Below are 55,867 nucleotides of genomic sequence, written 5' to 3'. Positions count from 1 at the left end.
GTCCTGGGCGTATGCGATCGCGGCGGCGGCCTCAGCGCCTGCGGGCACGGAGGTGAAGACCGACAGGTGGGTCCATCGGTTGCCTTTGGCGGCGACGACGCTGCCGTTGACCCGCTCGCCGTTGTTCTGCTCACAGGTGCGGTAGGCCGAGTAGCCATTCGGAACCGCGGCGACAGTGGCGATGCCCAGGCACTCCGTCTTAGCAGCCTTACGGCGGGCCGCCTCCTCCTCGGTGTCGCCCTGCACGAGAACGAGAGCCGTGCCGGAGAAGCGCTGGTCGGCGGAGGTGAAAGTCAGCTGGCACACCGTCGAGGACTCGGTCTCGCTGCGATCCTTGTCAGGGTCGCTCACGGACCAGGCTCCACCTGCCGTCGACTGCATGGCCGGCGCCAAGTCGGTACAGCTCGGCACCCGTGCAGGGCGGTCGGCGAAAGGATCGAGCTGCCACAGCGCCACGCCCACGACAATCAGCGCGATCGTGGCGAAGCCGGCAATGGCCGGCTCTCGAGTCCGGGTCACCGGAACCAGCCAGTGCTGCCGTCCCGAACTTCGTCAGGTGGTGTTTCGGGGCGGGGATCCTGCACCTTCTCGCACGTTCTCCACACCAGGGCAGGTTAGTGGATCAAGCGATCGGCTTGGCGGCGGCGATGACCTGGGTGAGGGCCGCATGGAGGGTTTTCAGGTCCTCGATCGGCATGCCGAGCCGCTCCACCACCGCCGGCGGGATCTGCTCGGCGCGGTCGCGGAGCTTCCTGCCCTCGGGGGTCAGGGTGATGGCGAGGCTTCGTTCGTCGGCGGGGTCGCGTTCGCGGCGTAGGTAGCCGGTTGCCTCGAGGCGTTTGAGCAGCGGGGACAGGGTTCCCGGGTCGAGCTGGAGGAGTTCGCTCAGGCGGCGGACCGACAGCGGGGCGTACTGCCACAGGGCCAGCATCACCAGGTACTGGGGGTGGGTGAGGCCCATGGGCTCCAGGATCGGGCGGTAGACGGCCACCACGCTGCGCGCCGCCACGGAGAGGGCGAAGCAGACCTGTTCCTCCAGGGCCAGGGCGTTGCTGTCGGTCGTGTCACTCAAGGTGGTTCTCCTCAGGTCAGCCGCTAGACTACCAATAGTTGGGGCACCAATGTTTTGCACACCAAGGGAGATGCACCCGTCATGGCGAAGATCGACCGGGCTGCGGGCCGGGGGCGGTTCGGGCGCTGGTTCCACGACACGTTCCACGACTGGTTCTTCCGGTCGATGATCGGGCCGGCGCAGACGAAGAACGCGGTCCACGGTTGTGAGCAGCCGGCCCGCGAGCAGTGGAAGCGCGACCTCGAGGCGCGCAAGGCGTACAGCCGGGAGCAGCGCGAGCGCAAGCGGCTCGCCCGGGAGGGGTAGCGGCGCGACTGAGGGCCGATCATCCGATGACCCGGGCCGTCGCCGGGTTGCAGGCTGAGGACATGGCCTGGATACGGGTACGGGACAAAGCACTCGGCCGGCGCCTCACGGTCATCGAGGAGTGCAGGTTCCCCAGCAGTGCGCGGCAGCGGTTCCTGTTCGGGCACCCCGGCCTGAGCGATGCCGCAGTGGCGATCGTGGAGGACGGCGCGCGGCAGTGGTTTCGGCTGACCGCTCGGCATCCGGGGGCGCAACTCGCCATGCCGTCGGTGGCCGTGAACGATCTGTGGCACGAGCTTGTGCTGCAGACGCAGGAGTACGCGCAGTTCTGCGAGGACGCGTTCGGTCGTTTCCTGCACTACACGCCGAGGGATCCGCAGGGCCCGCAGCTCCTGGAGACGCTGCGGATGGCTCGCCAGGATGAGCGCTGTGGCGATGATCAGTTGCCCTTGCTGTTCCGGGTGGATCGCGAGACGGGAGTCGCCGGGGGCCGGGTCTACCTAGCCGACTGCGGTGGGCGGGGGGAGTGCTTCCCGCTGGCGGGCCTGACCTGCCTGCACCACGCGGAGGGCGTCGAGCGGCGAACGCGCCGGCCCTGGCGCTTCGAGAAGCAGGTGCCGCCGGACTCCGGCACCGGCGGTTGGGAATTCTGCGGCGGCGGCTGATGGCAAGGGCGGCGGCAACAAAGGCCGGTGCCGGCAGAGCGGTGAAGGCCGAGCCCAGGAGGCGGCAACGAGGCCGCGGCGGAGGGCATTGTCGCCGATGGGTGATGTTTAATGCATTTCTGTCGGGCATCTGGCCGCCGCATTCCCGGTGGCGGGCCGCCGTCCTAATCTGCGGGCAAGTCGTTCCGCAGGAGGCGATCATGACGATCCCGCAGGACAACACCGAGTTTCTCGCCCGCCCGGCGGATGCCGTCGCCGGACTTGTTCCCGATAGGCGGAGTGCGGAGGCGGCGATCGCGTCGCTGCGCGCCGCCGGATTCCCCGCGGTGGAGGCTCGTCCGCGCCGCTGCCGGCTCCGGGATTGGGGCGGGGACGCGACGATCATGAATTTGTACGTGGCGGGGCTCCACAAAGGCCACTCCGTCGTCGTCGTGCCGTCGGCGCGGCGGTGGCGGGAGGAGGTGGGGCGGCTCCTGGTGCGGCACCAGGGGCATGGCGTCTACTACTTCACCGCCCGCGGGGTCGAGTCGCTGATCGTCCTCGTCTGACGTGTAACCGCCACGGCGAGCCGGGGGGCGCCACGGCGGTCTGATTGTGCACCCGGCGGCACTTTCTACAGGTTTGAACCACGTTGCGCCTGCTCGTCGCCGAATGGTTCGCAGCGTGAATCGCCGATGACGTTTTCGTGAATCGGATAGCGGTGGTCTGCGAATCTCGGCCGGGCGCGGCGGAGCCGGGTCATCGTTTTCTTCTGCACTGAGCCCCGGTGGACCCGGAAATGGACGGTCGCCGGCCCGGTGGACCGGGGAAAACGAATCGGTCGGGGCCGGGGAATAGCCGCCGGAAACGGATTGAGCTGGGGCGACGGCCGCCGGGTGGCCTGTACCAGGCGTGACCGGGGCCGCTGGTCGGGGGCGTGCGGGCCAACCCCTGGTGCCGGGGCTGCCCGTTACTCAGCCGGCGGCTCGGTCGGGACCCGCCGATCGCCTCGGTGCGACCGAAAACACCAGGCAGGACCGGCCGTCCTGAGAGGACGATGGGGTGAGTAAAGTAGGGCGCCGACGGGGGACGTGCCGGTGACCGGCTCTGCCGGCGATCTGGTTGACGTGCAACTTGCATACTCATAGTGTCTGATATGTAACGGCGGGTGCTCGCTGGGAAAGCTCCCGGTATGGTCGCGTCGTGGGTAGCAGGGTTTGTCGGACCGGCCACGAGGAGTGCTTGGGTGAGTGTCAGGATCGGCATCAACGGTTTCGGCCGGATCGGTCGCTCGGTCATGCGCATCATCAACAGCGCTCCGGCCTCGGGAATCACCGTTGCGGCCATTAATGACATCGCCGCACCGGACCGATTGGCATACGCGTTGAAACGCGACAGCTTACGCGGGCGATTCGCCGGCTCGGTGCGGACGGCCGGCGGGCAGCTGGTCGTCGACGACCGTCCGATCTGGACCTTCCAGGAGTCGCAGCCGAGCCGGATCCCGTGGGGCGACGCGGGCGTCGACGTGGTGATCGAGGCGACCGGGCGGTTCCGCAACGGCGACCTCGCCCGCGCGCACATCACCCACGGGGGCGCCCGCAAGGTGGTGATCAGCGCCTCCGCCGACGATCCCGACGCGGTGCTGGTCTACGGCGTGAACCACGACACGTACGACGCGGCGCGCCACGACGTGGTGTCGCCGGCGTCCTGCGGGGTCAACGCGCTCTCGGTGATGGCCAAGGTGCTGCTGGACCGGTTCGGGCTGCGCAGCGTGCACACCTCGGTGGTGCTGGCGGTCCAGGGGTGGCAGCGGGTGCACGACACCTCGACCGGCACGTCGCGGGACGATCCGCGGCTGGGACGTGCCGCGGCGGAGAGCATCATCCCGCACGATCACGTCGCCGGTGACCTGGTCTCCGTCGCGCTGCCGCGGCTGGGCGAGGTCCGCTACAGCTACTACTGCGTGCCGACGCCGATAGGGTCGCTCGCCGAGCTGGGCGGCCTCACCGACCGGCCGGTCGGCGCCGACGAGGTGAACCGGGCGATCGCCGAGGCGGCGGCCGGTTCGATGCGCGGCCTCATCGACTACGACCCGGACCCTACGGTCTCGATCGACGTGCGCGACAACCCCGCGTCGTGCCTGTTCGACCCCTCCGGCACCCAGACGACGGCGGACGGCGGCGTGAAGGTCCGTGGCTGGTTCGACAACGAGTGGGGGTTCTCGCACCGCCTGCTCGACCTCGCGCGCCTGGTGGGGGAACGTGAGCCCGTGCCGGCGGGCCTGCTCTACAAGACCGCCGCGGCCTGATCCGTGATAACGCTCGCAGCGATCGAAGCCGCGGCCCGGCGCATCGGCGACCGGGTGCGGCGGACGCCCGTCCTCCTCGACGGTGCCGTCGGCTACAAGCTGGAGCTGGTGCAGCACGCCGGCTCGTTCAAGACCCGGGGGATGCTCAACAAGATCCTGGTGGCCGCCGAGCAGGGACTGCCGGCGTCCGGCATCATCTGCGCGTCCGGGGGCAACGCCGGGCTGGCCGCCGCGTACGCGGCCCGGGAGCTGGGAGTGGCCGCCGAGATCTACGTGCCGGTCACCGCCCCGGCGGTCAAGGTCGCGAAGCTGGCCAAACTGGGTGCCCGGGTCACCCAGGCCGGCAACGAGTACGCGGAGGCGTACGCGGCCGCCGTCGTGCAGGCCGAGCGCACCGGGGCGCTGTTCTGTCACGCGTATGACGATCCGGACATGGTGGCCGGGAACGGCACGCTCGGCCTGGAGCTGTGGGAACAGCTGCCGGACGGCTTCGACACGGTCCTGGTCGCCGTGGGTGGCGGCGGGTTGATCGCGGGGGTTGTCGCGGCGCTGTACGGCCGCGCGAAGGTCGTCGCCGTCGAGCCGCCGACGGCACAGGCGCTGCACGCCGCGATGGCGGCCGGTGCGCCGGTGGACGTACCGGTCTCCGGGGTGGCCGCCGACTCGCTGGGCGCGCGCCGGGCCGGCTCGATCGCCTACGAGACCGCGGTCGCGGCGGGGCTGACCTCGGTGCTGGTGGACGACCAGGCGATCGTGGAGGCTCGCCGGCGGCTCTGGGACGACTACCGCCTGGCGGTGGAGCACGGTACGGCCGCAGCCCAGGCCGCCCTCGACTCCGGTGCCTACGTGCCGGCGCCCGGAGAACGCGTGATCGTGCTGCTGTGCGGCGCCAACACGGATCCGGCGGACCTGGCCTGACTCCTGGTGGCGGGGCCACGGTGTTGCGGTTGGGGCGGGGTCAACCCGTACATGTGAAGTGACGGCGACGGTGATCGACGATCACCCTGCGTCTGCCCCGGCGGTCCGCGATGCTGAAGGTATGACGGATGGGGACAACCGGATCAAATCGGTGCGCCAGTTTCGCCGGTTCGCTGTGGTCGTCTGCCTCGCCGGGGCGCTGGTGCAGCTCGCCCTGACGGCCTACTACCTCGGCATGGGGCACAAGGCGACGCCGCATGACGTACCGGTCGGGCTCGTGTCGCCGGTCGGCAAGCAGGCGGCGATCCTGGATCTGCTGGAGCGAGACGGGATCTTCGAGGCGACCATATACCCCTCGGTCGCCGAGATGCGGGACGGGATCAAACGCCGCGACGTGTACGGCGGGGTCGACGTCACCGCCGCGCAGCCGCACCTCTACGTGGCCGGCGCCGCGGGTACGGCGGCCGCGAGCCTGCTGAGGAACACCTACACGAGCGTCATCGCGCAACAGAACGCGCAGCAGCTGGGGATTCTCGCGAAGCAGGGCACCACGATCTCCATCGCGCAGGCGCAGGCGCTGGCCACGCCGCCGCCGATCACCGACGTGGTGCCGCTGCCCGCCGACGACGTCAACGGCGCCTCCCTCGGCTTCCTCACCCAGGCGCTGGCGCTGGGCGGCACCATCGCCTCCGTGGGGCTGGGCCGGCTGATCCCGCGCACGCGGCGATCCTGGAAACGCGGGCTGGGGCACCTGGCCACCCTCATCGTGTACGCCCTCGGCTCGGCGGCCGTCGTGCTCTGGTCGATGAGCTGGTTCGGCGTGGGCGTCGACGCGAACCACCTCGAGATGCTGGGCATCTTCGCGCTCGTCTCGCTGGCCATCACCGCGTCGACCGCGGGCGCGGTCTCGCTCCTCGGCCCGGGCGGCGCGCTGCTGGGCGGCCTCTACTTCACCATCGGTACGGTGATCAGCGGCGCCAGCATCCTGCCGGAGTTCCTGCCCGTGTTCGGCCGGGTGGTCGGCGAGAACCTGCCGACGGGCGCCGGCGTGCAGGCGGTCCGGGACGATCTGTACTTCCCCGACGCGCCGATCGCGGGGCACCTGGCTGTGCTGGGCCTCTACGCCGGTATCGGCTGTCTGCTCGTCCTCATCACGAACCTCCTGCCGAACCGCACCGACCGCACCTCGGAGCTGGATCTCGAGGTCAAGGACCGGATCGAGGGCAACGAGGTGCGCCAGCCGGTCGCGATCGGCTGACCGCTTCCTGATCCGTTGTGATGTTCAGCTCGTGGATCCCTTAACAAGTGCGGAGTACGGTCGATCCGTACTTGAAGCATCAAGTGCTTAAGGGAGCCGTCATGTCCGTAGGTATTCGCAGCCGTGTCACCGTTCCGCTGAAGTTCGCGGACGGCTACCGCACCACGGCCGAGGTCATCACGTTCGACGGGCTGGCCGACGGCAAGGAGCACCTCGCTCTGGCCCTCGGTGACGTGGCCGGCGCCCCCGTGCCGCTGGTCCGGCCGCACTCCGAGTGCCTCACCGGCGACGTCTTCGGCTCCGAGCGCTGCGACTGCGGCCCCCAGCTGCGCGAGGCGGTCGAGCGGATCGCCACGGTCGGCGGCTACCTGCTCTACCTGCGCCAGGAGGGGCGGGGCATCGGGCTGTACGCGAAGCTCGACGCGTACGCGTTGCAGGACCTCGGCATGGACACCTACGAAGCGAACCGGGCGCTCGGGCACGCGGACGACGAACGGGACTACACCGCCGCGGCGCAGATGCTCACGGCGCTGGGCGCCACGTCGGTCGACCTGCTGACCAACAACCCCGACAAGGCGGCCCAGCTGCGGGCGCACGACGTCGACGTGCGCGCGGTGCTGCCCACCGGCGTGCACGCCTCCGACGCGAACGTCCGTTACCTGCAGGCCAAGGTGGCGCACACCGCGCACACGATCGACCTGCCGCTGGCGGTCTGATTTCGTCCGGGGAGCGGCTCAGGGATTTTCCCGTTGCGCCGAACAGGCAGGGGTCAGCCTGAGAAGCGCGGAGGTTTTCGCTGTGGGCATCGAGGCCGTCAACAACCGGATCGCCGACATCCAGAGCCGCATCATCGCCCTGCAGACCCAGCAGGCCACGCGACCGACGACCGCTTCGGGCACCACGGGAACCACATCCGCCTCGGGCGCCTCGTTCGCCTCGGCACTCGCCGACGCGATGGGCACGCAGTCCGCGCCGGACGCCGGCAAGACGTACACGTTGAACAGCAAGGGGATTCCGACCGAGCTGGCCGCGTACGGCAATGGCAAGATCCCGGCGAACGCGCTCGAGAAGGTGGGCGCCACCAACCACAAGCTGTGGGCGCCGGCGGCCCAGTCGCTGACCCGGATGATGGCCGACGCCAAGGCGCAGGGCGTGACGATCGGCATCACCGACTCCTACCGTCCCTACAGCGAGCAGGTGGATCTCGCCCGCCGCAAGGGCCTGTACTCGCAGGGCGGGCTGGCCGCCAAGCCCGGCACCAGCGAGCACGGCTGGGGCATGGCGACCGACCTCGACCTCAACGCCAAGGCGCTGACGTGGATGCGCGCCAACGCCGAGAAGTACGGCTTCGTGGAGAACGTGCCGCGGGAGTCGTGGCACTGGGCGTACAAGCCGAAGAGCTAGACGCGGCAGAGCAGCTCGCCGTGCAGCAGAGAGAGCCAGCCGTCGGGGTCGGCGGCCCAGGCGCGCCAGCCTCGCGAGATGCGCTCGAGATCCTCCTGGGTGGCGGCGCCGGACTCGAGGGCCTGGCGTGACATGTCCGACTTCAGGATGCGGTCCGCCCAGAGGCCGCCCCACCACGCGCGGTCCTCGTCGTCGGCGAAGCACCACGTGCTCGAGGTGGCGGTGACGTCGGTGAAGCCCGCGGCGTGTGCCCAGGAGAGCAGCCGGCGGCCGGCGTCGGGTTCGCCGCCGTTGCCGCGCGCCACCTTCTCGTAGAGCGCCAGCCACTCGTCGAGCTCCGGCAACCGCGGGTACCAGGTGAAGGCGGCGTAGTCGCTGTCGCGGACCGCCACGAGACCGCCGGGCCTGGTCACGCGGCGCATCTCGCGCAGCGCCCGCACGGGATCGCCGACGTGCTGCAGGACCTGGTGGGCGTGCACCACGTCGAAGCTGCCGTCGGGGAAGTCGAGGGCGTGCACGTCGCCGACGACGAAGTCGACGGTCGTCAGGCCGCGGCGGGCGACCTCGGCGCGAGCGAGGTCGAGGGCCGCCTCGGTGTGCTCGAGTGCCGTGATCCGGCCGGGTGTGATGCGCGTCGCCAGGTCGGCCGTGATGGTGCCGGGTCCGCAGCCGACGTCGAGGACCGTCGCGCCGGAGGTCAGATGGGGCAGCAGGTATGCCGCCGAATTTTCTGCGGTGCGCCAGCGGTGTGAGCGCAGGACCGATTCGTGATGCCCGTGGGTGTAGACAGCAGCCATGCCGCCGACGCTACGACCGTGTCTCGCATATCGGGAGACCAATCTCGGATTATGAGAAGCTATCGGTTACCCGATTTCCGTAGGTGCAGTTGGGGCCGTACTTTTGTGCCCATGAGGATCGGCATCGTCGGCGCGACGGGACAGGTCGGTGGCGTCATGCGCCGCATCCTGGCCGAGCGCCAGTTTCCCGTTGACCAGCTCCGGCTCTTCGCGTCCGCGCGCTCCGCGGGCCGCACCTTGCCCTGGCAGGGCGGTGAGGTCACCGTCGAGGACGCCGAGAAGGCGGACTTCCGGGGCCTGGACATCGTCCTGTTCTCCGCGGGCAAGGGCAGCTCCAAGGAGTACGCGCCGCGCGTCGCCGAAGCGGGTGCCGTGGTCGTCGACAACTCCTCCGCCTGGCGGATGGACCCGGACGTCCCGCTCGTCGTCGCCGAGGTGAACCCGGACGCCGCCGCGAACCGGCCCAAGGGCATCATCGCCAACCCGAACTGCACGACGATGGCCGCGATGCCGGTGCTGCGCCCGCTGCACGACGAAGCCGGCCTCGTCGCCCTGGTGGCGACCACGTACCAGGCGGTCTCGGGCGCGGGCCTGGCCGGCGTCGCCGAACTCGACGAGCAGGTGAAGAAGGTCGCCGACCGCGCCACCGAGCTGACCCACGACGGCGCCGCGGTCGACTTCCCGGCACCCCGCTCCTTCGCCCGGCCGATCGCGTTCAACGTGCTCCCGCTGGCCGGCTCGATCGTCGACGACGGGCGCGGCGAGACCGACGAGGAGCAGAAGCTCCGCAACGAGAGCCGCAAGATTCTCGGCATCCCGGACCTCAAGGTCTCCGGTACGTGCGTACGCGTGCCCGTCTTCACCGGCCACTCGCTGCAGGTGAACGCGCGCTTCGCCCGGCCCGTGAGCCCCGAGCGGGCGCGTGAGCTCCTCGCCGGCGCCCCGGGTGTGGAACTGTCCGACGTCCCGACGCCCCTGCAGGCGGCCGGCCGGGACCCGACGTACGTGGGCCGGATCCGCGCCGACGAGACGGTCGACAACGGGCTGGCGCTGTTCCTCTCCAACGACAACCTGCGCAAGGGTGCGGCCCTCAACGCCGTCCAGGTGGCGGAGCTGGTCGCCGCGGGCCTGCGCTGACGCCTCATCCGTCCCGCCCCGTCCCGCCTCGTGGTGGGGCGGGGCGGACTTTTTTGTCGTTCCTTCGGGGGGTCTTCGGGACGCTCCACTATGGAAAATCCGGGCTTTTTGCCTGAATCGGTAGCGCATGGTCGGTTTGAGGTGCACAGTGATGGCATGAACGACAGTGGGCCTGGCGGGGGCGGCTATTTCTGGTGCCTCCGGCATGACCGGGTCGAGTCCGGGGACGACGTGTGTCCTGCCCAGTACCGGCTCGGTCCGTACGCCTCCGCTGACGACGCCACGCGGGCACTCGAGACGGTCGAGAAGCGCAATGCGGCGTGGGATGCCGAGGATGCCCGCTGGACCGGGGAGGTCAGCTAGGCCGGCTCGACCCCTGTGTCCAAGCCGGAATCTTCGGTCTCCAGGCGGAGACGAGCCCGCAGTCATTCGCAAGGAGGAACTTCCCCATGGCCGTGACCAAGAAGGCTGCCCCGACCAGGGCCGCCGCCACGAAGCCCGCCGGCGCCAAGCCGGCCGCGGCGAAGCGGCCGGCGGCCGCGAAGCGCACCGCCGCCGCTACCTCGGCCCCGACCAAGCGCACCGCCACGGCGTCGGCCCCGACCACGCGTACGGCGGTCACCAAGACGGCCGCCAAGGCCACCAAGACGGCGGCCAAGGCGACCAGCCGGACCACCGCCGCCAAGGCGCCCGCCAAGGCCGCCACCAAGACCGCCGCCACCAAGACCGCCGCGAAGACGGCGCCGGCGAGCAAGACGACGGCCAAGAAGGCTCCGGCGACCAAGACCGCCACCAAGTCGACGGCGGCGAAGTCGACCGCGCGCACGACGGCAGCGAAGTCGACCGCGGCGAAGTCGACCGCGGCGAAGTCGACCGCGGCGAAGTCGACGGCGGCGAAGTCCGCGGCTTCCAAGGCGACCACGGCGGCGAAGAAGGCGGCTGCCAAGGTCACCACGGCGGCGAAGAAGACCGCGGCCAAGGCGACCACGGCGGCGAAGAAGACCACGGCGAAGAAGGCTCCGGCCAAGACCGCCGCGGTGAAGAAGGCGACGACGGCGAAGTCGACCCCTGCCAAGTCGACCGCCGTGAAGTCGACGGCTGCCAAGCGCACCGCCGCGAAGTCCACGCCCGCGAAGTCGACCGCTGCCAAGAGCACGGCGGCGAAGTCCACGGCTGCGAAGTCCACGGCGGCGAAGTCCACGGCTGCGAAGTCCACGGCTGCGAAGTCGACGGCCGCGAAGTCCACGGCTGCGAAGTCCACGGCGGCGAAGTCCACGGCTGCGAAGAGCACCGCTGCCAAGCCGGCCGCGGCGAAGGCGACCGCCACCCGGGCGACCGGCAACGCGGCCGCCGCCAAGGTGCGGGCGGCCGGCGCCGGCAAGTCCGGCAACGCCAGGCCCGCGTCCATGACCAAGAACTCGGCCACCAACGCCGGGCGGGTCAAGAAGCCCGCTACCGCGGCCGCCGCCCGCAAGGCGACCGCGGCGAGCAACGGGCGTACCGCTGCTCCGGCGCGCAAGGCGACCGCCAAGCGCTGAGGCACCACCGAGTCGAAGGGTCGCGCCGGCACGGGCGCGGCCCTTTCGCGTGTTAGGAATGAGCCGTGCCGATCAAACGGGTCCTCGCGCCGCGCATCGACTTCTCCGTTCTCCGCAAGGAACTGGAGCTTCCGGACGCCTACCCGGCCGAGGCGCTGGCGGAGGCGGAGCAGGCCGTCGCGAAGCCGCTGCCCTCGACCGACCGCACCGACATACCCTTCGTCACCGTCGACCCGGCGACGTCGCGCGACCTCGACCAGGCGATGCACCTCAGCTCCCGCAACGGTGGCGGGTTCCGCGTGCGGTACGCGATCGCCGACGTGGCCGCGTACGTGCGGCCCGGGGGTCCGTTGGAGGCCGAGACGTGGGTTCGCGGGCAGACCATCTACCTGCCCGACGGCAAGGTACCGCTGCATCCGCCGGTGCTCAGCGAGGATGCCGTGAGCCTTCTGCCCGACGTCGACCGGGCGGCGGTCGTGTGGACCATCGACCTGGACGCCGACGCCGCGATCACCGGGATCGCGCTCGAGCGGGCGCGGGTCCGCAGCCGCGCCAAGCTGGACTACGCCGGTTTGCAGCGGGCCGTCGACGCGGGGAAGGCGCCCGAACCCATCGCGTTGCTGCCGCAGCTCGGCGCGCTGCTCACCGCCCGGGCGGCGGACCGGGGTGCGGTGAACCTGCCGCTGCCCGAGCAGGAGGTGGAGCCGGACGGGGACGGTTGGACCCTGGTGCTGCGGGCCCCGCTGCCGGTGGAGGAGTTCAACGCGCAGATCTCGTTGCTGACCGGGATGGCGGCGGCCTCGCTGATGCTGGACGGCCGGGTGGGACTGCTGCGCACGATGCCGGCGCCGCGGTCCGAGGCTGTCACGAAGCTGCGGGCGGCCGCCGACTCCCTGGGCGTGCAGTGGCCCGACGGTGCCACGGTCGGCGCCGTCGTCTCGTCCGTGGATCCGGCCTCGCCCCGGGGCGCCGCGTTCCTCAACCAGGCCGCGGACCTGTTGCGCGGGGCGGCTTACACGGCGTTCGACGGGTCGGTGCCGGCCGAGACCGGGCACGGCGGGGTGGGTGCCGCGTACGCGCACGTCACGGCCCCGCTGCGCCGGCTCGCCGACCGGTACGCGACCGAGGTGTGCCTGGCCCTGCACGCCGGCGCGGCCGTGCCGGACTGGGCCCGGGCCGCCCTGCCGCGCCTGCCCGAGGCGATGGCGGCGACCGACCGGGTGGCCTCCGCCGCCGACCGGGGTGCGGTGGCGCTGACCGAGGCGGTGCTGCTCGCGGGCCGGGTGGGGGAGACGTTCGAGGCCGGAGTGCTCGACGTCGACGAGCCGCGCTCCGACGGGCGTAGCCGGCCGCCGGGCGGGACGGTCGCGATCGACGATCCCGCCGTGCAGGCCAAGTGCTCCGGCGAGCTGCCGCTGGGCGAGCGCATCCCGGTGCGGCTGGCGGAAGCGGATCCCAAGACGCGTACGGTGCGGTTCGAGCAGATCTAGGGGAGCCGGGGTACGCCGGCCTCGTCCAGGGGCCAGGCGGGGTTGTGGGTGATCTCCCACAGGTGCCCGTCCGGGTCGGTGAAGTAGCCGAGGTAGCCGCCCCAGTCGGTGGCGCCGCCCGCCTTCACCAGGGTGGCGCCGGCCCGCACGACCGTGCGCAGCGCCTCGTCGACCGCGGCCGGGCTCTCCACGTTGATCGCCAGCATCGTGCCCCGGAAGTCGGTGGCCGGGTTGGGCGGCGCGATCCGCGACGGCAGCCCCGCGTCGGTCGCCAGGTCGTCCGTCGACACCAGCGACAGCAGGCCGCCCGCGGTGTGGAAGAAGCTCACGACCCCGGGCACCGAGGCGGGTGACAGCCGCCAGCCGAGCGACTCGTAGAACTCGGTCGCGCGCACGACGTCGGCCACGCCGAGGGTGGCGAGGCTGACCCGGGCAGGAACGGACATGTGACACCTCCGGCGACGAAGTCTGCCACTTGCCCGATCTTGCCCGGGCCGTGCCCCGAAATTCAGAACGTGTGCTCGGCCGCCGGGAACTCGCCGTTGCGGACCTCGTCGGCGTAGCGGCGGGTGGCGTCGCCGAGGATGGCGGCGAGGTCGGCGTACCGCTTGACGAAGCGGGGTGCCTTGCCGCCGCGCAGGCCCGCCATGTCCTGCCAGACCAGGACCTGCGCGTCGGTGTCCGGGCCGGCGCCGATGCCCACGGTCGGGATGGCGAGCTCCTTCGTGATCACCTTGGCGACCTCGCCCGGGACCATCTCGAGCACCACCGAGAACGCACCCGCGTCGGCCACCGCCCGCGCGTCGGCGATGACCTCCTCGGCGGCGCTGCCCCGGCCCTGCACCCGGTAGCCGCCGAGGGTGTGCTCGCTCTGCGGCGTGAAACCGATGTGCGCCATCACCGGGATGCCCGCGCCGACGATCGCCCTGATCTGCTCGGCGACCCGGCGGCCGCCCTCCAGCTTGACCGCGTGCGCGCCGCCCTCCTTCATGAACCGTACGGCGGTGCGCAGCGCCTGGGTGGGGCCCTCCTCGTACGAGCCGAAGGGCAGGTCGGCCACGATCAGGGCGGTCGTGGTGGCCCGGACCACCGCGCGTACCAATGGCAGCAGCTCGTCGGTCGTGACCGGCAGCGTCGTCTCGTACCCGAAGACGTTGTTGGCCGCGGAGTCGCCGACCAGCAGCACCGGGATGCCGGAACTGTCGAAGAGGGCGGCCGTGTACTGGTCGTACGAGGTGAGCATCGCCCAGCGGTCGCCGCGTTCCTTGGCCGCGATCAGGTCGCGGGTGCGGACGCGGCGGGTGGGCGGGCCGCCGTACAGGGTGGGCACCTCGGCGGGTGTCTCGGACATCGTCGTCTCCTTCCCTCGAGGCCGCGGTGTGCGGTCCCCGGGTTCCGACTCGAATGGTCGCACCCGGAGGCCGCGCGCGGTCAGAGGTGAGTGGAGCCGGTCACATCCCGCTTCACGCTCCCTCGCGGAAGCGGTTGGTGATCGGCAGGCGGCGGTCGCGTCCGAACGCCTTGATGGAGATCTTCGTCCCCGGGGCGGACTGGCGGCGCTTGTATTCGGCGATGTCGACCATGCGCAGCACCCGGTCGACCAGCGCGGCGTCGTGCCCGGCGGCGACCAGGTCGTCGCGGCCCTTGTCGCCGTCGATGTAGCCGCTGAGAATCGCGTCGAGCACCTCGTAGTCGGGCAGCGAGTCCGTGTCGACCTGGCCGGGCCGCAGCTCGGCCGACGGCGGTTTGGTGATCGAGCTCTCCGGGATGGGCGGCTCGCCGCCGCGGCGGGCGGCGTCGGCGTTGCGCCATCTGGCCAGGCGCCACACCATCGTCTTGGGCACGTCCTTGAGCGGGTTGAAGCCGCCCACCGAGTCGCCGTAGAGGGTCGAGTAGCCGACCGCGAGCTCGCTCTTGTTGCCGGTGGTCAGCACCAGGTGGCCCTCCTGGTTCGACAGCGCCATGAGGATCACGCCGCGGACGCGGGCCTGCAGGTTCTCGACGGCGACGCCGCCGAGCGACATGTTGGCCAGGAAGGCGTCGACCATGGGCTGGATCGGCTCCGACCGGTAGTCGAGCCCGGTGCGCTTGGCGAGGTCGGCGGCGTCGTCGCGGGAGTGGGCGGACGAGTAGCCGCTGGGCATCGAGATGCCGACGACGCGCTGCGGGCCCAGCGCGTCGACCGCGATGGCCGCGACGACGGCCGAGTCGATGCCGCCGGACAGGCCCAGGACCACCGAGCGGAAGCCGTTCTTCTCCACATAGTCGTGCAGGCCGAGGGTGAGCGCCGACCAGATCTCCGCCTCGTCGGTCACCCGCTCCGCGATGCCGCCGACCGCCGGGCCGTCGGCCACCCGGCGCGGAGCCGAGGCCAGGGCCACCCGCTCGATCGTCATGTCGTCGTCGCCCTCGTCCTCGCCGTGCGGGGACTCCGCGGCCGGCTGCGGGGCGGGCGGGGCCGTCGCGTCGACCGGGGTGGCGGCCACCTCGACGTCGTGCACGAGGAGCTCCTCGGTGAACTGACCGGCTCGGGTGAGCAGCTCGCCGGTGGCCGTCACGATCATGGAGTCGCCGTCGAAGACCAGCTCGTCCTGGCCGCCGACCAGATTCACGTACGCGACCGTCGCACCGGCCTCCGCGGCGCGGCGCTGCACCAGTGGCAGCCGGACGTCGTCCTTGTTGAGCTCGTACGGGGAGGCGTTGATGGTCACGACCAGCCCGACCCGGGCCCGGCGCGCGGCGGCGAACGGGCCACCGGCCTGCCAGAGGTCCTCGCAGACGGTGAGGGCCACGTCCACGTCCCCGAGCCGTACGACGGTCAGCGAGGTGCCCGGCTCGAAGTAGCGGTCCTCGTCGAAGACGCCGTAGTTGGGCAGGTGGTGCTTGAAGTAGGTGGCCGCCACCTCGCCGCCGAGCAGCAGCGCGGAGGCGTCCCGGCGGCCGCTGCCGGGCACCGCGTCGGCGCTGGTGGGCGCCGGACCGTCGGCGTCGACGTAGCCGACCACCACCGCCACGTCACCGAGGCCGTCCGCGGCCAGATCCGTGGCGAGCTGCCGCAGCGCCGCCTGGGACGCGGTCACGAAGGAATCCCGGAAGACGAGATCCTCGATGGGATAGCCGGTCAGCATCATCTCGGGGAAGGCGACCAGCTGGGCGCCGGCGTCGGCGGCCCGGCGGGACCAGCGGCGCACCGCGGCGGCATTGCCGGCGATGTCCCCGACGGTGGAGTTCACCTGGGCGAGAGCGATCCGCAACGAGGGCATGCCGCCATTGTTCCCCAGCGTTGGCATCCCGTGTGGCGGGTGCCTGCCGTACTGTCTGTGATCGACACCGGGCCCTACCCGGAACGCGCCGACGCGCCGTGGTCAGCGTAATCTCGGCGTAATCGGTACGGGAGAGACTGGCCGCCCGGCGAGTACGAGGGGTTGACGTGGACCGACAGCAGGAGTTCGTGCTCCGCACACTCGAAGAGCGCGACATCCGTTTTGTCCGGCTCTGGTTCACCGACGTGCTCGGCACCCTGAAGAGCGTGTCGGTGGCGCCGGCCGAGCTCGAGTCCGCCTTCGAGGAGGGCATCGGCATCGACGGCTCGGCGATCGAGGGCTTCGCCCGCGTCTCCGAGTCCGACATGGTGGCCATGCCCGACCCCACGACCTTCCAGGTGTTCCCGTTCGAGGGCGGCGCCAGCGGCGAGAGCGCGCGGATGTTCTGCGACATCCTGCTGCCGGACGGCACCGCCGCGTGGGCCGACCCGCGCCACGTGCTGCGCCGCATGCTCGCCAAGGCCGCGGAGAAGGGCTTCACCTTCTACACCCACCCCGAGGTCGAGTTCTTCCTGGTGCAGGACGGCCCGCTCGACGGCTCGGTGCCGATCCCCGTCGACGGCGGCGGCTACTTCGACCACACCACCCACTCGGTCGCCCGCGACTTCCGGCGCCAGGCCGTGCTGGCCCTCGAGCGGATCGGCATCAGCGTCGAGTTCAGCCACCACGAGGTGGCGCCCGGCCAGCAGGAGATCGACCTGCGGTACGCGGACGCGCTCACCACCGCCGACAACATCATGACGTTCCGGCACGTGGTCAAGGAGGTCGCGCTGTCGCAGGGCGTACGCGCGACGTTCATGCCGAAGCCGTACACCGACCAGCCCGGCAGCGGCATGCACACCCACCTGTCGCTGTTCGAGGGTGAGCGCAACGCCTTCTACGACGGCGAGGACCCGCTCAAGCTGTCGAAGACCGCGCGCGCCTTCATCGCCGGTCTGCTCGTGCACGCCCGGGAGTACACAGCCGTCACGAACCAGTGGGTCAACTCGTACAAGCGGCTCTTCCCGCTGCAGCTGCCGGACCGGATCACCGAGTCGCCGGCGTTCGTCAGCTGGGGGCACCTCAACCGCTCCGCGCTGGTGCGGGTGCCGGCGTTCGGCAAGCCCAACTCCGCGCGGGTCGAGGTCCGCTCGATCGACTCGGCCACCAACCCGTACCTGGCCTTCGCGGTCATGCTGGGCGCCGGCCTGAAGGGCATCGAGGAGGGCTACGAGCTGCCGCCGGGCGCGGAGGACGACGTCCTGGCCCTGTCGCCGCAGGAGCGCAAGGCGATGGGCTATGAGTCGCTGCCCGAGAACCTGGCCGAGGCGATCGAGGTCATGGCCAAGTCGGAGCTGGTCCCGGAGGTCCTCGGCGAGCACGTGTTCGACTTCTTCCTGCGCAACAAGCGGCAGGAGTGGGAGCAGTACAGGCGCGAGGTCACCCCGTACGAGCGGCAGCGCTATCTCGGGACACTCTGAAGCTTTCGTACGGCCGGTGGATCAACCATGTGCCCTGGTCCGATACGGTGCCCTCGGATGCTGAGACGAGGGAGAGACCGTGCTGGAGAATCTGCTTGAGGGTGCCGGGCGCAGCATTGTGTTCGGTGCGGTGGGCATCGGGCTGATGGCCCTGGGCTTCGTGCTCGTCGACCTGCTGACCCCGGGCAAGCTGCGCGACCTCATCTGGGTGGAGAAGAACCCCAATGCGGCCCTGCTGCTGGCCGCCAACCAGGTCGGCATCGCGCTGATCGTGTTCACCGCGATCTTCACCAGCTACCAGAACTTCGGCGAGGGCCTGGCCTCGACGGCGATCTTCGGCCTCCTGGGCATCGGCGTGATGGGGCTGGCCTTCCTGGTGCTCGACTGGATGACGCCGGGCAAGCTGGGCGAGGTCATCTGCACGCAGGACCGTCACCCCGGCGCGCTGGTGAGCGCGGCCTCGCACTTCGGGGCGGCGCTCATCGTCTGCGCCTGCATCGCCTGAGTCTCAGCTTCGGGTACGCCCGAAGTCGCTGATCGCCGTGTTGCCGGCCCGGCGAGCCCGGGGCAGGTCCTCGGTGATCGCCGCGGCCGCCATCACGAACGTGATCAGCGCGAGCTGCGCCACCGCCACGACGTGCCCGAGCGGGACGGCGGCCAGTACGACGAGGGCCGCCACCGCCCGGTGCAACCATCCGGGCAGGCCGAGCATGCGCAGGAACAGGGCGTGGCCGGCCTGGTAGAGGGCCACCCCGCCGCTGAGGACGACCGCCTCGCCCCAGTGCAGCGGCTCGAACGCGTGCCCGACCGTCTTCTTGACGCCGACGGCCGCGATCACGATGCCCGCCAGCATCACGTAGTGCGCGTAGCCCCAGGCGTTCAGGGCGAGGCGTGCGCGGCGCCGAGGGTCGGCGGTCCGCTCGAGGACGTGCTCGGAGCGCTCGTCGTCGCCGGCGAAGTAGATCCACCACAGGTAGTAGGCGACGCAGAGGCCCAGCACGGCGACCAGGATCTCGCCGAGGCCCAGGTGGACGCCGCGGAAGCCGACGCCGATCGCCACGATCGACTCGCCGATCGCGACGATGACGACCAGCGCGTGCCGCTCGACGAAGTGCCCGGCCTGGATCGAGTGCATCTCGATGCGGTGCAGGTGGCCGGCGGCGATCTGCACCAGCGGCGCGGCGAGCCAGCACACGTGCCGCCAAGGCTCGGGCAGCAGACCGCCCACGAGCACGAGCACCGCGGCCAGGATGTTCATCGGGGCGAGCCGCCTCATCGCCGCGACCGCGCCCGGACCGGCCTGCAGGAACAGCCCCGAGTGCACGAGGTTGACGACGAGGTAGCTGAGGCCGAACAGCCAGCCGTACCCGTGGAACGCCTCCGGGATCGTCAGCGCCATCACCAGGAAGCCGGCCATGCCGGCGAGCAGGAGGGTACGCCGTGTCGTGCTGTTCGGCGCGACGGCGTTGGTGAGCCAGGCGTAGCCCGAGTACATCCACCAGATGACGAAGAGCATGAGCAGCACGTCGAGCAGCGTGCCGGGCGTGATGTGCTCGGCGAAGGTCTCGGCGAGCTGCGTGATGGTGAAGACGAAGACGAGGTCGAAGAACAGTTCCAGCGTCGACACGCGGACGCCGGACTCGGGTGCGGCGGGCTCAGCCATGATCGGCAGCCTAAGGGGCCGGGCACCAGGGCGGGGACCCGTGCTCACCCGATAGCCTCGACGGGTGGGCACAGCACTGGTGATCGAGAACGACCCGTCCGACGACCTGCGCCGGCTCGGTGAATGGTTCGCCGAGGCGGGGCTCGGGCTGACCGTCCTGCGGCCGCATGCGGGCGACCCGCTGCCCGAGACCCTCGACGGCTTCCTGGGCCTGGTCGTTCTCGGCGGGGATCAGAGCGCGTACGCCGACGCGGACGGCCGGCCCGGCGCACCCTGGTTCCCGGCCCTCGAGGGGCTGCTTCGCAAGGCCGTGCGCCACCACGTGCCGACGCTCGGCGTGTGCCTCGGCGCCCAGTTGCTCGCCCAGGCCCACGGCGGCCTGGTGGAACGCAGCACGTCGGGGCTCGAGATCGGTCCGGGGCTGGTCGGGCGGCGCGACGCGGCCGACACCGATCCGCTGTTCAAGTGGGTGCCGCTGCTGCCCGACGTGGTGCAGTGGCACGCCGACGAGATCACCGAGCTGCCGGTCGGTGCCGTGCTGCTGGCGGCGTCGACGCGCTATCCGCATCAGGCGTTCCGCCTCGGCGACCGGGCGTGGGGCCTGCAGTTCCACATCGAGTGCGACGCCGACATGATCGCGGGCTGGGCGCGGTCGGACCGGGCGGTGCTCGAGGATCTCGGCTATGACGTCGAGGCGGTCGTCGCGGCCACGGCGGACGTGCTCGCCGACGTCGAGGAGGTGTGGCAACCCTTCGCGGCACGGTTCGCCGCGCTGGCCATGGGGGAGCTGCCCGGCGCGGACATCCCGGCGCCGGGCACCCCGCGTACGCTGCCGCTGCTGGGCCAGTGAGATGACCAGGCCCAGCCGGCTCGCCCGGTACGGCTTCGCCGACAACGGCGCCCGCGCGGCCGACCTGCTCGGCCCGCACGGGTTGCGCCTGTGGAATGCCGAGGCGCAGGAGCCGGTCGACCCCGTCGCCGGGGAGCTGCTGCAGGAGCTGTCGCGGGCGGCCGATCCCAATCTCGCGCTGCGCCAGCTGCACCGGCTCGTCGACGCGGTGTCGCGGGCGGCGGTGCGCGGCAACGGCGGCCGGGTCACGGGTCCGGGGGAGGAGATCCCGTCGAGCCCCGCCGCGGACGCCATTCTGGGCGCCCTCGGCTCCGACGGCGGGCTGCGACGCCGCCTGGTGGCCGTGCTGGGTGCCTCGAGCGCGCTCGGCGACCACCTCGTCGCCAACCACGACCAGTGGCGGGTGCTGGCCACGGGCAAGACCGGCCTGCCTCCGAACGCCGAGGGGCACCTCGACTTCGGGGACTCGACCGGGGAGGGGCCGCCGACGGTTCCGGCGCTGCGGACGGCGTACCGGATCGCGCTGTTGCGGATCGTCGCCGCCGACCTGACCGGCGGGCGCGGCCTGGAGCCGACGATGGCCGCGCTGTCCCGGCTGGCCGACGAGACGCTCGGCGCCGCGTACGCGATCGCCGTGGCCGGCCTGCCGCAGGGCACCGCCGAGCCGCGGCTGGCCGTCGTGGCGATGGGCAAGTGCGGCGGTGGCGAGCTCAACTACGTGTCCGATGTGGACGTCATCTTCGTGGCCGCGGGCGACGACGACCTGACCGCCGGCACCACCGTCGCGGCCAAGCTGATCGAGATCTGCGGGCTGGTCGCCTGGCCCGTGGACGCCGCGCTGCGGCCCGAGGGCAACCGCGGCCCGCTGGTCCGCACGCTCGCCAGCCACCAGGCCTACTACCGCCGCTGGGCGCGTACCTGGGAGTTCCAGGCGTTGCTGAAGGCGCGGCCGGCGGCCGGCGACCTCGCCCTGGCGCAGGAGTGGATCGACGACCTCGCGCCGCTGGTGTGGCATGCCGCCGAGCGGCCCGAGGCGGTCGCCGACGTCCGGGACATGCGCCGCAAGATCATCGAAAACGTGCCGGCCAAGGAGGTGGACCGCGAGATCAAGCGCGGTCCCGGCGGCCTGCGCGACATCGAGTTCGCCGTCCAGCTGCTGCAGCTGGTGCACGGGCGCATCGACGAGTCGCTGCGTGACGGCGCCACCCTGCCCGCCCTGCGCGCGCTGGTCGCCGGTGGGTACGTGGGCCGTGAGGACGGGGAGACGCTGCTGCGGGGGTATCGCTTCCTGCGTACGGTCGAACACCGGCTGCAGTTGCAGAACCTGAAGCGTACGCACACGGTCCCGGACGATCCGCAGGCGCTGCGCTGGCTCGCCGCGGCCCTGGGCTACAAGGCGCTCGCCGGCCGCGACGCGGTCGAGGCGTTCCGCTCCGACTGGGTGAGCCACGCGGCTCAGGTCCGCCGCCTGCACGTCAAGCTGCTCTACCAGCCGCTGCTCGAGGCGGTGGCGCGGGTGCCCGCCGAGGCGCTGCGGATGACGCCGGAGTCGGCCGGCCGCCGCCTGGAGATCCTCGGCTTCGCCGACCCGGCCGGCGCCCTGCGGCACCTGCAGGCGCTGACCGGCGGCGTCACCCGGACCGCGGCGATCCAGCGGACCCTGCTGCCGATGCTGCTGCAGGAGTTCGCGGACGGACCCGAGCCTGACCGCGGTCTGCTCAACTACCGGCACGTCTCCGAGAAGCTCGGCAGCACCCCCTGGTATCTGCGCCTGCTGCGCGACGGCGGCCCGGTCGCGCGGCGGCTCGCCCGGGTGCTGAGCCTCTCCCGGTACGCGACCGACCTGCTCACCCGAGATCCGGAGGCGCTGCGCCTGCTCGCCGACGACGCCGAGCTTCAGCCCCGCGCGCGCGACGTGCTGCGCGACGGGTTCATCGCCGCCGTCGAGCGGCACCTGCGCGACGGCAGCACCGACCCGGCCCCGGCCATCGCCGCGGTCCGGGCCCTGCGCCGGCGGGAGCTGTTCCGGCTGGCCTGCGCCGACATCCTGAGCGGGGCGGGGGAGCTGGCCCCGGCCCAGCCGCTGGACGTGCACGCCATCGGCATCGCCCTGTCCGACCTGACCGACGCCACGCTGGGCGCGGCGCTGCACGCGGCCCGGCGGGTGCATCCCGGCCCCGACGGGCTGCGGTTCGCCGTGATCGGCATGGGCCGCCTCGGCGGGTACGAGATGAGCTACCCGTCCGACGCCGACGTGCTCTTCGTCTACGACCCCCCGGAGGGGATCGCGGAGGGTCAGGCCAGTGCGGCCGCCCACGCGATCGCCGAGGAGATGCGCCGCACGCTGGGGGCACCGGCGCCCGACCCGCCGCTGGGCGTGGACGCCGACCTGCGTCCCGAAGGCCGCCAGGGGCCGCTGGTGCGGAGCCTGAACGCGTACGCGCAGTACTACGCCCGCTGGTCGCGGGTGTGGGAGTCGCAGGCGCTGCTGCGCGCCCGGTTCGTGTGCGGCGACGAGGAGCTCGGCCGCCGCTTCGAGCAGCTCGCCGACAGCGTGCGCTATCCGGACGGCGGGCTGACCCGCGAGCAGGTCGTCGAGATCCGCCGGATCAAGGCGCGGGTGGAGACCGAGCGGCTGCCTCGCGGCGCCGACCCGCACACCCACACGAAGCTGGGGCGCGGCGGGCTCGCCGACGTCGAGTGGGCGGTGCAGCTGCTGCAGCTGCGGCACGCGTACGCATTGCCCGGCCTGCGGAAGACCCGCACGCTCGAGGCCCTCACCGCGGAGCTGGAGGCCAAGCTGGTCGACCGGGTCGACGCCGCCGCGATGACCGCCGGCTGGACCCTGGCCTCACGCGTCCGCAACGCCCTGACGCTGGTCCGCGGCCGCCCCACCGACCAACTGCCGCAGCACGGCGTCGAGCTGGCCGGGGTGGTGCAGCTGCTCGGCGGCGGCGACCCGGGCGAGTTCGTCGACCGGTACCTGCGCATCACCCGGCGGTCGCGGGCGGCGATGGAGCGCGTCCTCGATGCTTGAGCGGGACCACCGCGCGCTCCGGCCGATCCTGGCAGCGGTGGTGGTGGCGGTACTGGTACGCCTGCCGTTCGTCTTCACCGGCCTGTCGACGGACGAGGGGGGCTACGCGTACGTGGCGCGGCAGTGGGCGCGCGGCGACCGCCTGTACGACACGGCGTGGCTCGACCGTCCGCAAGGGCTGCTGCTGACGTACCGTGCGCTGCTCGCGGTCGACGGCTCGGGCTGGACGATCCGGGCCGGCATGGTCGCCGGAGGGGTGGTCGTCACGCTCGCGCTGGCGGCGATCGGGTGGCTGCTCGTGGGCCGGTCGGTGGGCATCGCGGCGGCCTGGTGCTACGCGATCGCCGGTCTCGCCCCGCACCTGGAGGGCATGACGCTCAACGGCGAGCTGCTCGCGAGCATCCCGTCGACGGTGTCGATCGCGCTCGCCGTCTGGTGGTGGCGCCGCGATCGGCCGCTGTGGGTGCTCGCCGCCGCGGGCGTGTGCGCCGGTTCCGCGCTGACGATGAAGCAGTCCGGCATCGACGGCGTGGTCGTCGGCCTGGTCATCGTGGTGCTGGCCCGCAGCGGTCGGGCGGCCCTGGCCTTCCTGTCGGCCGCGGCGTTGCCGTTGGTCGCGTCGGTGCTGCACGGCATCGCGGTCGGCTGGAGCTTTTACTGGACGGCGCTGGTGGGCTACCAGCTGTCGGCGCTGGGCGGCGAGGGGTCGAACGCCTCGACGCGCTGGTCCGACCTGGGCCGGCACGCCGGGAGCGTGGCGCTCGACCTGACGCTGATCCTGGTCGTCGCGGTGCTCGGGTGGCGCCGTTTCGACCGGGGCGGCCAATGGCTGCTCGGCGCCTGGCTGGCCGCCGGCGTGGTGGGCATCAACCTGGGCGGCTCGTACTGGCCGCACTACTTCGTCCAGCCGCTGCCCGCGCTTGTGCTGCTCGCCGCGGCGGCGGTGGTGGGCGCCGGGGCCGGGTGGCGGCGGTGGGCCCTCGGCGGCGCCGTCGTGCTGCCCACGCTGGTGTGGCTGGCGGCGCTCGTACCCATGTCGCCGGCGCGCCGGGCGGACACCGTCCCGTACGATGCGCTGGCCGCCCGAGACGACCGGATAGCGGCCGTGATCAGGGCTTCCACCGGGCCGGACGAGCGCATCTACGTCCTGGAGTCGGAGGCCTACCTCTACTTCGCGGCCGACCGGGAGTCGCCGTACCCGTACCTGTGGGGGAAGCCGATCGACAAGATCCCGGACGCGCTGCCCCGGCTGCGCGCCATGCTGACGTCGCCGCAGCGGCCCGCCGTCGTCGTCCTCGACACCCCGCCGGAGGCCGTGGATCCCAGCGGCGGGATCGCCGCGGAGCTCGCCGCGCACTACCATCCGGGCCCGGTCGTCGAGGGTGTGCCGATCCTGCGGGCGAACCCGTGACGGCCCCGGGCGTGCGGTGGCTGGGCTTCTTCGGCTCGGTGTGCGCGGCGGCCGACGCGGTGCTCTTCGGCGCCCCGACGTGGATCCGGCGCGGCGTCTCGGTCATGAGCATCCTGCGCGGCCCGAACGGCGTCCTGATCATGCTGCTCTGGATCGCCGGGCTCGGCGCCCTCTGCGCCGCCTGGTGGTACGGGCGCCGCCTCACCGTGTCGCGCCGGTGGATCCTGGTGACGGCCGCGCTGTGGATCGTCCCGATGCTCTTCGTGCCGCCGCTGGCCAGCCGGGACATGTACGCGTACGCCTGCCAGGGCGCCCTCTTCGACGCCGGCCTCAACCCGTCGGTGGTCGGCATCTCGGCGCAGCCGTGCCCGTGGATCGAGTCGGTGTCGGTGGTGTGGCGCGACACTCCCACGCCGTACGGGCCGCTCTGGATCGTGCTCACCGGCCTGGCGGCGTCGTTCGGCTCGCAGGCCGTCGCCCTCGGCATCTTCCGCCTGTACGCGGTCCTCGCGGTCGCGGCGCTGGCGCTGGTGGTGCCCGCGCTGGCCCGCCGCACCGGCGTACCGGTGGAACGGGCTCTGTGGCTCGTGCTCTGCTGCCCCCTGGTGCCGGTGCACTTCGTCGGCGGCGGCCACAACGACACGCTGACCATCGCGCTGCTGCTCGCGGGCCTGGCGCTCATCGCCGGCCGGCGTCGCGTCGGTCTGCTGGTGGCGGGCGGCGCACTGGTCGGCGCGGCGATCGCGGTCAAGACGACCGTCGGCGTGGTGCTGCCCTTCGCCGCCCTGCTGGCGGCCGGCGGGCTGGAGCTGACCCGCGACGGCCTGCTGCGGTTCCTGCGGCGCGGCGGCGCGGTCGTCGGCGGTGCGGTCGCGGCGCTCGTGGCCCTGTCGGTGGTGTCCGGGCTCGGTTTCGGATGGGCGGTCGCGCTCTCCGGGGCGGGGGAGTCGCGCAGCTGGACGTCGCCGCCGACCGCCGTCGGGATCGCGGTCAACGCCGTCGGCAAGCTGTTCGGCGTCGCGATCGACGTCGTCCCGGCGGTCCGCGCGACCGCCCTGGTCCTGCTGCTGGCCGCGCTCGTGGCGATCTGGTGGCACTTCCGGCGCGGCGATGCGTTGCACGGCGCCGGGCTGGCCTGCCTGGCGGTCATCTTCTTCGCACCGATCACCCAGCCCTGGTACCTGTACTGGACGCTGGCGCTCTTCGCCGCGACGACCGTGCGGATGCGGTGGCTCGAGGTGACGGTCATCGTCTCGATGTTCCTGATCCTGCCCAACGGCGACGGCGCGTGGAAACCGCTGCAGGTGCCGTTCGCCTTTTTCGTGACAGGCTTCGCCGGCTGGATCGCGTGGCGCTCGGTGCGGTGGCTGCGGCGTCCTGCCCCGGTCGAGGCGCCGGCATGACCGTGACCCCTCGGGTCGTCAGGTGGGGTGGGCTCGCCGGGAGCGTCGCCACGGCCGGGACGGCGTACCTGGGCGGGGCGGGTTTCGAGCGGGTGCCGAGCGTCAACCCGGGCACGCTGCTCAGCGGCCAGCGCGGGGTGCTGCTGCCGATCCTCTGGGTGCTCGGCACGGCGCTGCTCGTCGCGGCGTGGTGGACCGGCCGGCACGTCGTGCCCTCCACCCGCTGGGCGCTGGTCACGGCCGGGTTGTGGTTCCTGCCCGTGCTTCCCTTCCTGCCGCTGGGCAGCGCGGACGTCTACTCGTACGCGTGCCAGGGGTACGTCCAGCACGCCGGCGGTGACCCGTACGCGGGCGGCGTCGGCGGGTCCGGCTGCCCGTGGCTCGGCTCGGTCGCGTCGTCGTGGGTGGACGCGCCGGCCCCGTACGGCCCGCTGTTCCTGCTGCTCGCCGCGCGCGTGGTCGCGGTCGCCGGCGACTCGCTCGCCGCGGCGGTGGCGGGGCTGCGGGTCGTGGCGCTGGCCGGTGTGGCGCTTCTCGCCGCCTGCCTGCCGGTCCTGGCCCGCCGCTGCGGCGCCGACCCCGCCCGGACCACGTGGATGGTGCTGGCCTGCCCGCTGGTCCTGGTGCATCTGGTCTCCGGCGCGCACAACGACGCGGTCATGATCGGCCTGATCGTGGCGGGGCTCGCGCTCGCCGCCGCCCGTCCCGCGACGCCGGTCCTGGTCGCCGCCGGCGCGGTGCTGGGTCTCGCGGTGGGGGTCAAGGCGACCGCGATCGTCGTGGTCCCGTTCGCCGTCCTGGCCGCCCTGCCGCCGACGGGGGATCGCCGGCCGCTGCGGGACCTGGTCGCGCCGGCCGCCGCGATCGGGGCGGGACTGCTGCTGACGATGGCGGTGCTGACGGCCGTGTCGGGGCGCGGCGCCGGCTGGGTCGCGGGGCTGCTGCGCAGCGGGGACACCGTGAGCTGGGGATCACCGTCCACCGCCGTGGGGCTGGCCGTGGAGGCGGTCACCGGGCTCCCCGCCGTACCCGTGACGCGGTTGATCGGTGTGCTGCTCCTGGCCGTCGTGCTGGTCGCGCTCTGGTGGCGGGCCCGGCGGGGCGACGCCCTCGACGGTGCCGGCCTCGCGCTCGCGGCGACGGTCCTCTGCGCCCCGGTCTTCCATCCCTGGTACGCCACCTGGCCGCTGGCCGTCCTCGCCGCGACCCGGCCGGAGAACCGCCGGCTGCTGGGCCTCTGCGCCTTCGCGGCGACGCTGACCACCCCGGCCGGCTACAACTGGGCGCTCTACACCCGCATCCCCGGAGCGTTCGCCGTCACCGCCGCCCTGGTCGTGCTCGTGGCGGTCGCCGCACGCCGGCGCCGGGACCGTAGGGTGGTCGCGTGACCCGCCGGATCCTGCTCCTCGTCGCCCTGGCGGCCGCGGCGGCCGGCTACCTCATCTGGTCCGGGATCTTCCACTTCTACTTCGACTCGGGCGTCTACGCCGGCGCGGTCCGCTACTGGTTCCGCGACGGCGGCCTGGTCTACGACTACCTCAAGGAAGGCACGCCGTACGGCTTCACCTACCCGCCGTTCGCGGGCCTGGTGATGGCGCCCATGGCCTGGCTGCCGCTGTGGCTGGTCGCGACGATCGCCTCCATCGCGACCGTCGTCACCACCGTGCTGGTCACGCGGTGGTGCCTGGCACCGCTGATCCGCCGCCGCGGCTGGACCCCGTGGTACGCCCTCGCCGTCGGCTCCTGCCTGGCCCTGTTCTTCGAGCCCGTCCGCGAGACGTTCGGCTTCGGCCAGGTGAACACGCTGCTGCTCACCCTGGTCGCGGGTGACGTGCTGCTCGGCCTGGCCCGGGGCCGGCGCTGGGCGGGCGTCGGCATCGGCCTGGCCACGGCGATCAAGCTGACCCCCGGCGTCTTCATCCTCTACCTGCTGGTCACCCGCCGCTGGCGGGCGGCCGCCACCTCGATCGCGACCGCCGCCGCGGCCACCCTGGTCGCCGCGGCCCTCTGGCCCGACGCCTCCCGCGACTTCTGGACCGCGGCCCTCTGGGACACCAACCGCGTCGGCAACCTGGAGTACGTCTCCAACCAGTCGCTGCGCGGCATGCTCGCCCGGTGGCCGGTCGACGCCGTCGAGTCCCAGCTGTGGGTGGTGGCGGTCCTGCTCGCCGTCGGCCTCTGGGCCTGGCGGGTACGCCGTGCCGACCCCCTCGGCGGCCTGGCGCTGACCGGCGTCCTCGGCTGCCTCATCAGCCCGGTCACCTGGGTGCACCACTGGGTCTGGCTGCTGCCGGCCCTGGTCCGCTGCGTCGAGGTGGCCCGCACCCACCGCGGGATCTTCTGGGTGACCGCGGCCGGCTACGCGCTGGTCTGCCTCCGCGTGACCTGGCTGTACGAGGCGGGCCCCAAACCGCCGCTCGCGGTGATCATGGCGAACCTGTACGTGCTGCTCGGCGTGGCCCTGCTGATCTGGATGCCCGGCACGGCCGGTGAGGCGGCGCCGGACCAGCCCGGTGAGCAGGCAGCGCGGGCGCCCGAGGCTACGCCTTCGGCAGCTTGACCACGATGGAGCCGGCGGCGCGGTCGTGCAGGCCCCGCCGGTCGCCGTCCATGATGATCGCCGGGATCAGCAGCGCCAGCAGGAACCCGCGGAGCAGGCCCTTGGCGATCCCGATCGCGCCACCGTCGGCGAACGAGACGCAGCGCAGGCGGGCCAGGGCCATCCCCGGCGTCTGTCCGAACGGGCCGATGAAGAACGCGTTGACCAGGATGAGTACGACCACAGGCGGCCACGCCACCACGCGCGGGTCGGCGTACAGGCTCGCGACCAGCAGGCACAGCGCCCAGTCGATGAGCAGGGCGCCGAAGCGCCGGCCGAAGTCGGCGGGCTCGGTCAGGGGCTTGCGGTCGGGGGTCGCCACGTTGATCAGCGTAATCACGGGTCGGCGGGGTCATGCCGGGGGCGTACCCGTCTGATGATCTGCACCCGGCGGGGCGTCCCGGGCGCTAGGGTGCGGTGGGTCGCGGCCGAATCACGGGGGCCGTAACACGGCGGAAACAATAGGGATACGCCCGGGCAACCGCCGCCCCATAGCGTCGCGACCAGCCTTCGAAAACCTGTGCCAGGAGGACGTGTGTTCGCCAATCCCGAGGAACTCCTGCGATACCTCAAAGACGAGGACGTCAAGTTCGTCGACGTACGGTTCTGTGATCTTCCGGGCGTGATGCAGCACTTCAACATCCCGGTGGAATCGTTCGACGACAGTGTGGTCACCGACGGTCTCGCCTTCGACGGATCGTCGATCCGCGGGTTCCAGGCCATCCACGAGTCCGACATGATGCTGCTGCCGGACGTGACGACGGCCTTCATCGACCCGTTCCGCATCCAGAAGACCCTGGCCCTGAACTTCTTCATCCACGACCCGTTCACCCGCGAGGCCTACTCGCGTGACCCGCGCAACGTGGCGAAGAAGGCCGAGACCTACCTGGCGTCCAGCGGCATCGCCGACACGGCGTACTTCGGCGCCGAGGCCGAGTTCTACATCTTCGACTCGATCCGCCACTCCACCGCCGCCCACGAGTCCTTCTACTACATCGACTCGATCGAGGGCGCCTGGAACTCCGGCAAGGACGAGGAGGGCGGCAACCGCGGCTACAAGACCGCGTACAAGGGCGGCTACTTCCCGGTCGCCCCGGTCGACCACTACTCCGACCTGCGCGACGCCATGGTCCGCCGCCTGATCGACGTCGGCTTCACCGTCGAGCGCTCGCACCACGAGGTCGGCACCGCCGGCCAGGCCGAGATCAACTACAAGTTCTCGACCCTGCTGCACGCCGGCGACCAGATGCAGATGTTCAAGTACATCATCAAGAACACCGCCTGGGAGCACGGCAAGACCGCGACCTTCATGCCCAAGCCGCTGTTCGGTGACAACGGCTCCGGCATGCACACCCACCAGAGCCTCTGGCTGAACGGCGAGCCGCTGTTCTACGACGAGACCGGCTACGCGGGCCTGTCCGACACGGCCCGCTGGTACATCGGCGGCCTGCTGCACCACGCGCCGTCGCTGCTCGCGTTCACCAACCCGACCGTCAACTCGTACCGGCGCCTGGTGCCCGGCTACGAGGCCCCGGTCAACCTGGTCTACTCGCAGCGCAACCGCTCCGCCTGCACCCGCATCCCGGTCACGGGCAGCAACCCGAAGGCCAAGCGCGTCGAGTTCCGCGTCCCGGACCCGTCGTCGAACCCGTACCTGTCCTTCTCGGCCCAGATGATGGCCGGCCTCGACGGCATCAAGAACAAGATCGAGCCCCCGGCCCCGATCGACAAGGACCTCTACGACCTCCCGCCGGAGGAGTGGGGCAACGTCAAGCAGGTCCCGGGCTCGCTGGACGCGGTCCTGAACAGCCTCGAGAACGACCACGAGTTCCTTACGGCCGGCGGCGTCTTCACCGACGACCTGATCTCGACCTGGATCGACTGGAAGCGCACCAACGAGATCGACCCGGTCCGCCTCCGCCCGACCCCGCACGAGTTCGAGATGTACTACAACGTCTGACCCTCGGGCCTGACGGAGGAAGCGGCGGTCATGCTCGGCTCCCAGCCGACGTGGCCGCCGCTTCCCGCATCCCGAGCGTCGACCGGGGGGCAAGGACACGACACCACCGGTGGTACCGCTTTTCCTTGGGCGCAGCGCCGGCGTGGCCGGAGCGGGTCAGGCGTATTCCTCGAAGGCGGCGCGGGCGAGCAGGTGGCGCAGCAGCCTGATAGCCACGTCCCGGTCTCGGCTGAACCGATAGGTGTAGGTGTCCTCGGTGCCAGGGGAGGCCGTGGCGACCAGGGCCGCGGCGGTGCTCGGGGTGAGGATCGCGATGACGGTGTGTTGGAACAGCGGATCGCCGCTCGGGAGGGCGGCCAGATGTACGCGTCGGATCGGGCGCAGCGCCGCGTCGGGGGCGAGCAGGACGGTCATCGCGCTGCCGCGGGCGACGTGGTTCGCGGCGGCGAGCGGCGCCCCGGAAGGGAAACGACCGTTCGGGCAGACGATGGCCATCGCGGCCGGGATGTCGCTGCTGGTGGCGGTGCGTTCCAGACGCGCGGCCAGTTCGCGCACGAGCGACCCCGGTGCGATGATCTCCTCGCCAGGCAGGACGAGCGGGTCGAGGTTGTCGCCCTTCACCGCGGCCGGCGCCGGCAGAGTGATGCGGCCATCGTTTCCGCCGGACAGCTGGGGTACGGTCGCGGCCGCGCCGAACAGGTAGCCTTGCCCGAGCCGGGCACCCAGACCGCCGGCGAGTGGCAGTTGATGGTCGTGTTCGATGCCTTGGGCGACGACCAGCGCGCCGGTGGTTCGTCGGTAGTCGGCCACAGTGTCCAGCACCATCGCGGCGTGAGCGTTGGGGGCGTGACCCAGCAGACTCATGTCGAGTTTGATGACATCAGGCGCCAGGAGCGGCAGCAACGCCAGCGCGTCGATGCTCGCGCCGAAGTTGTCGACGGCCACCCGTACGCCCAGGGCGCGGACCCGGTCGGCTGCGTGCACGGCGAGCAGCGGGTCGCCTGTGAGTACCGCATCGTCGATCTCGGTGACGACCGTGTACCGGTCGATGGCCTCGCGCAGCGAGTCGGCAAGGTCGTCGGGTACGTCGGCGAGCAGCCCTTGGGGAAGGGCGTTGACGAACAGCAGCGTCTCGTCGGGCAGGTCCAGCTTGAGGACGGCGTCCGCGGCGACCGAACGGGCGACCGTGTCGAGCTCGGGGAGCAGACCCTTGAACGACGCGGCGGTCAACATCGCGGCGGGGGAGGCGAGCCGCGTGTTCACCGGACCACGGGCGAGGGCCTCGAAACCGATAACGTGCCGGTTGTTCAGGCTGACCACAGGCTGGAACTCAGCGGTCAACAGCCGCTGTTCCACGATCTTCTCGATCGTCGCGCCGTCGGTCGGCCGCGGGGCCCCAGCCCTCCCGACCACAGCGGCCACCGGGCTGGGCAGCGGCGTCTCGCGCCGGAACAGCACTGTCATGGCGGTCCAAGGCTCCTTCTGGGATCACGGCCGTGCCGGGACGATCCGGCCCATTGCCAACTCCCCTCTATCGGCATCCCTCGGCGCCCCTTGCGCCGAGGGCTTGTGAGGTCTCGCACAGGAGTCGACACGGAGTCGCTCGGCTCTCCAAGTGACCGAAGACGGCCATGACACAGTGGCCTGCACAGACGTGGCCGCCGCTTCCCGTGTTCCGAGCGCTCCGCCGACCAAGCGCGAGTGGGACACGGTTGTCGTTGGCATCGCAGGCGGCAGCTTTATCCCGTCGGGGATCGGCCGGCCAGCACGCGCAGTCGCCGCGCCGCATACTCCGTAGCGGAGATGATGCCCAGCCCGTACCGCCCTTGGTCGTCGCAGCTGAAGCCGAGGCCGAAGCTGGCGACCGTGTCCTCGAGCCCTGCCCAGGTGACCTGCACATGCTGCGCGGTGGGGTCGTGGATGACTCCGGGGTGCCCCTGCCACAGCCGGTCGCACACGGGAGCGGGGTAGTCGAGTCCCACGACCAGGAGGTCCGGGTCGGTGGTCGTCGCGGAGAGATACTCGACGAAGAGTCCGGTCGACAACCTCTCCAGGGTCAGGACGTCTGGGTCAGCCATCACCAGAGGCTATGTGATCTTCGCTGGGACCTGTTCCGTACAGTGCGGGCCCGAGTTCCATCCGACTGAGTGCCGGGGTCGGGTCAGTCGGCCCAGTACCAGCCGTCGCCCAGCGGCGTTCGGTTCGGGCAGACGTCGTACTTCTCCACCTGGCGGGCGATCTCGACGTCGAGGTTCAGGTATCCGATGGCACAGCCGTGGACCACGCCGGCGCCGTTTCCGTGGCTGTCGCCTCGGGCCGCCGTCACCGGAAGGAAGAGCACGGACTTCAGCTCCTTGGGGAGGTCCATCGCGGCTACCCAGCCACTTTTCGACAGATGCGCCAGTTCGTCGGGGAGCCGCGAGCCACCGGCCGTATCGGCGTTGTACAGGCCTTGGCGTACCTGGTCGACCAGCTTCGCGAAGTCCTGCCTGTTCTCGCGGTAGAACTCACGCGCGTGCAGCGGCCTCCAGTCGACCACGCTGATCACGCCGGCGCTCAGCAGGCCCAGCGCGGCGGCCGCCGCCGCCACGGAACGTTTCGATCGTCGCCAGAAGATCACGATGCAGGTCACCGTGACGACGGTGGCCGTCAGCCAGCCCACCCCGTGCAGCACCAGCACGGTAGGGCCGTATCCGACGAAGCGGTAGGCGAAGAACCGCTCGGCGGCGAAGAGCAGCCACAGCACCACGACGACCGCCAACCACCGAGGCGCACTTCGTGACGAGTCGATCATGACTTGACCGTACCCGGATGGCGATGTTCCGGCGGTCAGGCCCGGCTTTCGGCCGGCATCGCCGCCTGGGTGCCGTAGCCGACCTCGACCCGGTTGCGCCCGCCGTCCTTGGCGCGGTAGAGCGCCTGGTCGGCCGACTCCAGGAGCTCGACCACCGACCCCTGCGACACCGACAGGCAGGCGATTCCGATGCTGCAGGTCACCGGTACGGGCGCCGCGCAGCCGGCGACGGCGACGCGGAAGCGTTCCCCCGCCTCCCAGGCCGTGGCGGCGTCGACGCCGGGAAGGATCACGGCGAACTCCTCGCCGCCGTAGCGGGCCACCACATCCGCGCCCCGGGCGGTGCTGCGCAGGGCTGCCGCCGCGGCGCGGAGGGTGTCGTCGCCGGCCTGGTGGCCGTACGTGTCGTTGATCTTCTTGAAGAAGTCGAGGTCCACCAGGGCGACCGCGAGCGCTTCGCCGGTGCGGTGCGACTCGGTGATCAGCCGGCTGAACGCCGTGTCGAAGGTCTTGCGGTTGGTCAGGCCGGTGAGGCCGTCGGTCTCGGCGGCCAGCCGCAGCCTTTCGACGAGGACGGCGCGGGACAGGGCGAGGCCGACGTGCGCGACGGCCTGCTGCAAGGTGGACATCATGCGGTTCTCGACGCGCTTGCGGGTGCCCATGTCCACCACCAGCCAGCCCTGACCCGCGGCGCCGATCGGGATGGGCAGGATCGCGAGGTGCTGCGCGCCGGGCAGGCGGCTGAGCAGGTACGCGTCGTCGTGCGGTTCGAGGCCCTGGGCGAGGATCGGCGTGTCCGTGGCGCTGGACAGGATCGACTCGTGGCCGGGAGCCGGCAGCGGGGTGGCGCTCGGCGGGAGGGCCGGCCAGGCGGCTTCGAACGGTCGCAGTCCCCGGCTCTCCTCGTCGTTCTCGACCGGCTGCACGACCACGAGGGCCCGGGCGCCGAGCATGTCCTCGACGGCCGTCCGGGCGAGCGCGGTGGCGATCGCGACGTAGTCGGCCGAGGTCTCCAGGCCGACGGCGAGTGACCGCAGCACCTCGGCGTCGTACCGGCGGCGGCGCAGCTCGCGCTCGTTGAGGGCGGCGAAGGACGAGGTGGCGAGCGCGGCGGTGCCGAGCAGGACGACGAAGGTCAGGTAGGGGGCGAACGGGAACGGGCCGTCGGCGTTGGTCAGCAGGCCCACCTGTTCGGCCTGGAGGATGCAGAGCACGACGAGGGCGTGCCACACCGCCACCTTGCCGCCCGACCGGAACGACGTCAGCAGGCTCACGCCGCACACGTGCAGCAGCATCAGCACGCTGACCACACCCGTGATTCCCCCGTACGCATGCAGTGCGCACGCGAGTGCGACGCCGTCGACCAGCAGGGCGACGTTGACGGCGAGGATGGCCGTACGCCGGCCCACCAGCGGCGCAGCCAGCGTCACCACCGCGGCCAGGGCGAAGCCCACCGCGACCATCAGCAGCGCGGGGCTGTCGGTACGGCGCTGGCCGGGCTGCAGCAGCCAGAGGAGGCCGACCGCCACGCCGAGGCCGACGCGCAGTGACGTGGACCACCGGATCCGGTCGGTCAGCGGCAGCATGCCGAAGCGCCAGGGCTGGGTCTTGTCATTCACGGGTTTCTCCACGCAGTGGTACCGGCGGTCGGGAAGGGCTGGTCGGGGTCGCCGTAGAGCGGCGCGTGGGCGATCTTCGGGTCCTTGCGGTCGACCCGGTCCTGCAGGAGGAGGAACAGGAAGACCGCCAGGAGCAGCAGCAGCGGGAAGCCCGAGTTGCGGGCCACGCCCTGCAGCAGGTCCACGGTGCGTTGCAGTGTCGTCGGGCCGCCCCAGCCCTGGCGTGCGGACGGCGGGGCCGGGGACCAGCTGGGGTTCGGCTTCGCCGTTGGGCTCCGCGTCGGCTTCGACCTCGCCGGCGGTGTGGTCGTCGGTGGGCCGGAGGCCGGCCGACGGGTCGCGGGCGGGGTGGTCGCGGGCGGTTCGGCGGCGGGCGGGTTCGTCGCGGGCGGCTCAGTGGCGGGCGGGGCAGGCGCGGGCGGGTTGGTCGCGGGCGGGGTGACCGGGGTCGCCGTGGGGTGCAGGAGCCACACCAGGGTCGCGACGGCCTGCTGGTCCGCCGCGCGCGGATCGTCGGCCACCTCGACGGCGATGCGGAACGTCCGCTGTTCGGCGCTCTGCGGCTCCCAACCGGTCGAGACGGTGCCGGTGTGGGCCAGCGAGCTCGCGAAGAAGGCGGTGCCGTCCGGCGCGAAGTCGTCGCAGGCTTCCGACGTACCCGTTCCGGCTGTGACCTCCATCCGCAGCCACGGCGCCAGCGCGCCGCGCACGTCGCTGACGGTGAAGTCGACGGCCGACCCGGCCGAGGTCGCGTCGACGACCAGGCAGCGTACGTACTGCCGACCCGGGGTCATGCCGGTGAGATCGAACAGCGGCGCTGCCTGACCGGCCGTGGTCCCGCCGCCGGTCAGCGAGGCGGAGGCCAGTACGACGGCTTCCGGCTCTGCCGTCACGGTGGCCGGGTTCCGCTGGTGCAGCCAGGCGCCCAGCCCGACGACGACCACGGACAGGAGCAGGAGCACCGTTCGCGGCCGGATCGACGAGCGTGCCGGCCGGGACATGCCTCCTCTATCGGCGCCGCGCCCACCCGGTTGAGACAGACCTGAGCTTCAGGATCCTCAGGCGCGTCCCCCCGCGGTCGAAGTTCTTCACCGACACGATCCAGGGGGAGACGATGCAGCACACGGGCCGGCCGGCCGCCCGCCACCGCCGAGAAAGACCGAAGGCTGCGGTCGCCGTAGGCGTTATCGCTGCAGCGGTGATCGGCTCCGGCTTCGTGGTGTACGAGGCGTCCTCAGCCGACTTCGTCACCAGTGCGGAGAACCCGAACAACTCCTTCACCACCGGCGCCTTGGAGCTCACGGACAACGACAGCGACAGCGCCCTGTTCTCCGTGTCGAACCTCATCCCCGGCGCGAGCGGATCGTCCTGCATCACGGTGACCTACGACGGGACGGTGGCGCCGTCCGCGCCGGTGCAGCTCTACGTGAAGACGGGCGACGCCACCGACACGCCCGGCAGCGGCGGCGGGGGAGCGACGCCGAACATCAACTGGAGCATCGAGACGGCGACGGGTGCCGGCGTCTTCGGCTCCGGCGCCTCGTGCACGGGCCTGGCCGGCACACCGATCTTCGGCAACACTGCCGACACCACCATCACCGCGGGGCGCATGCTTTCTGACTTCGTCGCCAAGAACGCGTACGACCCCAGCGGCGTCACCAGCGTGTCGTCGGGATGGCTCCCGCCCGCCAACGTGGCCAGCACGAAGGTTTTCCGCTTCACCTACAAGCTGGCGACGAACACGCCGAGCTCGGCCATGGGCGCCACCGTCGATCTGAAGATCACATGGGAAGGGCACAGCTGACCCGGCGTACGGAATCCCGGCGCCCGAATCCGGCCCGGCTGATCTCGTACGCCTCGCTCGGTCTGTTCACGCTGGCCGCGAGCCTGGTGTTGTCGTCCCTCGCCCCGCTGGCGGTCGGCTGGAAGCCGTCGGTCGTGCTGACCGGCTCGATGCAACCGACCATCGCGCCCGGCGACGTCGTCATCGCCGAGCCCGTCGGGCCCGCCGCCCTCGGGCCGGGCCGCGTCATCCGGTTCGAGGATCCGACGCGCCCCGGCCACTACCTGGTGCACCGCATCGTCGACATCAACCCGGACGGGACGTACGTCACCAAGGGCGACGCGAACAGCGTCAACGACCCGCGCCCGGTGCCCGCCGCCGCCATCACCGGTGCGCTGCGCCTGCGCGTGCCGTGGGTGGGGCTGCCCCGCACGTGGGCGGCGAACGGCGACTACGGCCCGCTGCTCATGCTGGCCGGAGCCTTCCCGCTGGTCTGGTCACTGAGGTGGCTGGGCGAGAGGGAACCGCCCGCCCGCCGCCACCGCCGTACGCGTAAGGGCATCCACCGATGACTCGGGCACGCAGCTGGATGCTCGCCGTCGTCGCCCTCGTGGCGGCCTGGTCGATGCTCACCACGACCGGAACATCCCAGGCGGCGTTCGTCGTGCGGTCCGCCAGCGGGTCGAACGCCCTCACCACCGCCACACTGGACCCGCCGGGCAGCTTCTCGGCCAACCGGCCGTGCACGCCGCTGGGGCCGGGATACCGGGACTCGACCACGAACAGCTCCCTGATCGCCTCCTCGTTGACGCTCACGACCCCGTCCACTTCCGCCGGCGACTACCTGATCATGTCGGTGGTGGCGTACAACGGCGCGGGCAACGGCGTACCGACGATCACCACCCCCGCCGGTTGGACGTCGCTGGGCAGCAACTTCATCGCCGGAGGGACCATGGACCTGCGGCTGGCGGTGTTCGCTCTGGCCGCACCGGCCTCGCCGCCCGCGAGCTATGCGGTTTCGCTCAGCTCGGTGGGCGTGGTAGCGGGGACGCTCACCTCCTACGCCCACATCAGCGGACTGGACGCCTCCGCGAACAGCACGGGAAACACTGCCACTGCAGTGGCACCCGCGATCCCCGCCGCGGCTCCCAACGAGCTGCTGGTGTCGGTATTCGCACACACCGGCGCCTCCTCCACCCCCGCGGGCATGACGCCGAGCGTCGCGGTCGCCGGCACGGGCGTCGGAATCGACCAGTATCACGAGCTCCGGTCCGCGGCGGGCGGCACCGGCACCCGCTCGAGCGGCATCAGCGGCACGAACCCTTCCTGGGTCGCCTTCTCGGTCCTGCTCACCGGGTCCGGTACCGGCTACGACCCCACGATCGACCTGAGCTGGACCGCGACACCGGACACGTGGGCCACCGGCTACGAGATCGTCCGCAGCGGGGGACCGACGACTTCGGTCGGCGGCCGGAACACGGTCGGCTGGAGCGACACCATCACGTCGGCGACGAGTGGCTACACCTACACCATCACCGCGGTCTACGGCACCTGGCGCTCATCGACCCGGAACGTCACCGTCCTCAGCTGCTGATGCGCGGCCCGGGGCGATCAACCGTTTCCGGTATGCCGACGGAGATACGCCACCTTGCCGCTCAGCTCGAAGTTGACCAGTTCCCATCCCCGGGTCTCCAGCATCTCCACGGCGGTGAAGACGGCATCGACTCGCGCGGCGTGTCCGGAGGCACCGAAGAACCCGACAACGCTGGTCGGGTTGATGGATACGTAGATGTAGCGGAAGGGATACCCGTCCAGGTTGACGCGACCGGCAAGAATCTCGTCGGCGATGAACCAGCGCGGCGGACGAGGCGCGCTCATCCCGGCACCAAGTCGTCGAGGACATCGTCGGCTATGTCACCCGCGTCGCTCAGCTGCGTTCTGCCCGTCTCGTCGGCCGCGACGAGTCGTACGGTGGCGACCGCGTTTCCCCAGCGGGTGCGTACGACGATTCCACGGCCTTCGTCCATGACGAAGCCCACGTCGCCGACCTGGATCGACTCGGTCTGATCGGTGCTGAGCGTCCGCCATTCGGCGTCAGCCGCCTCTTGTCGTGCCCAAATGTTGATGCGGGCGTTCACGGCGGCCCCTCGCCCGTCGGTGGAGCCCCATTGGCAGTCGGCGTTCGTGACGATGCTGGTGGCGGCGTAATCATCGGTGGGTGTACCGGCACCGCCCGCGCCGATTCGCCGGGCTGCGCTGCTGGTGAGCTGTGGGCACTTCGACCGCAGGCCTTTCCAGTGACCGCCTGGTGCCGGCAGGGACCGGATGACGGCGGACCTCGAGGGATTCGGAATGCCGCTTTCGATCGGTGAGGTGTCGGGGCTCGCGCAGCCGGTGACGATCCCCACCACGATAAGAAGGCCCGCGACAAGCCGTACGGCTCTCATCGGGTGACTGCCTGCGGCCACTTGCCCTGCGGCAGGCCGGTGTGGTCGCCATATTCGACGGCGAGTTCGGTGATCTTCTGCAGGACTTCGGCCAACCGCTTGGCGAGGTTCGTCAGATACTGCGCCAGCTGGGTCGTGCACTCACCGAAGAACTCGGAGAGGTGCAGGGCGCCTTGCTGTACGGCAGGAACGTCGCCGGCCGCGGCCTCTGCCACATCGCTGGTGATGGCGATCAGGACGCCGACGATCTCAGCGACCCGGTCGGCCAACTCCACGATGTACGCCGTATTGGCCTGAGCCACATCGGCCAGCCACAGGCTCGTGGCCTTCACCTTGTCGACGACCGCTCCCACCGCATCGCCCTGGTCTTGAACCCGGATCTTGTACGCCTCGTGGGCGGGGCCCCGCCAGTTGTAGAGGGCGGCGGAGGTGGGGGAGAGATCGGGCCCGATGTCGGACAGCGGCGTGTTCACCTTCGTCGCCCAGTCCAATCCGACCTCGAACAGCGACAGCACGGGGAAGGATCCGTTGATCGCCTTCTCCGTGGTCTGGAGGATGGCATCCACTTTTCCGCGGGACTCCTCGATCAGAGCCCGAATCCGTTCGATGCCTTCTCGGATGTCATCGGTGATCCATTCAGCAAGCTTTTCCCACCAGTGATCCCCGTCGAGAGCCTGTTGAACGCGGAGGAGGAACGCATTGATTGCGTTAATCAGGTTGTTCCACTCACGCTGGACGCCCGCGACTCCGCCTTCCAGCACGCCGACGCCGGCGCGGAACGCTCCTATCGTGGTGGGCGCGAAGGTCTCGGCAGTGCCGGTCTGACCGGGTGTCTTCGGTTCAGGCTGCGTCACGACAACTCCATGGTCAGGACGACGCGATTGCGTCGAAGTTCTGCGCCACGTCCGCGTCGGCATTCGCGTACCACTTGGCGTTCTTGGTCAGGGCATCGCCCATGCTGTCGAACTCCTGGGCGGCCTGTGCGAACAGCGAGTTGAGCCATTCGTACACCGTGTCGTATGCGGCCTTGAGGTCCATGGCGGTGACCGCCCCGGTCATGGCATCGGTCACCGCGAAGGCTGTCGCCTGCAGGCTCTGACCCTGGGCGGCCTGCGAGACTTTGCGCATTCGGCCTGCCAGCTCGTGCCACTTCTCGGCTTCCTTCTCAAGGCCGTCGACTGCCACCTCGACGGCCTGGTCCGAGAACCAGTTGTAGTCGGACATCACAGCTCTCCCATGGCATCGAAACGGCGTCGAGCGGCAAGGAGCACTTCGCGTGCGTCGGCCGCCAGCTCGGCGCCATCACCCGGACCGAGGCCCTGCTCGTTGACCGTCGCGCCCATCACGGCCGAGCCGGACACCTCGACCCGGAAAAGTCCTCGTGGCCCGGTCAGCTCACGTCGGGCACCACTGTCACGCTCGCGAGCGAAACGCTCGGCCTTCGCCAGGGTCCGCGCCGCTCGCTCGAGCTTGCGACCGAGTTCCTCCGGGAAGTTCGGTGCGTCGTACGGCGGAAGTTCTTCATGCGTCCCAGTTGAGGAGGGGATCCGATACGCCGAAGCCGGTACGGCGGCGGAGCGCCCGTGGTGATTGAGCACCATGCGAGCCAGCCCGGCCTTGTCGCGGGCGAAGCGCAACGACGCGAGAACCGCCGCCGCGACACCACGCGGGCCGACGGCGTCCCACCAGCCATCGCTGATCCCGACCTCCAACAGGTTGCCGCCCAGGTCGACCACGCAGTAGACGGTTCCCGAGCTGTCCGTACCGTCGATCGCCCCCAGTCCAGGAACCGGATCGCCAGGGGGCGAGCCTGACATCATGTCTGGGACGTTCGCGATGAACCGCCGGGCGTCCCGCTCCTGAAGCTCACTGACCATCTATTCGTTCGCCCCCCGCCTCATGATCGTCGATCATGGTACGACGGTTCCTCGACTTGTTGGGGGTGCGTGTGTTGCGGTGGGCCGGACGTGACGCATTGACCTGGCTAGATTGACGTTTGTCATGGTTGGGGCCGGGTAGCCCGCAACTGTGAGTAATCGTGACGATGCCATCGTGGCGCGCCGGACGTTGATCGTCATCGGGCTGGTGCTTGCCACGCTGTTGGTTCTTTATCTGATGCGGGCGACCAGCCAGGTGCTGACCTGGATCGTGATCGCGGCGTTCTTCGCCGTGGCCCTGCACCCCGCCGTGAACTGGGTCGAGCGCCGGGTCGCCTTCGGCAGGCGCTGGTTGGCCACGTTGCTGGTCTTTCTCGGTGCGGTCCTGCTGCTCGGCGCGCTCGCCACGGTGTTCATCGTGCCGCTGGTGCGGGAGGGGTCCCAGGTCGTCGCCGACTTTCCGAAGATCATCGAGGATGCGCGGTCCGGGCGTGGTCCGGTCGGAGGGCTCATCGAGCGCTATCACCTTCTTGAGTACGCCCAGAGCCACGCCGACCGCTTCCGCGAGTACGCCTCCGGGCTGGGCGCCCCCACCCTTGCCCTGGTGCGGGGGGCGGCGACGAGCGTGGCCGGCATCGTGACGATCTTCGTGCTGGCGTACCTGATGGTGCTCGAGGCGCCGAAGATCGTGCATGGTTTCCTCGCGCTGTTCGACGACCGGCGCGCCGAGCGGATTCGCCGGGTCGGACACGACTGCGCGAAGACCATCACCGGTTACATCACCGGCAACCTGCTGATCAGCTTCATCTGCGGGGCGCTCACGTACGCGGTGCTGGCGATCCTCGGGGTCCCGTACGCGGGCTTGATCGCGTTGTTCGTGGGTCTGGCCGACCTCATCCCGCTGGTCGGTGCGACGCTCGGCGCCGTCATCGCGACGCTCGCGGCGTTCGTGGAGTCGACCACGGCCGGCATCGTCGTCATCGTGTTCTTCGTGCTGTACCAGCAGCTCGAAAACCACCTGCTGCAGCCGATGATCTTCGCGCGCACGGTGAAGGTGAACCCGCTGACCGTCCTGATCGCCATCCTGATCGCGGTGGAGCTTGCGGGGATCCTGGGGGCGCTGCTGGCCATTCCGGTCGCCGGCATTCTGCAGATCGTCGCCCGCGACCTCTGGGACACCCGCCGGGGCCGGCTCAAGTCCGAGCCCACGGTGGGGGAGCGGGAAACGCCGGTGGACCGGGCGGACCCGCCTGCTCTGCCCGCCCACGAGGGCGCCCGCACCATCGACGTGCCCCGCAGCGATCCGGTCCAGCAGCCCCGCTGAGTCAGCCCTGCCGCTCCGGGCGGCCGGCGGACCGGGCTGCCGCGGGCACACTCAGCAGGCGGCCGAAGTCGGCGGCCGGCATGTACACCCAGCCCGGCGGCCAGGTGTCATGGCGGCCGTCGCGGGCCAGGACGCGGGCGTGCTCCAGGGAGCTGTCCGACGCGAAGGTCGCCTGGTCGAAGCCGGCGTCACCCGAGAAGATCGCGTCGTTGAACCAGGCCACGTCGGCGAAGGTGGCCGTACGGAAGCTGATGCCGCCGCCGAAGTTGCCCTCGCCGAACCATGCACCCGCGGCGAAGGCCGCACCGTCGAAGGTGGCCTCCGCCGAGAAGGAGACGCCGCTGAACTCGGCGGTGCCGTCGAAGGTGACCGCGCGGAACGTCGCATCGCCCGCGAAGTCGGCTCGGCGGAAGCGGGCGTCCGCGCCGAAGCAGGCCCTGTCGAAGGAGACCACGTCGCTGAACCGCGTCTTGCGGAACCAGGCGGTGCCGCCGAACTGGGCGCCGCTGAACCAGCCGATCCCGGAGAAGCGCGCGCGGTCGAAGTCCGCCTTCGCGGCGAACACGACCTCCCGGAAGCCGGCGTTGTCGCGGAACGTCGCCCCGCGGAAGTCCGCCTCGAGGTGGAACGACGCGGCCCGGAACTCGACGTTGACGTGGAACGCCGCGGTGCGGAACCATGCGCCCTGGCTGAACGTGGCATCGGTGAAGTCGGCGACGCCGTGGAAGGTGGCGTCCCGGAACGACACGTCGTCGGCGAACGCCGCCTGGTTGAAGTCGGCGAAGCCCGCCACCGAGACGTGGCCGAACGTGGCCTGGTCCGTGAAGACCGCCTCCGGGAACCGGGCGTCGCCGCTGAACCGGGCGCCGGCGAAGTCGGCGGCGCCGGTGAAGGTCGCCGCCGCGAACGACGCGGTGCCGTGGAAGGTCACCGACCCGAAGCCGGCTCTGCGGACGTGCCCTTGGTCGCCGTCCCAGTTCACCAGGGCGGCGCCGGTGAGGTCCACGTCCATCCCGGGCCAGAAGGGCTGATGCGGGTCGGGCCTCAGCAGGGCCGCCTGGTGCGGTTCGACGTCGGCGGGCAGCCGGAGGTGGGTGCTGAGGATGCGCTGTGCCGTCATCCGCACCTGCAGCTCCTGCCGGGCGAGCCGGGCGTCGGCCGTGACGAGACCCGGTCCGGGCAACGGCAGCCCGGGTGGCGAAGCGTCTGCCGCCCGCGCCGGCGGCATCGGCGGCGTATAAGGCATGCGAAGGTACGCACAGAGCACGTTGACGATCGTCTGCCGCTGCCCCGCGTTGTTCTGCGCCACGCGTTCCAGCGCGTACAGGCCGGCGAGGCGGACGGCGGCGTCGGCCGAACCCAGCTGCTCCGCCGCCTTGGTGTACAGGTCGGTGACCCGGCGTTCGGTGGCGTCGGCCTCGGTGTGCGCGTGCTTGAGGAGCTCGAGCTCGTGGGTGTGCTCGGACAGCCGCTGACGGCGTACCGCCAGCAGGAGCGCGGCCGCCGCCCCGCTGGCGGCGAAGAAACCGAGCCCGTACTTGATGGCCTCGATCTGCAGTTTGGCCCGCTCGTCGCCGGTCACGTCGGCCGCGATGAGCAGCATCGCCACGAGCGCGAGGATGCCGATGCCGAAGACTGTGCAGGCCAGGGCCAGCACGCCCCGGTCGGACAGGAACCACGGCCAGCGGAGGGTACGCATGCCGCCATGGTGGCAAACGCCCTCAAATAGGGCGAATCAACCTCAGCGGGGGCGCTGCTGGCGGAAGGCTCCCTTGGACGGCCGCATGTTCTTCGGGATGGCGCCCTTCGGCATCTGCGGGCGGGCCATCAGCGCCGCCAGCCGCTTGTCCAGCGCGTTGACGTCCTTGCCCGTGAGATTGCGGGGCAGCTTCATCATCGTGGTGCGCAGCTTGCGGATGGAGAGCTCGCCCTCCTGGGAGCCGATCACGTAGTCGTACATCGGGGCGTTGCCGATGACCTTCGACAGGCGGCGCTTCTCCTGGCCCATCAGGTTGCGGACGCGCTGGGCCTGGCCCTCGCCGAGAAGGATGACGCCGGGCCGGCCGATGACGACGTGGACCATGTCGAACTGGGTGGTGGAGCTGGCCGCCGGGCGCACCCGCCAGTCGCCGCGCATGTTCTCCATGATCGAGGCGGCCGCGCCGGGCTGGCCCTCCGCGGCGTTCATCATGGCGGCGTTCGAGCGCAGGTTCAGCACGATCAGCGTGGCCAGCAGGGCCACCATGACGCCGACGGGAATCCACACCCAGCCGAAGCCCAGAAGAACGAGGAGCACGGTCAGCGCGAGCGGGATCAGCACCGCCGCGACGATCAGCGGGACGAACCACTTGTCCTGCCGTGCCGTGAACGCGAACACCTGGCCGATCTGCTTCAGGCGCTCGACGAACGACACCTTCTCCTGGGGTTTTGCCATACCCGAAAGTGTAAGGGTCGGCGTGGTGCCTTACGTGCCCAGGACCCTCGGGTAAGGCACCCCGCCCGGGCAGAGATCGGGCAGCTTCCCCATGCGGCGCCGGGGCCTTCGCGCGAAGAGTCGAGGACATCGCAGAGACGACCGGCGAGGAGACACCGATGTCCTTGTTCAACGACCCCGGGATGCAGCTCGAGCTCTACCACCAGCGCGCCCGGGAGGAACAGCAGGCGGCCGCGGCGTACCGGCTCGCCCGCGAGGCCTCCACCCGCGGCCGGCACCGGCACGCCTGGTGGCCGCGCTTCACCCGGCGCCCACGGCCGGTACGGGCCCCGGCAGCATCGTGACCCACCACAGCAGCGGACATGAGCCGGCGAGGGTAAGGAACGGGGGCCGTCGCCGGCTCAGCGAGCAGCGGGAGGTACGGAGGTGACGGCGACTTTCGGGGCCGGTGCCGCGGTGGACTGGCATGGCATGCTCGACAGCGTGACCGCGTACGCCACCAGTGACGTCCTGGTCGGCCGGGAGGCCGACCTCGCCGCCCTGCGTGACGCGCTCAAACGCATCCGCGGCGCCGAGCCCTCCGCGGTGCTCGTCGGCGGGGAGGCCGGCGTCGGCAAGACCCGGCTCGTGGAGGAGTTCGGCCGGGTCGCCGTCGCGGACGGCGCCCGCGTGCTGACCGGGCAGTGCCTGGAGCTGGGCGAGGAGGGGCTGCCGTTCGCGCCCTTCGCCGCGGCGCTGCGCGAGCTCGTACGCGTCGACGGCGTGGCCGTGCTCGACGGCCGCGAGCAGGACTTCGCCCGGGTGCTGCCGGAGCTGGGCCCGGCCGGCGAAGCCGTGCTGGAGACCCGGCGCGGATACCTGTTCGAGCTGGTCGCGGCCCTGTTCGGCCGGGTGTCGGCGGAGCGGCCGCTGGTGCTCGTCCTGGAGGACCTGCACTGGGCCGACCGGTCCACCCGCGACCTCATCGGCTTCCTGGTCCGGTCCGCCCGGCTGCCACATGTGCTGCTCGTGGCCACCTACCGGACCGACGAACTGCACCGTGGCCACCCGTTGCGGCCGTTCCTGGCCGAGCTGGACCGGGTACGCGGAGTGCAGCGCGTCGAGCTGGACCGCCTGGAACGCGACGGCACCGCCCAGATGCTCACCCACCTGCTCGGCGCGGAACCCGAGCCGGCGCTCGTGGACACCGTGCACGAACGCGCGCAGGGCAACCCGTTCTTCATCGAGCAGTTTGCGGCCTCCGGTGACCCCGAGTGCTGCGACATCCCGCACAGCCTCCGCGACCTGCTGCTGACCCGGGTCGACCAGCTGCCCGAGCAGGCCCAGCGGGTCCTGCGGGTGGCGGCCGTCGGCGGCACGAAGTTCGGCCACGAGCTGCTCAGCGCGGTCGCCGGCATGGACGAGGGCGACCTCGAGTCGGCGCTGCGCGTCGTGGTCGCCGCCCAGCTCATCGTCGTGGACGCGGACGGCGGGTACGAGTTCCGCCACGCGCTCGTGCGTGAGGCCGTCCACGACGACCTGCTGCCGGGGGAGCACGCCCGCCTGCACGCCCGCTACGCCGAAGCGGTCGAGGCGCAGCCCCACCTCGTGGCGATGGGGCGGGCGCCGGCCGAGATCGCCCACCATTGGCACGCGGCACACGACTATCCGCGAGCCCTCACCGCGGCCCGGCGAGCAGCCGAGGCGGCCGCCCGGCGGTACGCGTACGCCGAGCAGTCCCGCCTCCTCGAACGGGTCCTGGAGCTCTGGGAGCTCGTCGACGACGCGGCGGAGCGCCTCGGCGAGGGCCACGTCGACCTGCTGGAGGAGAACGCCCTCGCGGCGATCGACGCCGGCGACCACCAGCGCGCCCTCAAACTGACCCGGGCCGCCCTGGCCGACCTCGACCACGCCGCGGAGCCGCTGCGCGCCGCCCGCCTGCTCGTGTGCCGCGCGAAGCTGCTCTACAACGCCGGCAAGAGCGACGGCGCCGCCGAGTCGCGGGAGGCGTACCGGCTGCTGGAGCGGGTGCCGCCGTCGCGCGAACGGGTCCTGCTGATGGCCGACGTCTCGTACAGGCTGAGCGGCGCGGACGACGACGAGGCGGGCCGGGTGGCGGCCGAGGCGATGACGGCGGCCGCCGAGCTGGGCGACGTGACGACCGAGGTCGCGGCGACGATCGCCTACGGCCGGGCCTGCGGCGGATGGCTCGCCGCCGAGGAGGCCCTGCCGGTCATGCAGGACGCCGCAGTCCGCGCCCGTGCCACCGGCGACCTCCCCAACCTGGCCCGCGCCCTGGTCAACATCTCCGACTCGCTCTTCGAGACGGGCCGCTACGAGGACTCGGCGGCGGCCGCGGCCGAGGGCGTCCCGTACGCGGACCGCGTCGGAGTCAGCCGCACGACCGGCGTGTTCCTGCTCGCCAACCACGCCGAGGCGCTTCTGGCACTGGGCCGCTGGGACGAGGCGGACGCCCGCTTCGAGGAGGCCGCACGCCACGACCCGCCGGGAACGCTCGCGCTGCCCTGGCTGGTGCTGAGGTCCCGGCTACGGCTCGCGCGAGGCCACGAGGCGGCGCAGCAGCTGGTGCAGCGCGCGGTGGCGTTCCTCGGCAAGCCGTACCTGAACAAGGACAACAGGCTCTCCCTGCTGGAGCTGCGCATCCTCGGCGCCCAGCACGCGGGCGACGACGCCGCGGCGATCACCGCGGCGCGCCTCGCGGTTGCCGAGCCCTCCATCACCACCCGACCCCGGTACGGCTGGCCGCTGCTCGCCACGGCCGCCGCCGTCGACGCGCCGGACCTCCGTGACGAGGTCGCTCGGCTCGCCGCCGCCATGCCGAGGCGGTACCCGTCCGACCAGGCGTACGCGGCGAGGGTCCACGCCCTGCTGAACGGCGGCGCGGAGGCCTGGCGCTCGGCAGTGGCGGCATGGCGCACGGACGGACAGCGGTACCCGCTGGCGCTGACCCTGCTGGCAAGCGCGGCCGCGGAGGCGGCGGCGGGCGACCGGACGGCCGCGGGCGAGGCGACCGAGGAGGCGGCGGCGATCGCGCGGGCACTGGGAGCCGCACCGCTGGCCCAGGAGGCGGACACCCTCGCCCGCCGGATCGGCTTGCGCTCGGCGACCCACCCGGCACCCACCGGTACGGAACTGCTGACCGACCGGGAGCGTGAGGTGCTGCGCCTGGTGGCCGAGGGCCAGAGCAACAGCCGGATCGCGCAACGCCTCTACATCTCACCGAAGACCGCGAGCGTGCACGTGTCCCGCATCATCGCCAAGCTCGCGGTGACCAGCCGCGGCGAGGCGGCGGCGGTGGCCCACCGGCTCGGACTCCTGGACTGAACCGCTCGGGACGGCGGCGCAGATCAGCTCCGGGCCGCGAGAGCCTGCTGGTAGAGCCGGCCCGCGCGATACGACGACCGCACCAACGGGCCCGACATCACCCCGGCGAAACCGATCTCCTCGGCCTCCTCGCGCAGCTCCACGAACTCCTCCGGCTTGACCCACCGCTCCACCGGGTGGTGCCGCGGTGTGGGGCGGAGGTACTGCGTGATGGTGATCAGCTCGCAGCCCGCCGCGTGCAGGTCTCGGAGGGCCTGGGAGACCTCGGCGCGTTCCTCGCCCATGCCCAGGATGAGGTTGGACTTGGTGACCAGGCCTGCGGCCCGGGCCTGGGTGATGACGTCGAGGGAGCGCTCGTAGCGGAAGGCCGGGCGGATGCGCTTGAAGATGCGCGGGACCGTCTCGACGTTGTGGGCCAGGACCTCGGGGGCCGCACCGAAGACCTCGGCGAGCTGCTGGGGGTCGGCGTTGAAGTCGGGGATCAGGAGCTCGACGCCGCAGCCCGGCAGCAGCTTGTGGATCTGGCGGACCGTCTCGGCGTAGAGCCAGGCGCCGCCGTCGGGGAGGTCGTCGCGGGCGACGCCGGTGACCGTTGCGTACTTCAGGCCCATGGTGGCCACGGACTCGCCGACGCGGCGGGGCTCGTCGGCGTCGAACTCGGCCGGCTTGCCGGTGTCGATCTGGCAGAAGTCGCAGCGGCGGGTGCACTGGTCACCGCCGATGAGGAACGTCGCCTCGCGGTCCTCCCAGCACTCGTAGATGTTGGGGCAGCCGGCTTCCTGGCAGACGGTGTGCAGGCCTTCCTTCTGGACCAGGCCACGCATGTGCGTGTATTCCGGGCCCATCTTGGCTTTGACTTTGATCCACGGCGGCTTCCGCTCGATGGGAGTTTCGGCGTTGCGCGCCTCGATGCGCAGCATGCGGCGGCCCTCGGGAGCAATAGTCACAACCCTGAGGTTACGCCGAAGGCAAGATCAACCGGGGCAGGGGCGACGAGGCTCACGTGCGGGGATTTGTGAGGGCCCTCACGTCCGCCCGGAAAACCTCGTGCGACCACTTTCTTCCCCCTGTTAACGTCCAGGTCACGGCATTGACGGAACCGAGTAACGCTCCGATCACGCCGGCCGAGAGAGCCACCGGGAGCTGTGAGGGTGGCCCGGTGCCGGGGCGCGAAGACACTCCCGAGCCGCGCAACACAAGAGGCGCCCGCTGACGGGCGTGAAGGTGTGGTGGCACCGCGAGGATCCCGCTCGCCCACACCTCCCTGGGGCCGCGTTGCAGTCACCAGAGGAGGTCACCCGCCATGCAACGCATCCTCTCCACCGAACTGGCCGCCCACGTGAAGCAGACCGTCACCGTCGCCGGCTGGGTGCATCGCCGCCGGCTGCTCAAGTCCGTCGCCTTCCTGATCGTGCGCGACGCCGCCGGGCTCAGCCAGGTGGTCGTCACCGAGCCCGGCGTCCGGGCCCGGGTCGAGGCGCTGCCGGAGGAGACCGTCGTCGAGGTGACGGCCACGGTCACCGCGAACGCCGCGGCGCCGTCGGGGGTCGAGCTCACCGAGCCTTCGGTACGCGCATTGAGCGGTGCTGTGGCCGTACCGTTGCCCTTCGAGGTGCATCGGCCGACGCTGAGCGCGACCATGGCGACGCAGCTGGACCATGCCGCTCTGGCCCTCCGGCATCCGTCGCGGGCGACGGCTCTGCGGGTCGCGGCCGCCGCGACCGCCGGTTTCCGGGCCGTGCTGGAACGGCAGCGGTTCATCGAGATCCACACCCCCAAGATCGTCGGTACGGCGACCGAGTCCGGGGCGAACGTGTTCGAGCTCGACTACTTCGGCCGGCCCGCCTACCTGGCGCAGTCGCCGCAGTTCTACAAGCAGCTGATGGTGGGGGTCTTCGAACGCGTCTACGAGGTCGGGCCGGTCTTCCGCGCCGAGCCGCACGACACCGCCCGGCATCTCGCGCAGTACACGTCGCTCGACGCCGAGATGGGTTTCATAGCCGACCACCGCGACGTGATGGCGACGCTGAGGACGGTGGTGGCGGGTATGACCGAGGCGGTGGCGGAGCGGACCGGCGTTGCGGTTCCGCGGGTGCCTGCGGAGATCCCCGCCGTGCACTTCAGCGAGGCGCTGCGGATCGCGGGCGCGCCGCCGGAGGAGCCCGACCTGGCCCCCGCCCACGAGCGGGCACTGGGGGAGTGGGCGCTGCGCGAGCACGGGTCCGAGTTCGTCTTCGTCACCGGCTACCCGATGGCGAAAAGGCCGTTCTACACCCATCCGCAGCCGTCGGACCCGCGCTGGAGCAACAGCTTCGACCTGCTCTTCCGAGGGCTGGAGCTGGTCACGGGCGGGCAGCGGCTGCACCGGTACGAGGACTACGTGGCGGTGGCGCCGGAACCGGAGAAGATCGCCGGCTACCTGGACGCGTTCCGGTACGGGATGCCACCGCACGGCGGGTTCGCGATCGGGCTGGAGCGGTTCGTCGCCCGGCTGACGGGCGCGGCGAACGTCAGGGAGGTGACGGCCTTCCCGCGCGACCTGCACCGGGTCACGCCGTAGCGGTCAGACGACGACCGCGATCGTCACGCCGGCCACGATGAGCAGCGGGACGATCGTCATCAGGACGAGGATCCACCAGGCGATCGGGTGGCCGAAGTTCAGGGAGACGCCGCCCGCCTTGTTCGGGACGAAGACGCGCTTGTCGCGGGGGTTGTTGTAGAGCTTCACAGCAGCGTCGGCAGGTGTCGCTCGACCACCGGCATGACCTCCGCGACCGGCACCGGGCGGCCCAGCTCGGCGGTCAACGAGGTCACTCCGGCGTCCCGGATGCCGCACGGGACGAAGCGGTCGTAGTTCGACAGGTCGCAGTCGCAGTTGAGGGCGAAGCCGTGCTGGGTCACGCCGCGGGCGACCCGGATGCCGATCGCCGCGACCTTACGGTCGGGGCCGCGGTCGTCCGCCCGGACCCACGCGCCGCTGCGGCCGTCGACGCGCTCCGCGGCCACGCCGAACTCCGCGCACACGTCGATGAGCATCTGCTCGATGCGGCGGACGTACGCCACCACGTCGACCGGCTCGGCGAGCTTGACGATGGGGTAGCCGACGAGCTGGCCCGGGCCGTGCCAGGTGATCTTGCCGCCGCGGTCCACGTCGACGACCGGGGTGCCGTCCAGCGGGCGGTCCATCGGCTCCGTGCGCTTGCCCGCGGTGAAGACGCTGGGGTGTTCGAGCAGCAGGATCGTGTCGGGCCGCTCACCCGCCACGACCGCCTCGTGCAGGCGGCGCTGCTCCTCCCAGGCCTCGCGGTAGTCGACCAGGCCCGGGCGCAGGATCTGCAGCGTGGAAGTCGTCACGCTTGCGAGCTTAGTCCGTCACCCGGCACGCCCTAATCGCCGTTGGCGCGCGAGACCGGGTCCACGCCGGGCCGGATGCGCCACACCAGCACGCCGCCGACGCGTTCCGGCGGGCCGAGCAGGTCGGTGGCGGTGGTCTCCACGGCGGACCGGAACAGGCCGGAGTGCGAGCCGGTGATCTGGTCCGGCAGGAAGACCGCCTCCACCTTCCAGTAGGCGAAGTCCGCCCGGGCCTGGCGCCGGTCGAAGTCGTCGAGCGGCAGCACCGTCCCGTAGTAGGCGGCCTTGAAGAACAGCCAGTCGGTGCTGCGCGCCTCCGCCCCGATGCGCCCGGTGCCGTTCGGCCCGCCCGGCCCCAGGAAGTAGCCGTCGGGGATGCGGAACTGCTTGCCGGCCCGGGCCATCGTGTACGCCTGCCACCGCTGGCCGTCCGCGGTGTCGGTGGTGGCGAACGGCAGGGCCGTCAGCACCCCGTTGTCGCTGACGTAGTCACGCCAGATCCCGTCGGCGATGAACGCGGGCTCCGGCGCGCGCGGCGAGGTTCGCACCGGCATCGGCACCAACGGGACGAGCGCCACGGCGAAGGCCACCACCCACGCGGCCCGAGCACGCACCGTACGCAGCGGCTCGCTCAGCAGCCGGTCGGTGAGCAGGGCCAGCAGGATGCCGAGCACGGCGGCGACCACCAGGGCGAACCGGGCCGGCAGCGCGGAGTCGAACAGCGGAAGATGCCGCAGCGCCTCGTACGGGAGCTTGATCTGGGTCTCTTCCTTGAAGAACCGGAGATGCGGCCCCCACGAGAGCACCAGGAAGACCACGCCCACCGAGCAGATCGCGGCCAGGGTCGCGCGCCGGCCGGGTGCCGCGCGCCGCCACAGCGTCGCCACGGCCACCACGACCAGGACCAGCAACGGTACGCCGAAGAACGACGTCTCCTCGGTCGGGTTGGGAGCCAGCTTGCTGCCCAGCCCCAGCCACCCCGCCACGGACCGGTTCGGGTACTCGAGGTACGCCGCCACGTCCTCGGCGTAGTGGTACTGGTTGAAGCCCGTGCCGGTGAACGTCCTCGGCCCGGCGAAGTGCATGTAGAGCGGGTACGCCAGCAGCAGCCCTGCCTGCACCGCCGTCACGCCGAGGGCGGCCAGCACCCGCGGCGCGGCGGCCCGAGCCTCGGCCCGCGTGGCCGGCGCCAGCGACCAGACGAGCACGAACACGCCGCTGGCCAGCGCGGTGAAGAACAGACCCTCGGCCGCGATCGAGAAACCCACGGCGACCAGCACGCCGAGGATCACCCCGTGCAGCAGCCAGCGGCCCGGCTCCCGCAACCGCAGAACCCACCACAGCACGACCGGCGCCACCCAGCCGGCCGTCCAGTTCAGATGGCCGTTGGCGTGCGAGATGAACCCCGGCGCGAACCCGCAGAAGAGCCCGCCGAGCGCGGCCGCCACCGTCTGCCGGACCAGGAAGCGGCGCAGGAACAGATACCAGGCGAAGGCGGACCCGGCGAGGTTCAACGTCAGGATGGTCACGAAACTGACCTGCGGCCCGGCCAGGAACGTGAGCGGGGAGAACAGGGTCGTGTACACCGTGATGGAGGTGTTGGCGGCGAGGTTGACGCCGAGCGGCGCGTTGAGCATCCACGTGTAGAACGGGTCGGCGCCGTGCCCGAGCGTGTAGACGCCGTAGCCGAGCAGCCACTCGAAGAAGGCCTGGTCGCCCAGGTTCTCGGTGAGGCCACGGCCGGCCGGGTCGAACCAGAGTCCGCTGGTCACATACGTCGCGAGGGAGAGCGCGACGACGGCGACGGCCAGATGCGTGCGCCAGGCGCCGGAGCCGCGGCGGGCCGGTGACGTGGCCGGCGGCTCGGCGGACTCGGACGGGGCAGCGGCGACGACGGACACCAGCGGCAGACTAGCAAGGACCACGGCCCAGCCGCGTCCCCTCCCGCCCGCGGGGTCTTGCGGTCGGGCTGCCGTGCTTCTCGCCGCCGGGCCTTTGTCAGGCGGCGGCGGGGGACGGGTCGGCGATCGCCGCGCGCAGGGCCGGTTCGAGGTCCGGGTGGGTGAAGGGGAAGCCTGCCCGTTCCAGGACACCCGGCAGCACCCGCTGGCTGCGCAGGGCCTCGTGGGCGAACTCGCCGAGCGCGACCTGCAGCGCGATACCGGGCACCTGCAGCAGGGCCGGGCGGTTCAGGACCTTGCCGAGGGTGCGGGTGAAGGTGGCGTTGGTGACCGGGCGCGGGCCGACGAGGTTGACCGGGCCGGCGAGGTCCTCGCGGTTCAGCAGGAACTCGGTGGCGGCCAGCCAGTCGGTGAGGGAGATCCAGGGCACCCACTGCTTGCCGCCGCCCAGCTTGGCGCCGGCGCCGAGGCGGAACAGCGGCATCTGCGGTTTGAGGAGGCCGCCTCTCGCGTCCAGCGGGAGGCCGGTGCGGAGCAGGACCACGCGGGTGCCGGCGTCCTCGGCCGGGCGGGCTGCCGCCTCCCAGACGCGGCACACGTCGGCGAGGAAGCCCGTGCCTGCCGGCGCCTCTTCGGTGACCTCGCGGTCGCCGGTGTCGCCGTACCAGCCGACCGCGGACGACTGGAGCAGGACCTTGGGGCGGTCCTCGGGCGGCAGCTGCCGGATGGCCCGGGCGATCGTGCCGGTGCTGTCCACGCGGCTGCTGCGGATGAGGCTCTTGTAGTGGGCCGTCCAGCGTTTGTCGCCCACGCCGGCGCCGGCCAGGTTGATCACGGCGCCGGCGGTGACCAGGACGGCCGGGTCGAGCTGGCCGGCCGACGGCTGCCAGGTGATCTCGTCCGGGGCCTCGGCCGGGCGCCGGACGAGGCGCGTGACGTCGTGCCCGCCGCTGCGCAGCCGTTCCGCGAGGGTGGTGCCCAGGAAACCTGACGCGCCGGCCATGACGATCCGCATGGTGTCCATCATTCCCGACAGTGAACCCACTCAAAACAGAAGAAGGGGCGCCGGAGCGCCCCTTCTCTGTGATGTTCCGCCTAGCCGTGCAGGCCGAGGTCGCCCTCGAACTGGCCGGCCTCCAGGCGCTCCTTCATGGTGACCAGGAAACGGGCGGCGTCGGCGCCGTCGACGATCCGGTGGTCGTAGCTGAGCGCCAGGTAGACCATCGAGCGCGGCACGATCAGCTCGCCGAGGTTGGGGTCGTCGACGACCACGGCGCGCTTGACGACCGCGCCGGTGCCGAGGATGCCGACCTGCGGCTGGTTGATGATCGGGGTGTCGAAGAGCGCCCCGCGGCTGCCCGTGTTGGTCAGCGTGAACGTGCCGCCCGACAGCTCGTCCGGGCTGATCTTGTTGTTGCGGGTCCGCTCCGCCACGTCGGCGATGCGCTTGGCCAGGCCGGCCAGGTTCAGGTCGCCGGCGTCCCGCAGGACCGGGACGACCAGGCCCTTCGGGGTGTCCACCGCGATACCCAGGTGCTCGCCGTCGTGGTACGTGACGGTGCCGGCCTCCTGGTCGATCGACGAGTTGACCACCGGGTGCTGGCGCAGCGCCTCGACCGCGGCCAGGGCGAAGAACGGCAGGAAGGACAGCTTGACGCCGTTCTTGGCCTGGAAGTCGGCCTTGGCGCGGTTGCGCAGCTGGGCGATCTTCGTGACGTCCACCTCGACGACCGTGGTCAGCTGCGCCGAGATCTGCAGCGACTCCACCATGCGGCGGGCGATGGTCGCGCGGATGCGGGTGAGCTTCTCCGTGCGGCCGCGCAGCGGGCTGGGGGCCGGCTTCGGCGTGGGCTGGGCCTGCTGCGCCGCGGCCGGTGCCTCCTGAGCGGCCGGGGCGGGGGCCGCCTTGGCCGCGGCGGCCTTGTCGGCGGCCTCGATGACGTCCTGCTTGCGGATCCGGCCGCCGACCCCGGTGCCGGTGACCGACCCCAGGTCGACGCCCTTCTCCGCGGCCAGCTTGCGGACCAGAGGGGTCACGTAGCCGGCGTCACCGGCGCCGTTGCCCTTCACCGTCTCGGCGGCGGGCGCGGCGGCCTGCGCCGGGGCGGGCTCGGCGGCGCGCTCGGCGGCCGACGGGTCCTTCGCCGTCTCGGCCTCGGGAGCGGGGTCCGCGTACGAGCCGCCGGGCTCGATCGACGGGGCGGGCTTCGACTCGATCACCGGCTCCGTGGCCTGCTGGGGCGCGGGTGCCGGAGCCGACTCCTGCTTGGGCGCCTGCTGCTGAGGTGCCTGCTGCTGGGGAGCCTGCTGCTGAGGGGCCTGCTGCTGCGGGGCCGGGGACGACGCCGGGGCGCTGCCCGGGGTGCCGATGATCGCCAGGTCGGCGCCGACGTCGGCGGTCTCGTCCTCCTGGACCTTGATCTCCAGGACGG

General features: G+C 71.5%; 55 protein-coding genes (2 of these 55 only partly in view). 28 read left to right on the top strand and 27 right to left on the bottom strand.

Annotated features, from left to right (window positions below):
• Both AB0J80_RS08775 and AB0J80_RS08770 read right to left on the bottom strand, forming a co-directional pair.
• Window positions 1–456, bottom strand: partial view of a hypothetical protein gene (locus AB0J80_RS08775; protein ID WP_364702051.1) — the 5' portion only. Its footprint begins 63 nt before the window's first position; only the first 456 of its 519 coding nucleotides appear in the window; the start codon lies at window positions 454–456; its stop codon lies beyond the left edge, outside the window.
• 166 nt (window positions 457–622) lie between these two features.
• Window positions 623–1,072 (bottom strand): MarR family transcriptional regulator, encoded by a 450-nt coding sequence (locus AB0J80_RS08770; protein ID WP_364702048.1) that lies wholly within the window; start codon window positions 1,070–1,072, stop codon window positions 623–625.
• Window positions 1,073–1,153: 81 nt separating this feature from the next.
• Between AB0J80_RS08770 and AB0J80_RS08765 the strand changes: the two genes are divergently transcribed.
• The 8 genes from AB0J80_RS08765 (at window position 1,154) to AB0J80_RS08730 (ending at window position 7,910) form a co-directional block, all read left to right on the top strand.
• Window positions 1,154–1,378 carry a hypothetical protein gene (locus tag AB0J80_RS08765; protein ID WP_364702045.1) on the top strand — a complete coding sequence of 75 codons (225 nt, stop codon included), beginning with the start codon at window positions 1,154–1,156 and terminating at the stop codon, window positions 1,376–1,378.
• 26 nt (window positions 1,379–1,404) lie between these two features.
• Entirely contained in the window at window positions 1,405–2,043 is a 639-nt protein-coding gene (locus tag AB0J80_RS08760; RefSeq protein WP_364702043.1) for a hypothetical protein, read from the top strand.
• A gap of 200 nt (window positions 2,044–2,243) precedes the next feature.
• Window positions 2,244–2,591, top strand: a complete 348-nt coding sequence (locus tag AB0J80_RS08755; RefSeq protein WP_364702041.1) for a hypothetical protein — start codon at window positions 2,244–2,246, stop codon at window positions 2,589–2,591.
• 677 nt (window positions 2,592–3,268) lie between these two features.
• Window positions 3,269–4,330, top strand: a complete 1,062-nt coding sequence (locus AB0J80_RS08750) for a type I glyceraldehyde-3-phosphate dehydrogenase (protein WP_364702039.1) — start codon at window positions 3,269–3,271, stop codon at window positions 4,328–4,330.
• A 3-nt stretch (window positions 4,331–4,333) separates the two neighbouring features.
• A complete protein-coding gene (locus tag AB0J80_RS08745) occupies window positions 4,334–5,248 on the top strand; it encodes a serine/threonine dehydratase (protein WP_364702036.1) in 915 nt (304 codons plus the stop codon).
• 121 nt (window positions 5,249–5,369) lie between these two features.
• Window positions 5,370–6,506: a hypothetical protein gene (locus AB0J80_RS08740; protein ID WP_364702033.1), complete on the top strand. Its 1,137-nt coding sequence runs from the start codon at window positions 5,370–5,372 to the stop codon at window positions 6,504–6,506.
• A 101-nt stretch (window positions 6,507–6,607) separates the two neighbouring features.
• Complete coding sequence (gene ribA, locus AB0J80_RS08735; protein ID WP_364702031.1) at window positions 6,608–7,222, top strand: GTP cyclohydrolase II; 615 nt, start codon at window positions 6,608–6,610, stop codon at window positions 7,220–7,222.
• Window positions 7,223–7,304: 82 nt separating this feature from the next.
• Window positions 7,305–7,910, top strand: a complete 606-nt coding sequence (locus tag AB0J80_RS08730) for a M15 family metallopeptidase (RefSeq protein ID WP_364702028.1) — start codon at window positions 7,305–7,307, stop codon at window positions 7,908–7,910.
• Here the strand turns inward: AB0J80_RS08730 and AB0J80_RS08725 are convergent.
• A complete protein-coding gene (locus tag AB0J80_RS08725; protein WP_364702026.1) occupies window positions 7,907–8,707 on the bottom strand; it encodes a methyltransferase domain-containing protein in 801 nt (266 codons plus the stop codon). The two genes, AB0J80_RS08730 and AB0J80_RS08725, sit on opposite strands and share 4 nt — an antisense overlap.
• A 111-nt stretch (window positions 8,708–8,818) precedes the next feature.
• Here AB0J80_RS08725 and AB0J80_RS08720 point away from each other — a divergent pair, with 111 nt between their 5' ends.
• Together AB0J80_RS08720 and AB0J80_RS08715 are read left to right on the top strand one after the other, a co-directional pair.
• A complete protein-coding gene (locus AB0J80_RS08720; protein WP_364702023.1) occupies window positions 8,819–9,844 on the top strand; it encodes an aspartate-semialdehyde dehydrogenase in 1,026 nt (341 codons plus the stop codon).
• A 156-nt stretch (window positions 9,845–10,000) separates the two neighbouring features.
• Entirely contained in the window at window positions 10,001–10,207 is a 207-nt protein-coding gene (locus AB0J80_RS08715; protein ID WP_364685196.1) for a hypothetical protein, read from the top strand.
• Here AB0J80_RS08715 and AB0J80_RS08710 read toward each other — a convergent pair.
• On the bottom strand, window positions 10,200–11,252 hold the full coding sequence (locus tag AB0J80_RS08710; protein ID WP_364702021.1) for a hypothetical protein: 1,053 nt from the start codon (window positions 11,250–11,252) through the stop codon (window positions 10,200–10,202). The genes AB0J80_RS08715 and AB0J80_RS08710 overlap by 8 nt on opposite strands.
• On the opposite strand from AB0J80_RS08710, the gene AB0J80_RS08705 reads away from it, so the two are divergent.
• The gene (locus tag AB0J80_RS08705; protein ID WP_364702018.1) at window positions 11,251–11,382 is read left to right on the top strand and encodes a hypothetical protein; all 132 of its coding nucleotides are present in this window, start codon (window positions 11,251–11,253) and stop codon (window positions 11,380–11,382) included. The two genes, AB0J80_RS08710 and AB0J80_RS08705, sit on opposite strands and share 2 nt — an antisense overlap.
• 65 nt (window positions 11,383–11,447) lie before the next feature.
• Window positions 11,448–12,872: an RNB domain-containing ribonuclease gene (locus AB0J80_RS08700; protein ID WP_364702015.1), complete on the top strand. Its 1,425-nt coding sequence runs from the start codon at window positions 11,448–11,450 to the stop codon at window positions 12,870–12,872.
• On the opposite strand, the gene AB0J80_RS08695 is transcribed toward AB0J80_RS08700, so the two are convergent.
• From AB0J80_RS08695 to AB0J80_RS08685, 3 genes are all read right to left on the bottom strand, one after another.
• Window positions 12,869–13,318, bottom strand: a complete 450-nt coding sequence (locus tag AB0J80_RS08695) for a VOC family protein (RefSeq protein WP_364702012.1) — start codon at window positions 13,316–13,318, stop codon at window positions 12,869–12,871. The two genes, AB0J80_RS08700 and AB0J80_RS08695, sit on opposite strands and share 4 nt — an antisense overlap.
• A 62-nt stretch (window positions 13,319–13,380) precedes the next feature.
• Window positions 13,381–14,223, bottom strand: a complete 843-nt coding sequence (panB, locus tag AB0J80_RS08690; RefSeq protein WP_364702009.1) for a 3-methyl-2-oxobutanoate hydroxymethyltransferase — start codon at window positions 14,221–14,223, stop codon at window positions 13,381–13,383.
• Between the two features lie 112 nt (window positions 14,224–14,335).
• Window positions 14,336–16,135: an NAD+ synthase gene (locus AB0J80_RS08685; RefSeq protein ID WP_364702007.1), complete on the bottom strand. Its 1,800-nt coding sequence runs from the start codon at window positions 16,133–16,135 to the stop codon at window positions 14,336–14,338.
• A 167-nt stretch (window positions 16,136–16,302) separates the two neighbouring features.
• On the opposite strand from AB0J80_RS08685, the gene AB0J80_RS08680 reads away from it, so the two are divergent.
• Complete coding sequence (locus AB0J80_RS08680; RefSeq protein ID WP_364702004.1) at window positions 16,303–17,655, top strand: glutamine synthetase family protein; 1,353 nt, start codon at window positions 16,303–16,305, stop codon at window positions 17,653–17,655.
• Between the two features lie 79 nt (window positions 17,656–17,734).
• Complete coding sequence (locus AB0J80_RS08675) at window positions 17,735–18,160, top strand: DUF350 domain-containing protein (RefSeq protein ID WP_364702001.1); 426 nt, start codon at window positions 17,735–17,737, stop codon at window positions 18,158–18,160.
• A gap of 3 nt (window positions 18,161–18,163) precedes the next feature.
• On the opposite strand, the gene AB0J80_RS08670 is transcribed toward AB0J80_RS08675, so the two are convergent.
• Complete coding sequence (locus tag AB0J80_RS08670; RefSeq protein ID WP_364701999.1) at window positions 18,164–19,318, bottom strand: low temperature requirement protein A; 1,155 nt, start codon at window positions 19,316–19,318, stop codon at window positions 18,164–18,166.
• 64 nt (window positions 19,319–19,382) lie between these two features.
• On the opposite strand from AB0J80_RS08670, the gene AB0J80_RS08665 reads away from it, so the two are divergent.
• The 6 genes from AB0J80_RS08665 to AB0J80_RS08640 are packed head-to-tail and all read left to right on the top strand — an operon-like array spanning window position 19,383 to window position 28,579.
• A complete protein-coding gene (locus AB0J80_RS08665) occupies window positions 19,383–20,168 on the top strand; it encodes a type 1 glutamine amidotransferase (protein ID WP_364701997.1) in 786 nt (261 codons plus the stop codon).
• Window position 20,169: 1 nt separating this feature from the next.
• Window positions 20,170–23,205 (top strand): bifunctional [glutamine synthetase] adenylyltransferase/[glutamine synthetase]-adenylyl-L-tyrosine phosphorylase, encoded by a 3,036-nt coding sequence (locus AB0J80_RS08660; RefSeq protein ID WP_364701994.1) that lies wholly within the window; start codon window positions 20,170–20,172, stop codon window positions 23,203–23,205.
• Window positions 23,198–24,616, top strand: coding sequence for a hypothetical protein (locus AB0J80_RS08655; protein WP_364701991.1), 1,419 nt, complete (start codon window positions 23,198–23,200; stop codon window positions 24,614–24,616). The genes AB0J80_RS08660 and AB0J80_RS08655 overlap by 8 nt, the downstream gene beginning before the upstream one ends.
• Window positions 24,613–26,019, top strand: a complete 1,407-nt coding sequence (gene mptB / locus AB0J80_RS08650) for a polyprenol phosphomannose-dependent alpha 1,6 mannosyltransferase MptB (protein WP_364701988.1) — start codon at window positions 24,613–24,615, stop codon at window positions 26,017–26,019. The genes AB0J80_RS08655 and mptB (AB0J80_RS08650) overlap by 4 nt, the downstream gene beginning before the upstream one ends.
• Window positions 26,016–27,407 (top strand): polyprenol phosphomannose-dependent alpha 1,6 mannosyltransferase MptB, encoded by a 1,392-nt coding sequence (mptB, locus tag AB0J80_RS08645; RefSeq protein WP_364701985.1) that lies wholly within the window; start codon window positions 26,016–26,018, stop codon window positions 27,405–27,407. Before mptB (AB0J80_RS08650) ends, mptB (AB0J80_RS08645) begins: the two co-directional genes overlap by 4 nt.
• Entirely contained in the window at window positions 27,404–28,579 is a 1,176-nt protein-coding gene (locus tag AB0J80_RS08640; RefSeq protein WP_364701983.1) for a glycosyltransferase 87 family protein, read from the top strand. Before mptB (AB0J80_RS08645) ends, AB0J80_RS08640 begins: the two co-directional genes overlap by 4 nt.
• On the opposite strand, the gene AB0J80_RS08635 is transcribed toward AB0J80_RS08640, so the two are convergent.
• Entirely contained in the window at window positions 28,560–28,940 is a 381-nt protein-coding gene (locus AB0J80_RS08635; RefSeq protein WP_364701980.1) for an RDD family protein, read from the bottom strand. The two genes, AB0J80_RS08640 and AB0J80_RS08635, sit on opposite strands and share 20 nt — an antisense overlap.
• Before the next feature lie 213 nt (window positions 28,941–29,153).
• Between AB0J80_RS08635 and glnA the strand changes: the two genes are divergently transcribed.
• A complete protein-coding gene (gene glnA / locus AB0J80_RS08630) occupies window positions 29,154–30,578 on the top strand; it encodes a type I glutamate--ammonia ligase (protein WP_364701977.1) in 1,425 nt (474 codons plus the stop codon).
• Window positions 30,579–30,734: 156 nt separating this feature from the next.
• On the opposite strand, the gene AB0J80_RS08625 is transcribed toward glnA, so the two are convergent.
• From AB0J80_RS08625 to AB0J80_RS08605, 5 genes are all read right to left on the bottom strand, one after another.
• Window positions 30,735–32,042, bottom strand: a complete 1,308-nt coding sequence (locus AB0J80_RS08625) for an EAL domain-containing protein (protein WP_364701974.1) — start codon at window positions 32,040–32,042, stop codon at window positions 30,735–30,737.
• A gap of 275 nt (window positions 32,043–32,317) precedes the next feature.
• Complete coding sequence (locus AB0J80_RS08620; protein WP_364701971.1) at window positions 32,318–32,656, bottom strand: hypothetical protein; 339 nt, start codon at window positions 32,654–32,656, stop codon at window positions 32,318–32,320.
• Between the two features lie 83 nt (window positions 32,657–32,739).
• On the bottom strand, window positions 32,740–33,372 hold the full coding sequence (locus tag AB0J80_RS08615; RefSeq protein WP_364701968.1) for a hypothetical protein: 633 nt from the start codon (window positions 33,370–33,372) through the stop codon (window positions 32,740–32,742).
• Between the two features lie 35 nt (window positions 33,373–33,407).
• Window positions 33,408–34,991 carry a GGDEF domain-containing protein gene (locus AB0J80_RS08610; protein WP_364701966.1) on the bottom strand — a complete coding sequence of 528 codons (1,584 nt, stop codon included), beginning with the start codon at window positions 34,989–34,991 and terminating at the stop codon, window positions 33,408–33,410.
• Window positions 34,988–35,992 carry a hypothetical protein gene (locus tag AB0J80_RS08605; protein WP_364701964.1) on the bottom strand — a complete coding sequence of 335 codons (1,005 nt, stop codon included), beginning with the start codon at window positions 35,990–35,992 and terminating at the stop codon, window positions 34,988–34,990. Before AB0J80_RS08605 ends, AB0J80_RS08610 begins: the two co-directional genes overlap by 4 nt.
• Window positions 35,993–36,189: 197 nt before the next feature.
• On the opposite strand from AB0J80_RS08605, the gene AB0J80_RS08600 reads away from it, so the two are divergent.
• The 3 genes from AB0J80_RS08600 to AB0J80_RS08590 are packed head-to-tail and all read left to right on the top strand — an operon-like array spanning window position 36,190 to window position 38,368.
• Entirely contained in the window at window positions 36,190–36,795 is a 606-nt protein-coding gene (locus AB0J80_RS08600; RefSeq protein ID WP_364701961.1) for a hypothetical protein, read from the top strand.
• Window positions 36,777–37,346, top strand: coding sequence for a signal peptidase I (locus tag AB0J80_RS08595; RefSeq protein WP_364701958.1), 570 nt, complete (start codon window positions 36,777–36,779; stop codon window positions 37,344–37,346). The genes AB0J80_RS08600 and AB0J80_RS08595 overlap by 19 nt, the downstream gene beginning before the upstream one ends.
• Window positions 37,343–38,368 carry a hypothetical protein gene (locus AB0J80_RS08590; RefSeq protein ID WP_364701955.1) on the top strand — a complete coding sequence of 342 codons (1,026 nt, stop codon included), beginning with the start codon at window positions 37,343–37,345 and terminating at the stop codon, window positions 38,366–38,368. The genes AB0J80_RS08595 and AB0J80_RS08590 overlap by 4 nt, the downstream gene beginning before the upstream one ends.
• Window positions 38,369–38,385: 17 nt before the next feature.
• Here AB0J80_RS08590 and AB0J80_RS08585 read toward each other — a convergent pair whose 3' ends face one another.
• From AB0J80_RS08585 to AB0J80_RS08565, 5 genes are read right to left on the bottom strand one after another with little or no spacing between them, the layout of a single operon-like run.
• The gene (locus AB0J80_RS08585) at window positions 38,386–38,652 is read right to left on the bottom strand and encodes a hypothetical protein (protein ID WP_364701953.1); all 267 of its coding nucleotides are present in this window, start codon (window positions 38,650–38,652) and stop codon (window positions 38,386–38,388) included.
• Window positions 38,649–39,221: a hypothetical protein gene (locus AB0J80_RS08580; protein WP_364701951.1), complete on the bottom strand. Its 573-nt coding sequence runs from the start codon at window positions 39,219–39,221 to the stop codon at window positions 38,649–38,651. The genes AB0J80_RS08585 and AB0J80_RS08580 overlap by 4 nt, the downstream gene beginning before the upstream one ends.
• Complete coding sequence (locus AB0J80_RS08575) at window positions 39,218–40,075, bottom strand: hypothetical protein (RefSeq protein ID WP_364701948.1); 858 nt, start codon at window positions 40,073–40,075, stop codon at window positions 39,218–39,220. Before AB0J80_RS08575 ends, AB0J80_RS08580 begins: the two co-directional genes overlap by 4 nt.
• Window positions 40,076–40,088: 13 nt before the next feature.
• Window positions 40,089–40,445, bottom strand: coding sequence for a hypothetical protein (locus AB0J80_RS08570; protein WP_364701945.1), 357 nt, complete (start codon window positions 40,443–40,445; stop codon window positions 40,089–40,091).
• Window positions 40,445–41,098, bottom strand: a complete 654-nt coding sequence (locus AB0J80_RS08565) for a hypothetical protein (RefSeq protein ID WP_364701943.1) — start codon at window positions 41,096–41,098, stop codon at window positions 40,445–40,447. The genes AB0J80_RS08570 and AB0J80_RS08565 overlap by 1 nt, the downstream gene beginning before the upstream one ends.
• Window positions 41,099–41,273: 175 nt before the next feature.
• Between AB0J80_RS08565 and AB0J80_RS08560 the strand changes: the two genes are divergently transcribed.
• A complete protein-coding gene (locus AB0J80_RS08560) occupies window positions 41,274–42,422 on the top strand; it encodes an AI-2E family transporter (RefSeq protein WP_364701940.1) in 1,149 nt (382 codons plus the stop codon).
• 1 nt (window position 42,423) lies between these two features.
• Here the strand turns inward: AB0J80_RS08560 and AB0J80_RS08555 are convergent, their stop codons facing one another.
• Both AB0J80_RS08555 and AB0J80_RS08550 read right to left on the bottom strand, forming a co-directional pair.
• Window positions 42,424–44,121, bottom strand: a complete 1,698-nt coding sequence (locus AB0J80_RS08555) for a pentapeptide repeat-containing protein (RefSeq protein WP_364701938.1) — start codon at window positions 44,119–44,121, stop codon at window positions 42,424–42,426.
• A gap of 42 nt (window positions 44,122–44,163) precedes the next feature.
• Window positions 44,164–44,856: a DUF4191 domain-containing protein gene (locus AB0J80_RS08550; RefSeq protein ID WP_364701936.1), complete on the bottom strand. Its 693-nt coding sequence runs from the start codon at window positions 44,854–44,856 to the stop codon at window positions 44,164–44,166.
• 158 nt (window positions 44,857–45,014) lie between these two features.
• Between AB0J80_RS08550 and AB0J80_RS08545 the strand changes: the two genes are divergently transcribed.
• Together AB0J80_RS08545 and AB0J80_RS08540 are read left to right on the top strand one after the other, a co-directional pair.
• Window positions 45,015–45,200 (top strand): hypothetical protein, encoded by a 186-nt coding sequence (locus tag AB0J80_RS08545; RefSeq protein ID WP_364701934.1) that lies wholly within the window; start codon window positions 45,015–45,017, stop codon window positions 45,198–45,200.
• 82 nt (window positions 45,201–45,282) lie between these two features.
• The gene (locus AB0J80_RS08540) at window positions 45,283–48,180 is read left to right on the top strand and encodes an AAA family ATPase (RefSeq protein WP_364701932.1); all 2,898 of its coding nucleotides are present in this window, start codon (window positions 45,283–45,285) and stop codon (window positions 48,178–48,180) included.
• Window positions 48,181–48,203: 23 nt separating this feature from the next.
• On the opposite strand, the gene lipA is transcribed toward AB0J80_RS08540, so the two are convergent.
• A complete protein-coding gene (lipA, locus tag AB0J80_RS08535; RefSeq protein ID WP_364702621.1) occupies window positions 48,204–49,100 on the bottom strand; it encodes a lipoyl synthase in 897 nt (298 codons plus the stop codon).
• A gap of 383 nt (window positions 49,101–49,483) precedes the next feature.
• On the opposite strand from lipA, the gene aspS reads away from it, so the two are divergent.
• The gene (aspS, locus tag AB0J80_RS08530; RefSeq protein ID WP_364701929.1) at window positions 49,484–50,740 is read left to right on the top strand and encodes an aspartate--tRNA(Asn) ligase; all 1,257 of its coding nucleotides are present in this window, start codon (window positions 49,484–49,486) and stop codon (window positions 50,738–50,740) included.
• A 3-nt stretch (window positions 50,741–50,743) separates the two neighbouring features.
• Here aspS and AB0J80_RS08525 read toward each other — a convergent pair whose 3' ends face one another.
• The 5 genes from AB0J80_RS08525 to sucB form a co-directional block, all read right to left on the bottom strand.
• Window positions 50,744–50,908: a peptide ABC transporter substrate-binding protein gene (locus AB0J80_RS08525; RefSeq protein WP_364701927.1), complete on the bottom strand. Its 165-nt coding sequence runs from the start codon at window positions 50,906–50,908 to the stop codon at window positions 50,744–50,746.
• A complete protein-coding gene (gene lipB, locus AB0J80_RS08520; protein WP_364701924.1) occupies window positions 50,905–51,534 on the bottom strand; it encodes a lipoyl(octanoyl) transferase LipB in 630 nt (209 codons plus the stop codon). Before lipB ends, AB0J80_RS08525 begins: the two co-directional genes overlap by 4 nt.
• Window positions 51,535–51,566: 32 nt before the next feature.
• Window positions 51,567–53,435 carry a DUF2079 domain-containing protein gene (locus tag AB0J80_RS08515; protein WP_364701922.1) on the bottom strand — a complete coding sequence of 623 codons (1,869 nt, stop codon included), beginning with the start codon at window positions 53,433–53,435 and terminating at the stop codon, window positions 51,567–51,569.
• Between the two features lie 97 nt (window positions 53,436–53,532).
• Window positions 53,533–54,450 carry a TIGR01777 family oxidoreductase gene (locus tag AB0J80_RS08510; RefSeq protein WP_364701920.1) on the bottom strand — a complete coding sequence of 306 codons (918 nt, stop codon included), beginning with the start codon at window positions 54,448–54,450 and terminating at the stop codon, window positions 53,533–53,535.
• Window positions 54,451–54,530: 80 nt separating this feature from the next.
• Window positions 54,531–55,867 carry the 3' portion of a 2-oxoglutarate dehydrogenase, E2 component, dihydrolipoamide succinyltransferase gene (sucB, locus tag AB0J80_RS08505; RefSeq protein ID WP_364701917.1) on the bottom strand. It continues 598 nt past the right edge of the window, so only the last 1,337 of its 1,935 coding nucleotides appear in the window; its start codon lies beyond the right edge, outside the window; its stop codon occupies window positions 54,531–54,533.

It is taken from the genome of Actinoplanes sp. NPDC049548, assembly GCF_040676695.1.
Classification (GTDB): Bacteria; Actinomycetota; Actinomycetes; order Mycobacteriales; family Micromonosporaceae; genus Actinoplanes.
The sequence above is the reverse complement of the archived record's forward strand: the minus strand, read 5'-3'. Positions and strand labels throughout refer to the sequence as shown.

Excerpts from the sequence above, each read along its gene's own strand:
- AB0J80_RS08765 (WP_364702045.1), top strand. The coding sequence starts at position 1,154 with ATGGCGAAGATCGACCGGGCTGCGGGCCGGGGGCGGTTCGGGCGCTGG.
- AB0J80_RS08760 (WP_364702043.1), top strand. The coding sequence starts at position 1,405 with ATGACCCGGGCCGTCGCCGGGTTGCAGGCTGAGGACATGGCCTGGATA.
- AB0J80_RS08755 (WP_364702041.1), top strand. The coding sequence starts at position 2,244 with ATGACGATCCCGCAGGACAACACCGAGTTTCTCGCCCGCCCGGCGGAT.
- AB0J80_RS08740 (WP_364702033.1), top strand. The coding sequence starts at position 5,370 with ATGACGGATGGGGACAACCGGATCAAATCGGTGCGCCAGTTTCGCCGG.
- ribA (WP_364702031.1), top strand. The coding sequence starts at position 6,608 with ATGTCCGTAGGTATTCGCAGCCGTGTCACCGTTCCGCTGAAGTTCGCG.
- AB0J80_RS08725 (WP_364702026.1), bottom strand. The coding sequence starts at position 8,707 with ATGGCTGCTGTCTACACCCACGGGCATCACGAATCGGTCCTGCGCTCA.
- AB0J80_RS08720 (WP_364702023.1), top strand. The coding sequence starts at position 8,819 with ATGAGGATCGGCATCGTCGGCGCGACGGGACAGGTCGGTGGCGTCATG.
- AB0J80_RS08715 (WP_364685196.1), top strand. The coding sequence starts at position 10,001 with ATGAACGACAGTGGGCCTGGCGGGGGCGGCTATTTCTGGTGCCTCCGG.
- AB0J80_RS08705 (WP_364702018.1), top strand. The coding sequence starts at position 11,251 with ATGACCAAGAACTCGGCCACCAACGCCGGGCGGGTCAAGAAGCCCGCT.
- AB0J80_RS08710 (WP_364702021.1), bottom strand. The coding sequence starts at position 11,252 with ATGGACGCGGGCCTGGCGTTGCCGGACTTGCCGGCGCCGGCCGCCCGC.
- AB0J80_RS08695 (WP_364702012.1), bottom strand. The coding sequence starts at position 13,318 with ATGTCCGTTCCTGCCCGGGTCAGCCTCGCCACCCTCGGCGTGGCCGAC.
- panB (WP_364702009.1), bottom strand. The coding sequence starts at position 14,223 with ATGTCCGAGACACCCGCCGAGGTGCCCACCCTGTACGGCGGCCCGCCC.
- AB0J80_RS08685 (WP_364702007.1), bottom strand. The coding sequence starts at position 16,135 with ATGCCCTCGTTGCGGATCGCTCTCGCCCAGGTGAACTCCACCGTCGGG.
- AB0J80_RS08670 (WP_364701999.1), bottom strand. The coding sequence starts at position 19,318 with ATGGCTGAGCCCGCCGCACCCGAGTCCGGCGTCCGCGTGTCGACGCTG.
- AB0J80_RS08660 (WP_364701994.1), top strand. The coding sequence starts at position 20,170 with ATGACCAGGCCCAGCCGGCTCGCCCGGTACGGCTTCGCCGACAACGGC.
- AB0J80_RS08655 (WP_364701991.1), top strand. The coding sequence starts at position 23,198 with ATGCTTGAGCGGGACCACCGCGCGCTCCGGCCGATCCTGGCAGCGGTG.
- mptB (WP_364701985.1), top strand. The coding sequence starts at position 26,016 with ATGACCGTGACCCCTCGGGTCGTCAGGTGGGGTGGGCTCGCCGGGAGC.
- AB0J80_RS08625 (WP_364701974.1), bottom strand. The coding sequence starts at position 32,042 with ATGACAGTGCTGTTCCGGCGCGAGACGCCGCTGCCCAGCCCGGTGGCC.
- AB0J80_RS08620 (WP_364701971.1), bottom strand. The coding sequence starts at position 32,656 with ATGGCTGACCCAGACGTCCTGACCCTGGAGAGGTTGTCGACCGGACTC.
- AB0J80_RS08615 (WP_364701968.1), bottom strand. The coding sequence starts at position 33,372 with ATGATCGACTCGTCACGAAGTGCGCCTCGGTGGTTGGCGGTCGTCGTG.
- AB0J80_RS08605 (WP_364701964.1), bottom strand. The coding sequence starts at position 35,992 with ATGTCCCGGCCGGCACGCTCGTCGATCCGGCCGCGAACGGTGCTCCTG.
- AB0J80_RS08595 (WP_364701958.1), top strand. The coding sequence starts at position 36,777 with ATGGGAAGGGCACAGCTGACCCGGCGTACGGAATCCCGGCGCCCGAAT.
- AB0J80_RS08590 (WP_364701955.1), top strand. The coding sequence starts at position 37,343 with ATGACTCGGGCACGCAGCTGGATGCTCGCCGTCGTCGCCCTCGTGGCG.
- AB0J80_RS08585 (WP_364701953.1), bottom strand. The coding sequence starts at position 38,652 with ATGAGCGCGCCTCGTCCGCCGCGCTGGTTCATCGCCGACGAGATTCTT.
- AB0J80_RS08580 (WP_364701951.1), bottom strand. The coding sequence starts at position 39,221 with ATGAGAGCCGTACGGCTTGTCGCGGGCCTTCTTATCGTGGTGGGGATC.
- AB0J80_RS08570 (WP_364701945.1), bottom strand. The coding sequence starts at position 40,445 with ATGTCCGACTACAACTGGTTCTCGGACCAGGCCGTCGAGGTGGCAGTC.
- AB0J80_RS08565 (WP_364701943.1), bottom strand. The coding sequence starts at position 41,098 with ATGGTCAGTGAGCTTCAGGAGCGGGACGCCCGGCGGTTCATCGCGAAC.
- AB0J80_RS08555 (WP_364701938.1), bottom strand. The coding sequence starts at position 44,121 with ATGCGTACCCTCCGCTGGCCGTGGTTCCTGTCCGACCGGGGCGTGCTG.
- AB0J80_RS08550 (WP_364701936.1), bottom strand. The coding sequence starts at position 44,856 with ATGGCAAAACCCCAGGAGAAGGTGTCGTTCGTCGAGCGCCTGAAGCAG.
- AB0J80_RS08545 (WP_364701934.1), top strand. The coding sequence starts at position 45,015 with ATGTCCTTGTTCAACGACCCCGGGATGCAGCTCGAGCTCTACCACCAG.
- lipA (WP_364702621.1), bottom strand. The coding sequence starts at position 49,100 with ATGCTGCGCATCGAGGCGCGCAACGCCGAAACTCCCATCGAGCGGAAG.
- aspS (WP_364701929.1), top strand. The coding sequence starts at position 49,484 with ATGCAACGCATCCTCTCCACCGAACTGGCCGCCCACGTGAAGCAGACC.
- AB0J80_RS08510 (WP_364701920.1), bottom strand. The coding sequence starts at position 54,450 with ATGCGGATCGTCATGGCCGGCGCGTCAGGTTTCCTGGGCACCACCCTC.